58 protein-coding genes (2 of these 58 cut by a window edge) are annotated in these 57,671 nt (G+C 42.8%); 2 read left to right on the forward strand and 56 right to left on the reverse strand.

All coding sequences use genetic code 11. The features are described 5' to 3' along the window. The 43 genes from IRB79_RS14540 to IRB79_RS14750 all read right to left on the reverse strand — a co-directional run. On the reverse strand, positions 1-342 hold the start of the coding sequence (locus IRB79_RS14540) for a phosphoadenylyl-sulfate reductase (RefSeq protein WP_243503185.1). Its footprint begins 375 nt before the window's first position; only the first 342 of its 717 coding nucleotides appear in the window; it begins with the start codon at positions 340-342; the stop codon falls past the left edge of the window. Positions 343-446: 104 nt separating this feature from the next. Further along, complete coding sequence (locus IRB79_RS14545; RefSeq protein ID WP_064497444.1) at positions 447-560, reverse strand: YezD family protein; 114 nt, start codon at positions 558-560, stop codon at positions 447-449. Between the two features lie 256 nt (positions 561-816). Further along, the gene (locus IRB79_RS14550; RefSeq protein ID WP_243503186.1) at positions 817-1,881 is read right to left on the reverse strand and encodes a M14 family zinc carboxypeptidase; all 1,065 of its coding nucleotides are present in this window, start codon (positions 1,879-1,881) and stop codon (positions 817-819) included. A gap of 262 nt (positions 1,882-2,143) precedes the next feature. After that, complete coding sequence (locus IRB79_RS14555; RefSeq protein WP_243503187.1) at positions 2,144-3,130, reverse strand: Gfo/Idh/MocA family protein; 987 nt, start codon at positions 3,128-3,130, stop codon at positions 2,144-2,146. A gap of 119 nt (positions 3,131-3,249) precedes the next feature. Beyond that, positions 3,250-4,188 carry a nickel pincer cofactor biosynthesis protein LarC gene (locus IRB79_RS14560; RefSeq protein ID WP_243503188.1) on the reverse strand — a complete coding sequence of 313 codons (939 nt, stop codon included), beginning with the start codon at positions 4,186-4,188 and terminating at the stop codon, positions 3,250-3,252. Continuing rightward, positions 4,169-4,960 (reverse strand): nickel pincer cofactor biosynthesis protein LarB, encoded by a 792-nt coding sequence (gene larB / locus IRB79_RS14565; protein ID WP_243503189.1) that lies wholly within the window; start codon positions 4,958-4,960, stop codon positions 4,169-4,171. Before larB ends, IRB79_RS14560 begins: the two co-directional genes overlap by 20 nt. Next, positions 4,944-5,777 carry an ATP-dependent sacrificial sulfur transferase LarE gene (gene larE / locus IRB79_RS14570; RefSeq protein ID WP_243503190.1) on the reverse strand — a complete coding sequence of 278 codons (834 nt, stop codon included), beginning with the start codon at positions 5,775-5,777 and terminating at the stop codon, positions 4,944-4,946. The genes larB and larE overlap by 17 nt, the downstream gene beginning before the upstream one ends. 234 nt (positions 5,778-6,011) lie before the next feature. Next, the gene (gene larC / locus IRB79_RS14575; RefSeq protein ID WP_243503191.1) at positions 6,012-7,031 is read right to left on the reverse strand and encodes a nickel pincer cofactor biosynthesis protein LarC2; all 1,020 of its coding nucleotides are present in this window, start codon (positions 7,029-7,031) and stop codon (positions 6,012-6,014) included. Between the two features lie 35 nt (positions 7,032-7,066). After that, positions 7,067-8,341 carry a nickel-dependent lactate racemase gene (gene larA / locus IRB79_RS14580; RefSeq protein WP_243503192.1) on the reverse strand — a complete coding sequence of 425 codons (1,275 nt, stop codon included), beginning with the start codon at positions 8,339-8,341 and terminating at the stop codon, positions 7,067-7,069. 23 nt (positions 8,342-8,364) lie between these two features. Next, a complete protein-coding gene (locus tag IRB79_RS14585; protein ID WP_243503193.1) occupies positions 8,365-9,195 on the reverse strand; it encodes an ABC transporter ATP-binding protein in 831 nt (276 codons plus the stop codon). Between the two features lie 168 nt (positions 9,196-9,363). Next, on the reverse strand, positions 9,364-9,900 hold the full coding sequence (locus IRB79_RS14590; protein WP_243503194.1) for a gamma carbonic anhydrase family protein: 537 nt from the start codon (positions 9,898-9,900) through the stop codon (positions 9,364-9,366). Between the two features lie 21 nt (positions 9,901-9,921). Continuing rightward, positions 9,922-11,433: a tripartite tricarboxylate transporter permease gene (locus IRB79_RS14595; protein ID WP_243503195.1), complete on the reverse strand. Its 1,512-nt coding sequence runs from the start codon at positions 11,431-11,433 to the stop codon at positions 9,922-9,924. 31 nt (positions 11,434-11,464) lie between these two features. Further along, positions 11,465-11,974 (reverse strand): tripartite tricarboxylate transporter TctB family protein, encoded by a 510-nt coding sequence (locus IRB79_RS14600; protein WP_243503196.1) that lies wholly within the window; start codon positions 11,972-11,974, stop codon positions 11,465-11,467. Positions 11,975-12,039: 65 nt separating this feature from the next. Further along, positions 12,040-13,032 (reverse strand): tripartite tricarboxylate transporter substrate binding protein, encoded by a 993-nt coding sequence (locus tag IRB79_RS14605; protein WP_243503197.1) that lies wholly within the window; start codon positions 13,030-13,032, stop codon positions 12,040-12,042. Positions 13,033-13,142: 110 nt separating this feature from the next. Beyond that, positions 13,143-13,964, reverse strand: coding sequence for an enoyl-CoA hydratase-related protein (locus tag IRB79_RS14610; RefSeq protein WP_243503198.1), 822 nt, complete (start codon positions 13,962-13,964; stop codon positions 13,143-13,145). A gap of 18 nt (positions 13,965-13,982) precedes the next feature. Beyond that, positions 13,983-15,203, reverse strand: coding sequence for a CaiB/BaiF CoA transferase family protein (locus IRB79_RS14615; RefSeq protein WP_243503199.1), 1,221 nt, complete (start codon positions 15,201-15,203; stop codon positions 13,983-13,985). A gap of 167 nt (positions 15,204-15,370) precedes the next feature. Continuing rightward, positions 15,371-16,024 (reverse strand): GntR family transcriptional regulator, encoded by a 654-nt coding sequence (locus tag IRB79_RS14620; protein WP_243503200.1) that lies wholly within the window; start codon positions 16,022-16,024, stop codon positions 15,371-15,373. A 272-nt stretch (positions 16,025-16,296) separates the two neighbouring features. After that, entirely contained in the window at positions 16,297-17,292 is a 996-nt protein-coding gene (locus IRB79_RS14625; protein WP_243503201.1) for a tripartite tricarboxylate transporter substrate binding protein, read from the reverse strand. A gap of 347 nt (positions 17,293-17,639) precedes the next feature. Continuing rightward, positions 17,640-18,986, reverse strand: a complete 1,347-nt coding sequence (locus IRB79_RS14630) for a (Fe-S)-binding protein (RefSeq protein ID WP_243503202.1) — start codon at positions 18,984-18,986, stop codon at positions 17,640-17,642. 18 nt (positions 18,987-19,004) lie between these two features. Continuing rightward, positions 19,005-20,441: an FAD-binding oxidoreductase gene (locus IRB79_RS14635; protein ID WP_243503203.1), complete on the reverse strand. Its 1,437-nt coding sequence runs from the start codon at positions 20,439-20,441 to the stop codon at positions 19,005-19,007. Between the two features lie 12 nt (positions 20,442-20,453). Continuing rightward, positions 20,454-22,352 carry a sigma 54-interacting transcriptional regulator gene (locus IRB79_RS14640; protein ID WP_243503204.1) on the reverse strand — a complete coding sequence of 633 codons (1,899 nt, stop codon included), beginning with the start codon at positions 22,350-22,352 and terminating at the stop codon, positions 20,454-20,456. A 113-nt stretch (positions 22,353-22,465) separates the two neighbouring features. Next, positions 22,466-23,164 (reverse strand): hypothetical protein, encoded by a 699-nt coding sequence (locus tag IRB79_RS14645; RefSeq protein ID WP_243503205.1) that lies wholly within the window; start codon positions 23,162-23,164, stop codon positions 22,466-22,468. A 29-nt stretch (positions 23,165-23,193) separates the two neighbouring features. Beyond that, positions 23,194-24,360, reverse strand: coding sequence for a pyridoxal-phosphate-dependent aminotransferase family protein (locus IRB79_RS14650; RefSeq protein WP_243503206.1), 1,167 nt, complete (start codon positions 24,358-24,360; stop codon positions 23,194-23,196). A 969-nt stretch (positions 24,361-25,329) separates the two neighbouring features. Next, entirely contained in the window at positions 25,330-25,521 is a 192-nt protein-coding gene (locus IRB79_RS14655) for an IDEAL domain-containing protein (RefSeq protein ID WP_243503207.1), read from the reverse strand. A 190-nt stretch (positions 25,522-25,711) separates the two neighbouring features. Further along, entirely contained in the window at positions 25,712-26,662 is a 951-nt protein-coding gene (gene mdh / locus IRB79_RS14660; protein WP_243503208.1) for a malate dehydrogenase, read from the reverse strand. 36 nt (positions 26,663-26,698) lie between these two features. Next, a complete protein-coding gene (locus tag IRB79_RS14665) occupies positions 26,699-27,085 on the reverse strand; it encodes a BMC domain-containing protein (protein WP_243503209.1) in 387 nt (128 codons plus the stop codon). 1 nt (position 27,086) lies between these two features. Then, positions 27,087-27,359 (reverse strand): EutN/CcmL family microcompartment protein, encoded by a 273-nt coding sequence (locus tag IRB79_RS14670; RefSeq protein ID WP_243503210.1) that lies wholly within the window; start codon positions 27,357-27,359, stop codon positions 27,087-27,089. Further along, positions 27,341-28,015, reverse strand: coding sequence for a hypothetical protein (locus IRB79_RS14675; protein WP_243503211.1), 675 nt, complete (start codon positions 28,013-28,015; stop codon positions 27,341-27,343). The genes IRB79_RS14670 and IRB79_RS14675 overlap by 19 nt, the downstream gene beginning before the upstream one ends. Beyond that, positions 28,012-28,665 carry a phosphate propanoyltransferase gene (locus tag IRB79_RS14680; protein ID WP_243503212.1) on the reverse strand — a complete coding sequence of 218 codons (654 nt, stop codon included), beginning with the start codon at positions 28,663-28,665 and terminating at the stop codon, positions 28,012-28,014. Before IRB79_RS14680 ends, IRB79_RS14675 begins: the two co-directional genes overlap by 4 nt. Positions 28,666-28,695: 30 nt before the next feature. Further along, positions 28,696-28,989 carry a BMC domain-containing protein gene (locus IRB79_RS14685; RefSeq protein ID WP_026582312.1) on the reverse strand — a complete coding sequence of 98 codons (294 nt, stop codon included), beginning with the start codon at positions 28,987-28,989 and terminating at the stop codon, positions 28,696-28,698. A 16-nt stretch (positions 28,990-29,005) separates the two neighbouring features. Continuing rightward, on the reverse strand, positions 29,006-30,535 hold the full coding sequence (locus tag IRB79_RS14690; protein WP_243503213.1) for an acetaldehyde dehydrogenase (acetylating): 1,530 nt from the start codon (positions 30,533-30,535) through the stop codon (positions 29,006-29,008). A 35-nt stretch (positions 30,536-30,570) separates the two neighbouring features. After that, entirely contained in the window at positions 30,571-31,224 is a 654-nt protein-coding gene (gene eutL, locus IRB79_RS14695) for an ethanolamine utilization microcompartment protein EutL (RefSeq protein WP_243503214.1), read from the reverse strand. Between the two features lie 12 nt (positions 31,225-31,236). Beyond that, positions 31,237-32,253 carry an ethanolamine ammonia-lyase subunit EutC gene (eutC, locus tag IRB79_RS14700; protein ID WP_243503215.1) on the reverse strand — a complete coding sequence of 339 codons (1,017 nt, stop codon included), beginning with the start codon at positions 32,251-32,253 and terminating at the stop codon, positions 31,237-31,239. A 12-nt stretch (positions 32,254-32,265) separates the two neighbouring features. Beyond that, positions 32,266-33,630 (reverse strand): ethanolamine ammonia-lyase subunit EutB, encoded by a 1,365-nt coding sequence (locus IRB79_RS14705; RefSeq protein ID WP_243503216.1) that lies wholly within the window; start codon positions 33,628-33,630, stop codon positions 32,266-32,268. Between the two features lie 17 nt (positions 33,631-33,647). Next, entirely contained in the window at positions 33,648-35,096 is a 1,449-nt protein-coding gene (locus tag IRB79_RS14710) for an ethanolamine ammonia-lyase reactivating factor EutA (RefSeq protein ID WP_243503217.1), read from the reverse strand. A 164-nt stretch (positions 35,097-35,260) separates the two neighbouring features. Further along, the gene (locus IRB79_RS14715) at positions 35,261-35,761 is read right to left on the reverse strand and encodes a EutP/PduV family microcompartment system protein (protein ID WP_243503218.1); all 501 of its coding nucleotides are present in this window, start codon (positions 35,759-35,761) and stop codon (positions 35,261-35,263) included. Between the two features lie 13 nt (positions 35,762-35,774). Further along, the gene (gene eutS, locus IRB79_RS14720; RefSeq protein WP_048011266.1) at positions 35,775-36,116 is read right to left on the reverse strand and encodes an ethanolamine utilization microcompartment protein EutS; all 342 of its coding nucleotides are present in this window, start codon (positions 36,114-36,116) and stop codon (positions 35,775-35,777) included. A gap of 28 nt (positions 36,117-36,144) precedes the next feature. Continuing rightward, a complete protein-coding gene (gene eutH / locus IRB79_RS14725; protein WP_243503219.1) occupies positions 36,145-37,404 on the reverse strand; it encodes an ethanolamine utilization protein EutH in 1,260 nt (419 codons plus the stop codon). A 183-nt stretch (positions 37,405-37,587) separates the two neighbouring features. After that, positions 37,588-38,160 (reverse strand): ANTAR domain-containing response regulator, encoded by a 573-nt coding sequence (locus IRB79_RS14730; protein ID WP_243503220.1) that lies wholly within the window; start codon positions 38,158-38,160, stop codon positions 37,588-37,590. A gap of 2 nt (positions 38,161-38,162) precedes the next feature. After that, positions 38,163-39,587 carry a sensor histidine kinase gene (locus IRB79_RS14735; RefSeq protein ID WP_243503221.1) on the reverse strand — a complete coding sequence of 475 codons (1,425 nt, stop codon included), beginning with the start codon at positions 39,585-39,587 and terminating at the stop codon, positions 38,163-38,165. 180 nt (positions 39,588-39,767) lie between these two features. Continuing rightward, positions 39,768-40,634, reverse strand: coding sequence for an ethanolamine ammonia-lyase subunit EutC (eutC, locus tag IRB79_RS14740; protein WP_243503222.1), 867 nt, complete (start codon positions 40,632-40,634; stop codon positions 39,768-39,770). Positions 40,635-40,650: 16 nt separating this feature from the next. After that, complete coding sequence (locus IRB79_RS14745; protein WP_243503223.1) at positions 40,651-42,009, reverse strand: ethanolamine ammonia-lyase subunit EutB; 1,359 nt, start codon at positions 42,007-42,009, stop codon at positions 40,651-40,653. A 215-nt stretch (positions 42,010-42,224) separates the two neighbouring features. Next, positions 42,225-43,262 carry a DmpA family aminopeptidase gene (locus IRB79_RS14750; protein WP_243503224.1) on the reverse strand — a complete coding sequence of 346 codons (1,038 nt, stop codon included), beginning with the start codon at positions 43,260-43,262 and terminating at the stop codon, positions 42,225-42,227. Positions 43,263-43,372: 110 nt separating this feature from the next. Here IRB79_RS14750 and IRB79_RS14755 point away from each other — a divergent pair, with 110 nt between their 5' ends. Beyond that, complete coding sequence (locus IRB79_RS14755) at positions 43,373-44,557, forward strand: MFS transporter (protein WP_243503225.1); 1,185 nt, start codon at positions 43,373-43,375, stop codon at positions 44,555-44,557. 272 nt (positions 44,558-44,829) lie between these two features. On the opposite strand, the gene IRB79_RS14760 is transcribed toward IRB79_RS14755, so the two are convergent. From IRB79_RS14760 to IRB79_RS14815, 12 genes are all read right to left on the reverse strand, one after another. Continuing rightward, complete coding sequence (locus tag IRB79_RS14760; protein WP_243503226.1) at positions 44,830-45,615, reverse strand: SDR family oxidoreductase; 786 nt, start codon at positions 45,613-45,615, stop codon at positions 44,830-44,832. Between the two features lie 11 nt (positions 45,616-45,626). Further along, positions 45,627-46,403, reverse strand: coding sequence for a class I SAM-dependent methyltransferase (locus IRB79_RS14765; protein ID WP_243503227.1), 777 nt, complete (start codon positions 46,401-46,403; stop codon positions 45,627-45,629). Between the two features lie 121 nt (positions 46,404-46,524). Next, positions 46,525-47,502, reverse strand: a complete 978-nt coding sequence (locus IRB79_RS14770; protein WP_243503228.1) for a quinone oxidoreductase family protein — start codon at positions 47,500-47,502, stop codon at positions 46,525-46,527. A 27-nt stretch (positions 47,503-47,529) separates the two neighbouring features. Further along, entirely contained in the window at positions 47,530-49,305 is a 1,776-nt protein-coding gene (locus tag IRB79_RS14775; protein ID WP_243503229.1) for an acyl-CoA dehydrogenase family protein, read from the reverse strand. Between the two features lie 8 nt (positions 49,306-49,313). Beyond that, the gene (locus IRB79_RS14780) at positions 49,314-50,054 is read right to left on the reverse strand and encodes a 2-phosphosulfolactate phosphatase (RefSeq protein ID WP_243503230.1); all 741 of its coding nucleotides are present in this window, start codon (positions 50,052-50,054) and stop codon (positions 49,314-49,316) included. Between the two features lies 1 nt (position 50,055). Then, positions 50,056-51,129, reverse strand: coding sequence for a phosphotransferase family protein (locus tag IRB79_RS14785; protein WP_243503231.1), 1,074 nt, complete (start codon positions 51,127-51,129; stop codon positions 50,056-50,058). Between the two features lie 40 nt (positions 51,130-51,169). Then, on the reverse strand, positions 51,170-51,571 hold the full coding sequence (locus IRB79_RS14790; protein ID WP_243503232.1) for an acyl-CoA thioesterase: 402 nt from the start codon (positions 51,569-51,571) through the stop codon (positions 51,170-51,172). An 11-nt stretch (positions 51,572-51,582) separates the two neighbouring features. Continuing rightward, positions 51,583-52,467: a 3-hydroxyacyl-CoA dehydrogenase family protein gene (locus IRB79_RS14795; protein WP_243503233.1), complete on the reverse strand. Its 885-nt coding sequence runs from the start codon at positions 52,465-52,467 to the stop codon at positions 51,583-51,585. Positions 52,468-52,643: 176 nt separating this feature from the next. Beyond that, entirely contained in the window at positions 52,644-53,207 is a 564-nt protein-coding gene (locus IRB79_RS14800) for a TetR/AcrR family transcriptional regulator (protein ID WP_243503234.1), read from the reverse strand. A gap of 51 nt (positions 53,208-53,258) precedes the next feature. Next, positions 53,259-54,872: a long-chain-fatty-acid--CoA ligase gene (locus IRB79_RS14805; protein ID WP_243503235.1), complete on the reverse strand. Its 1,614-nt coding sequence runs from the start codon at positions 54,870-54,872 to the stop codon at positions 53,259-53,261. 27 nt (positions 54,873-54,899) lie between these two features. Then, the gene (locus IRB79_RS14810; RefSeq protein ID WP_243503236.1) at positions 54,900-55,673 is read right to left on the reverse strand and encodes an SDR family oxidoreductase; all 774 of its coding nucleotides are present in this window, start codon (positions 55,671-55,673) and stop codon (positions 54,900-54,902) included. 18 nt (positions 55,674-55,691) lie between these two features. Continuing rightward, on the reverse strand, positions 55,692-56,900 hold the full coding sequence (locus tag IRB79_RS14815; protein WP_243503237.1) for an acyl-CoA dehydrogenase: 1,209 nt from the start codon (positions 56,898-56,900) through the stop codon (positions 55,692-55,694). 207 nt (positions 56,901-57,107) lie between these two features. Between IRB79_RS14815 and IRB79_RS14820 the strand changes: the two genes are divergently transcribed. Further along, positions 57,108-57,290 carry a YolD-like family protein gene (locus IRB79_RS14820; protein WP_221880045.1) on the forward strand — a complete coding sequence of 61 codons (183 nt, stop codon included), beginning with the start codon at positions 57,108-57,110 and terminating at the stop codon, positions 57,288-57,290. 97 nt (positions 57,291-57,387) lie between these two features. Here IRB79_RS14820 and IRB79_RS14825 read toward each other — a convergent pair whose 3' ends face one another. After that, a protein-coding gene (locus tag IRB79_RS14825; RefSeq protein WP_243503238.1) for an MFS transporter crosses the window boundary here: on the reverse strand, positions 57,388-57,671 show its final stretch. It continues 955 nt past the right edge of the window; 284 of the gene's 1,239 nt are visible here — the last part of the coding sequence; the start codon falls outside the window, past its right edge — the gene reads right to left on this strand; its stop codon occupies positions 57,388-57,390.

Consider the following 57,671-nt stretch of genomic DNA (forward strand, 5'->3'; position numbering starts at 1 on the left):
CGAACCGTATTCTGCTGCTTGCTGGTCGAGTGTCAGCTTGGGTTCTTTTCGCTCGATCCGAAGATTTGGAAAACGTACCTCGATCTTATCTATCAATTCATAGGTTTCAAGGAAGTGAAGCCCGGTGTCCAAAAAGACAATATGGGCATCTGGTTTGATTTCCTGGATTAAGTCAATCAGCACAATGGCTTCAGCCCCGAAACTCGATGCATAGACAATCTTGTCTTCTGGATAATTTGCATATGCCCATTCCAACACTTTGCGGGCGCCTTTTAATTTATCATCAATTGGGAATGCATCAGAGATCTGATTCCAATTTTCATATGTCACTGCAGTGCTCATCTTGCAGTACTCCTTTCACTTTCTTGAAAATTTTTTCTCAACCAAAAAAGGCAGTCTTTCCGCCTGAAAAAATCCTTCAGGAAGAAAAACCGCCTCTAGTTTGTCTAGTCAGCGCGCTTATTTGGTTGAAGACGAACCTTTTCGTTCTTCTCAAGTTGTATGACTTTGCCATCCTGGACGACCAATGTGATCGATCCGAATTTAATGCTCCCGAGCATCTGCTTTAAGTGTGCAGATAACTCTTCCCAGTCAGCCTGTTTCAGTGAGGCTCGCCTCCTTTTTTTAGTCTTGGAAAGTATAAGTTTTTTAGTTTATTTTTTGTGATGTTGAGATTAATCCTACCATACCCATAGGAATTGTCAACAACTTATTTAAAGAAAATTATAAAAATCTTATAAATGGGCTTTTCTTCACTGAATAAAGGTTTTTTACAACAAAAAAACATCCCCGGCAATTGCCGGGGATGCAGCTCTTTTACTCATCAGCTTCTTCGTCTTGTCTTGTTGTCTGCTCAGGCAATGTATCCCAGAAGCTTGTGTCAGCAGAATTGATTGAACCATCTGCTATTGCTTTTACTGTCGCATCGAGTGTCGTGATTGTTTGCTTGATGAGATAACCGTTGCTCTTTTGTCCAAGGGCATAAGGCTCATAGTTGTGGTCGGACATTCCGCGCATTTCAAAAAGCAGGGTGGAAATATCGTAACGGACAGCTGCGCCGTTTCGGCCAATGTTTTCACCTGTTCCGCCGACATATTTTCCAATATGGCCCCAGCCTGTATGGTGAAGTGCATTAAACACAACTGAACCCAGCTTTTTGGACTTTTCAAGTACTTCAGGCTTTACATTGCTGTTAGTTGGGTAAAGAATTGATCCGGATACAAGCTTTCCTTCTGTTTCACTTAAGGTACCCTGATGATGAAGATCGATCATGTAATCGATTTTGTATTTTTGGAACACGTTTTCATGGAGAGCACGTGCTTCCGGCTCCATTTTGCTTGTATCTTTATCATGTTCCCGATTCAAATCTACACGGTTTGCATTATAGCGGGTTAAATGGCGATCGCCATCGGCAAGGTAATCGTCAAGTGAGAAGTTCACATCTCCCATTGCTCCATCTGCGTTCAGCATAGGTATCACAAGAATATTGACATCTTTAAGGACCCCGCTTGTCTTGCCGGTGCCCAGGTGCTTAATAAACTCCATCGCTCCTTCAGTTGTCAGCTGCTCATTCCCGTGCTGCTGAGTCAGAAAAAGAATCGTCGGATTTTCAGGATTGGATATGTATTTTGCCATGTAAATATCACGGCCTTTTACAGTCTGGCCAATCACTTCAAGCTGCATGGCTTCCTGCTTGGCATCCTGCGTTTTTAAATACTCTGTTAAACTATCATATGTATGCAGAATGGAAGTCTGAATGGACCCATTTCCCGTGCCCGGCCCATTCCCTACGGCACCTGCAGGCATGCCCACTGCCGTAACTGCACCCAAAGCCATTAAACCAGATAGCGATACAGAAAGAACTTTTTTCTTCAAAGTCATAAATTCATACCCCCAAATTAATAGTTATCTTTCACTATTAATTCTAGTGAACTAATTGAAGAGTGATAATAGAGTATGATGCCTATTCTTTTGACAAATTTCGCATACCGAAATAAGTATAAAAAGAGTAGTTTAATGACGAAATAATGTGTAAACTTAATCCAATATTACTAGTTGAGTGATAATATCCCAAAAAATCCCTTTTATTTATATGTAAAAAGAACTAAAAAAAACCGAACAATAGAATGTCCGGTCCTTTCCTTTAATTTTGATCTGCCGGGTAGACAACACCAATTTGCCTTCGGGCTTCTTCGATTATCTCCATCGTTATCATGGAGTTTGCAAAGGAGTTGATATCAGATTCAGTCTTTCCAGCCTGAACCAAACGGATGAATTCTTTGGCTTCGTAATACATAGAATCACTTAATTGGTCCTGAGTGAGATCCTCTTTCTCTCCGTTCCGATAATGCAATTCAACCTTTTCAGGCGTACTTATTTTATCTATAACAATATTACCCTCTTCTCCTTGAATTTCAGCGGGCAGACTTGAATTGGTTATTTTGCTGTACATAATGACTGCATCCATGTCCGGATATTTCAGGACAATGCTACCTTCCCCATCAACACCGGATTCCAGCTTATAGCCTGCTGCTTTAATCTCTTCTGGTTTACCGAATAACGCCACAAGCGGATATATGCAATAAATCCCGATATCCATTATTGAACCATTCGAAAATTCCGGGTTGAATGCATTCAGCACAGTCCCCTGCCTGTAGGCATCATAACGGGAAGAATATTGGCAATAACTTGCAAAATACCTGCGTACCTGTCCGATTTTATGAAGATTTTCTTTTACCGCCAGAAAGTTAGGCATTAAGGTAGACTTTAGGGCTTCCATGAGAAGAACGTTGTTGTCCCTGGCCGCAGCTATCATAGTTTGCAGTTCCCTTACATTAGAGGCAATCGGCTTTTCACATAAAACATGAACTTTGTTTTTCATAAAAATGACCGCCTGTTCAGCATGCAGGGAATTTGGGCTCGCAATATAAACGGCGTCGATTTCGCCGCTTGCGGCCATCGTCTTTAAATCAGTAAAAGTCCTCTCCACACCATATTTGCCTGCAAATTCTTTTGCTTTTTCTTCTGTACGTGAATAAACAGCAGTCAGCTGAAAATCTTCAGCCTGCAGTGCCGCTTTTAAAAATCTTTCTGTAATCCAGTTAGTGCCTACTACTCCAAAACGAATCAAAACCATTCCTCCAATTTCTATCGTGGCGTAACTATCCTCTCATTTTTAAGCAAATTGAGATAAAAAGCAAGCAATTAAAATGGAAGCCTGATAATATCAGTCTTCCATTCAAGGTTCATTTAATCCGAATGCCCAATTATCGTGCGAATGACATTTGGATATGAAGGGAATGTTTTAGTCCCGGCACCATATCCAATGCTTTCAACAGTCATAGAAGGTATGCTCCCAAATTGTTCAGCAAGAACAGCAATAATGGCAGCTCCGGTTGGAGTAGTTAATTCAAAGCGAATGTTACTCTGCTCTATAGGCACTCCTTTTAAAATTTCAAGTGTTGCAGGTGCCGGTACAGGATAGATTCCATGATCAATAGCTATTTTTCCAGTTCCAACTGGTAAAGATGATGAAGATATTAGATCAGGTTTGATAGAACAAATTAAAATAGCAGTACCTACAATGTCAATGATGGAATCAACTGCACCCACTTCATGAAAATGTACTTTATCAATGGAAACACCATGTATTTTACCTTCTGCTTCAGCAATTTTTTGAAAAATTGTGATTGAAAGTGACTTCACATCTTCTTGTAAAGTGGATTCTTCAATCATCTTTTTTATGGAAGAAAAGGTCCGGTGGTGATGTGAATGGCTGTGAGCATGATTAGCGTGAGAATGGTCTTCAAGGTGGTGATCATGCGAATGTCCGTGTCCTTCATCGCAATGATGGTCGCGTGTATGTTCATGACTTTCATGGCTATGGTGATTATGTGAACGTTCTTCGTGAAGATCCTGTGTTTGCCCATGGTCGTGTGTATGTTCATGACTGGGATCATGGTGCTGAAAATGAGATTGATTAGGTTCTTCCTTCAATATCACGTCAAATTTGGTGGCTGTAATGCCGTTTTTATTTACTTTTTTTACGGTTATTTCATATTCAGAACCAATGGCAAGCTTTAGAAGTTCCTGCTTTAAATGTATGGCATCAGCACCAAGATCGATGAGCGAGCCGATAATCATATCACCGCTGGCGCCTGATACGCAATCAAAATAGAGAGTTTTCATTCTCCAGTCTCCTTTTTTTATTTCCCATTCGATGGATAAGCGCAGCATTGTAGCCTCCGCCAAAACCGTTGTCAATGTTCACGACACTAATGCCGGATGCACATGAATTTAACATCGAGAGCAGGGCAGATAATCCTCCGAAGTTCGCTCCATATCCAATACTCGTAGGCACTGCAATAACGGGATGGTCGACTAAACCGCCCACCGCACTAGGCAATGCACCTTCCATACCAGCAACAACAACTGAGACAGCTGCATTTTGAATTGTTTCCAGCTGATCCAGCAGACGATGGATTCCAGCTACTCCAACATCACATATTCTAATCGTTTGACATCCCATAGCCCTTATTGTTTCTGCAGCTTCCTCAGCTACTTTCAAATCAGAAGTACCAGCAGAAACAACAGCAATATAACCTTCATATAAAATTTCAGGTTCATTTGCTTTCTTCCATAATATCGTTTCTGCCAAAGGGCTATATTCTATATCCGATACATGTTCCATTATTATTTCAGCTTTTTCCATACAAATCCGAGTTCCTAAGATACGGCGGTGCCTTTTTTGCAGCCCTTTTATAATTTCTATGATTTGAAATGCTGTTTTTCCTTCTCCATAAATCACTTCAGGGAAGCCTTGCCTATTTTCCCTATGAAAATCTAATCTGGCAAACCCAAGGTTTTCATAGGTCTTTAATTGATCTTTTGCTTCATCAATATCAATTGTACCTTCCTTAACTTTTATAAGAATCTCTTCAAGATTATTTTGCTTGTCCATGAAGCTCTCCTTTTAATACTTCATTCATGCTGCCAGTCCGATATCCTTCCAAATCAAGTGATACATATGTAAATCCAATTTCCTTCAATCGAATGTTTATCTCTTCCCTATATAAAAGCACCTTTTCTATTTCATCCGGATTTACTTCTATTCGCGCCACCTTATCATGATATCTGACTCGCACCTGATAAAACCCGAGTTCTGTAAGCAGAAAATGTTCTGCCAGATCAAGTTTATTAATAGCAGCTCCTGTTATTCTCGTACCGTAAGGAATTCTGGATGAAAGGCAGGCAAATGAAGGCTTCTCCCATGTCTTTAACCCCATTGCCTTTGAGAGACTGCGTATTTCGTCTTTGGTTAAGCCAGCTTCTTTTAATGGACTTCTAACCCCTTTTTCTCTTGTTGCTTTCATTCCAGGCCTGTAATCACCTGCATCACTGGCATTGGTCCCATCCAATATATATGGGTAGCCTTTTTCCTCTGCGATCTTGACCAGTCTTTCAAATAATCCAAACCTGCAGAAATAACACCTGTTCTTATCGTTTTTTACAAAATTCTCATTCTCGAATTCTTTTATTTCTATTGTAAAATGATTCGCTTTTAGCTCGTTTGCAAGATTTACCGCTTCATTAAATTCACGCTGCGGAAAAGTTTCTGAAGCGGCTGTAACAGCAAGGACATTTTCCCCAAGCTCCTCTTGTGCCCTGGCTAAAAGAAATGCACTGTCTACCCCGCCTGAAAATGCGATTAAAACACTCCCCATATCGGACAGAATTTTCCCCAGCTGCTCATTTTTTTGATCTATTTCTTCTCTCATTCCTTTTCGCTCCCTTCATTTATGTTTAAAGCCAGTATGTAAACAGTCCTTCTGTAAATCCTAAGTTGTACATATAATAGATTTCAAAACAAAAGCTTATAACACCTGATATTTTGATGATATTCCTGCTGATTCCATTTCTTTTCTTCGCAATTATAACCGGAACGCTTAATAACGCAGAAAAAGATAACATGCCAATTACCGTCCCGAAACCAAAAGCCAACTACTCATCATTTAAAGTCCCCAATTCTTATTTACTTCCTGTGTAACCCAGTCATATACCGTTTTTAGAGGGATATGATGTTTAATTGCAACGGACTTGCATTCCTCAAATTCAGGGGAGATTTGAGAAATTGATTCCTTATACAAGCCTTTTTTCACACTTACTGGTCCCCATGGTGTATTTACTTTATCAAAAGTGCGGCCCAGCCGATGTACAGCAGCAGACAGCCTTCTAACGCCAAACGTTGTAGTTTCCTTGAATAGGATGTCTTCCATTTTTTCTATGTCATCAAGAGAACAAAGAATATTAATCGTGACAGCATTTCTTCCTTTTTTCATGATGATTGGCTGAAAAAACACATCATTTGCACCGTTTTCAAATAATCTGTCCATTACAAACGAAAGGATTTCAGGGTTTTGGTCATCAATATTAGCCTGTAGGATGCACATATTTCTGTCGATATGTTCACTCGAATGGCTAGAATTTTTTTGTTCATCATTCAGATTTTCAGCCAAAGTTAATTTGCCCTCACGACCGCAATCAGAAAATATAGTTGATTGCTTTTGAATTTTTAGCCTCTGGTCCTGCAGATCCTCTTGATCTATGTATCTGATTAATTCATTCATAATTAGGACTTTAAGGAGTTTTATTGAAGCCCGTTCTATTTCCTTGTGTTCAGTTGTAAAAGTCAGTTCCAGCGATTCTAATCGTATGTTTTCCTGCAAGGTGGAGAGTGGAACCTCATGAGGAAAACAGTACAATTTGATTGAATGATAATGTTTTATCCATGAAACAATAGAAATGGCAGCCAGGAGCTCTTCCTGGTTGTTTTCAAAATAATCGTCGAAAAAAAAACCTGGCTCCATTTCATCACTTAACTGCTGGTATAAATGATCTTCAGCATGAAACGTTATGTTTGGTCCATCTAAACGATACTTAATAGCTGGATGCTGATATTCTTCAATTTGAATAAGTGAATAGAATATGTCTTTCAATTTTGCTCTTTCGAAACCATCTGCCAATAAAATCATTTTGTCTCTCCCAGGTTCTTGATAATATTTCATATTCAGCTTTTAACAGACTCTTTAATGTAGGGGATGGTTAATGGCCCAAGAGGCATAACAGCAATCCTTATATCTCTCCCGTGTTTTTGCTGCAGTTCTTCCACCGTTTTTTCAATGGAGGAAGAAGGCAGGAACATGGCATTTTTAATGTCTTCATCTGTTAAGCTTGAATATACATATACATCAGCCCACACCTGAATAATTGCCTGCTTTTGCACTTGCCATTGATCAAAAATAGAAAAAGCGGGATTCTCGATCATATCTAAAATTTCTTGTGGTGTTGCTTTCATTTTTAGTATTTCTGCATAATTCCCATGATTCGGCAGGCCGTCACTGCATTCTGAAGCACAGATAATGGCACCGCCATTTTTCACAATTTTTTGTGCAGCGCTCATCCCCTTCACTGCCTGGTATAAATTCTGGTCCAAAGGATAGCCGCTGTTGCTTGTGATAACAATGTCGAATGGTTCCTCACATGCCACCATCGAATGTTCCCGGACATATTCGCATCCTGCCCTGTGCGCCAAAATGACATCCCCTGCAAAATAGTTTGTAATCTCCTTATCACCGTTCATAGTTACATTTAACATAAAATCCGGTTTTGCCATTAGGGCTGCCTCTGTAGCTTCTCCCTGAACCGGGTTGCCTTCAATTTTTCCCCATGTACTGTCTTTATCTCCAATCATTCTGGCATTATGAAAATGCATAATCGTCTCAATTCCAGCAATTCCGGGCATGATACCCTTTGGTCCGCCGCTGAAACCTGCAAAAAAATGAGGCTCAATAAACCCTGTAACGATTTTAAAAACACTTTCACAATATTCTTTATTAAGGTAAACTTCACCCCCATATGAGGTTGTCCCCAGGTAGGTCTGTGTGGATTGGTCAAATGCGTTATTATTAATGACCCGGACATGATTGACAATGTCTTCACCAAGCATTTGAATAAGCTCTTCCCTGGTGTTATCACGATGGCTGCCAGTGCCATTAATTATGACAAATTGTTCTGCAGGAACATGATTTAATTCCTCCATGATCCACGGAACCAGCTTGTGGTTGGGTGTAGGCCGTGTCATATCGCTGATTACAATTGAAACAGTATCCGTGCTTTTCACCATTTCTTTTAATGGCATTGTTCCAATTGGATTTCTCATTGCTTCAATTGCATTTTCCTTTTCGTTCACCAATCCAGGAATATGGACAGGTTCAATGACTGCTGTATGATCTGGCAGATAGACAGGAAGTCCTTTCTTCCCATATGCCAATTTGATTTCCAAGATACTTTACCTCCTTTTGATGATTACTTGCCTGCACTAATCGATAATTTGGATGATTTGACTCTAATCCAGGGGCGTTCATCCTCCCACTCCACAGATAGAGGAACACGGAACGTTTCTTCCAGTCTTTGTTCTGTTATGATAGTTTTTTTATCTCCTTGTGCAACTACTTCGCCGGATTTCAGCAGCATTACATGCGATATGGATGGGACAATCTCTTCAATATGGTGGGTTACATATATGATGGTGGGACCACCTGGATTGGACATCATCTTCTCAATAGATGCCAGCAATTCTTCCTTGGAAAAAATGTCAAGTCCATTGCATGGTTCGTCCAATATCAATAGCCGCGGCGAAGACATCAGTGCTCTCGCTATCATTGCCTTTCTTTTTTCACCCTGAGAAAGAGAAGTCAAGGTTTGATTTTCCACATGGCTGATGCCAAATTCCCTCATCAAGAATTTTGCCTTATCCAAATCATTTTGAGAAATATCTTCGTACAAACCAATAGATGCAAATTTACCGCTTAATACAATCTCAAGCGCCGTATCAGCAGGGCGAAACTGAAATTTATCATCCAGGGAGGTGCTAACCCATCCAATGGACCTTCTAAGGTCAGGTATATTGGTTTTGCCGAATAGATGGCCTAATACCGAAACCTGCCCCCCATTTGGCCATAGATAACCGGTAATCATATTAAGGATAGTCGTTTTACCGGATCCGTTTAATCCTAAAAGCGCCCAATGCTCCCCTTTTTGCACCTCCCAGGAAACATGATTGAGAATTTGTTTTCCATTCCTTTTCCAGCTGATCTGCTCCAGTGAGATAACACTGCTGCATTCTGTATGACTCATCGTGATCCTCCTTCTGCTCCATCTTGTGGTAAACTGAGTGAAGCATTCAACTATCTATTAGTCTTTTAAGCTAAAGAGAGCTGAAGACACTATTAATTGGTTTCCATTAAACATAAAGGAAATCCTGTGTCTCAGCTCATATTTTTTAGATTTCATGGAATTTTCTGTCTAAATATGGCTAGTAAGCTCAGAAGTTATACCATTACGGCTAAATCTTACTCCATTTTTTTGATAAAAATTTGCCCCTTCACTAATACGCACTTTCAACTCATCATTAACTGGTTTTAATGACTTTGCAGGAACACCAGCAGCAAGCGTATTTTTTTCAATAACTTTATTTTCTCCTACCACAGCACCAGCGGCGACAACAGCACCTTCCTTAATATGTGCGCCGTTTAAGACAATGGCTCCCATGCCTATAAGCGCTCCATCTTCAATGGTGCAGCCATGAATAACACAGTTATGTCCGATCGTAACGTTTTTGCCTATGTTAACGGGAAATCCTTCATCTACATGAATCATAGTTCCTTCCTGAACATTGGTACCGCTTCCAATTTTAATAGAGTCGTTGTCCCCTCGAAGTACTGTATTGAACCATATGGATACATCCGCTTCCAGCTTAACATTTCCAATCACATACGTATTTGGGGCCAAATAAACCGATTCATGGACATCAGGCTTCATGCCTTCAAAATCATATACCATTTAACACATCTCCTATTCTATTTATGAAGCGATTGTATCGCTGGAGTCACTCAATCTGTTTTTCCGGTTCTTAATCCATTTGTTTAAAAGCGGGTACAAAATACTGATAATCGAGAGGATGATAAAGGTCAATGCGATAGGCCTTGTGAAGAAAATAGAAATATCATTATTAGACATTTGCATCGCCCTTCTGAATTGATCTTCAGCTATTGGACCGAGGACCACTCCTAAAACAATCGGAGCTAAAGGGAATTTGGCATTTTCCAGGTAGTAGCCGATAATTCCAAACAGTAGCATCATGCCAACATCAAAGATGGAGTTTCGAACAGCAAACGTTCCGACAATACAAAATAACACAATTAACGGTCCAATCACTGTATATGGAACCTGTAGGATCTTAGAGAAGACAGATATAAACGGTTTTGCAATAACAATGATTAATAGATTGGCGACAAGAAGTCCCATTAAAATTGTGTAAATCAGGGATCCCTGCGTTGAGAACATAAGAGGTCCTGGCTGTATTCCGTGAAGAATAAAGGCTCCCAGCAAGATGGCGGTTGTAGCACTCCCAGGGATACCAAGAGACAGCAATGGAACCATGGCGCCCATAGCTGCTGCATTATTGGCTGATTCAGGTGCAGCAATCCCCTCTGGAATACCTGTTCCAAATTCCTTGGAATTTTTTGACCAGCGTGCAGCTTCACTGTAGCTCAGCATTGCAGCAGTCGTTGCACCAATACCCGGCAATATTCCGATGAAAACACCTAATAGTGATGAACGCCCAATGACACCTGAAATTCGTTTCATAACATTCCAGCTTGGCAGCTCCGACCTTACTTTTTGCTTTGAATTCACCTTGTGGACTTGCTGCACCCGGCGCAATACTTCTGAAATGGCGAATAATCCAATCAGGACAGGGATGAAATCTATCCCGGACATTAATTGACCTGAGCCGAAAGTGAAACGCGGAACCCCTGTCATCGTATCTATTCCAATCGTTGCGATGAATAACCCAAAGGAAACACCAATGAATCCTTTTACGAGATTGCCTGCACTTAAAGAAGCTACAACTGTAAGTCCCATTAGCGCCAATGCAAAGTACTCAGGAGAAGAAAATCTAAGCGCAAAAGATGCGAGAAGAGGAGTTAAAAAAATTAAGACAATCGTTCCAAATACACCGCCTGTTGCAGAGCTGAAGATGGATATTCCGAGTGCTTTGCCTCCCTCACCTTTTTTTGCCATAGGATAGCCGTCAAATATGGTGGCTACAGCTTCTGGTGTCCCAGGAGTTCTAAATAAGATTGCGCTTATGGATCCCGAAAATACTGAAGTGGCGTATATGGAGGTTAATAACAAAAAGGCTGCAGTCGGATCCATGGCATAACTGACAGGAAGCAGAATAATAACCAGCATGGTTCCGCTTATTCCGGGAATTCCTCCTCCAATAAATCCAAGCAGGACACCGACAAATAATATGAAAAAATTAAATGGCACAAAAAGGTTCCCAAATCCTCCTAAAAGTCCTTCGATCATTTAATATCACCTCTTTTTTTAGAATGGGCTTTTAATAGAACAGCAAACTAAACATCTGGAAAATTCCGACTCCCCTTGGAAAAGGAAGATTCAGCAAAATCGGGAAAAGGACGATAGATCCGGCAACAGCAAAAATCCCAGTTATTAATGCACGAATTGAGCTTTTCATTCCAAAAAGGAATGACATGACAAATATCCCAAGAATGGTAGCAACAATAAATCCTACATAACCGAGGATAAATGTATAGATTGCCAGTGTAATGAACAAGAGGAAAAACCTCTTTGGGTAAACAAGTTTTTCTTCATCATTGTCATCTGCATCTTCTTCACCATTATTAATCTGTATATTCTGACTATTTTTCTTGCTAAAAGTCCTTGCCAGCAGGATTACGGATAAAATGAGCATTAAAACCATTAACGCTGCAGGCCAAGACCCTGGAGCAATCAAATTACCTGCTCTATTTTCTAACTGTAAAGATATGACCAGAAAAAAGGATGAGAACACAATCATTATGATAGAAAGATTACGTTCCAGAATCATATTTTACCTCCCTGACTTTTTTATATCATCGGGAGACGTGCATCTCCCTCCCGATGATTCTTTTTTTATTGAAGTCTTTCAACAATTGTCTGATAGGTTTGGATGTTCTTCTCAAGATTCTTTTTGAATTCTTCCCCATTCAGCCATCCGTCACGCAGATGAAGATAACTGTCTTTCTCGTACTTCTTATAATCTTCACTATCTTTTGCTTTTTCTAATGCGTTCTGCAGTATCTCTACGACTTCGTCAGGGGTGTCAGAGTGTACTAATAAGCCGCGTTCCTGTCCATCTATCAGGTCAATTCCTTTTTCGGTTGAAATTGGTGTCTCATCGAAGCCTTCTAATTTCTTGTCTGTAAATGCCAGCAGCATTTCAACAGATTTTTCATCAATCTGGGCAATTGAAGGTCCGATTTCTTCGAGCATCGAATCAATATGTCCGCCTAACAAAGCTGCATGCATTTCCCCGGCATCTTCATACGAAATATAATTTAGTTTAATTCCAGCTTTTTCTTCAAACTGGCGAAGAACCAGTTCATCAAAGCCTACTGCTCCAGTACCTCCCACTGATACTTTGCCGGGATTGTCTTTAGCCTGCTTTACAAAATCTTCATAGTCAGTGAATTTCTTCCCTTTAAGAACCTGAAGGGACATTGTATCCTGCTGAACCCTGCCAATCGCTTTATATTTGCTCAAATCATGAGGGGTTGTATTACGCGCAACATTAATTGGATAGTTTGATGAAATGGCCCAGATCGTATAACCATCTGCCGGCTGTCTCGCCGTATGGTCACCGGCATTTGCACCTGAGGCTCCCGGTAAATTTACTACATTGATATTTACCCCTAATATTTCACTCATTTCTTTCGCGATAGATCGGGCAAAAGTATCTGTTCCACCGCCTGCACCCCAGCCTACAACAATTTCAATATCTCTTTCGGGATAATTGCCTGCCCCATCCTTGGAACCTGATTTTGCGCTTGTCCCGGAACTGCAGCCCTGCAGGACTAAAAGCAGCATGACAAGCAGCGACACTAGTGAGAACTTATTAAATTTCATATATTCTCCGTCCTTTTTTCATTAATAGGAAGCTTTTATGTTCCTTCAATAAATGTCTTTTGTCACCCTCTAGACAAGTCGTGCATTTTTAAGAAGTTCATGCAAGTTTTCTATGAATATTTAAAATTCGGTTTTCGTTTTTCAAGGAAAGAGTGAACACCTTCTTTATAGTCGTCTGATAGAAATGATTCAATGACCAGCTTGGCTGCTTCAGGAGAATCTTCCTCTGCCCCTGACAGCACATCATTAATAATCTTTTTAGATCCTCTGACAGACTGCTGGGCATTTTTGCAAATCAGCTCAGCGTACGCCAGGGTCTCTTCTTTAATTGAAACTGCCGGTATAATCCGGTCAATTAGCCCAATCCGATAAGCTTCCTCTGCATCCAGCAGCCGGCCGGTAAAAAGAATATCCTTTGCTTTTGCAGGTCCGACAAGGTCCACTACATTTTTGGTTCCTGGTGTATTGTATACAAGTCCAAGCTTAGCAGGGGTTATTCCAAACTTGCCATTTTCGTCTGAGAACCTGAAATCACAGGCAACGGCTATTTCACAGCCGCCTCCTACACAAAATCCCTGAATCATTGCGATTGTTGGCTTGGAAGACTTCATGATCGCCTTTTCCGCAACCATTGTTGCTTCGTTATATTTCTCGGCACCCTCAGCTGTATATCTTAAGGTTTTGAATTCGCTGATATCTGCTCCCGCAGAAAAAGCTGCAGATCCTGTCCCTTTTAGAATGATCACTTTTACAGTTGAGTCACTTTCGCACTCAGCTATAAGATCCGGAATTTTTGTCCATATATCATAACTAAGTGCATTCCGCTTTTCCGGCCGATTAAAGCAGACATATGCGATTTCTCCCGCCTTCTCGAGATACACCGGATCACTCACTGCTTTTTTTTCATTAACCGCTTCAAGGTTATTAGACATTTTCCTACGACCTTTCTTTTAATTTTTATTCAATAGGGCGTTATCTTTCAAAGCTTTCACAGCACCTGCTTCTGTGAGCTTTTCAATAGATTCCTGATCGTAGCCCAGGTTCTGCAGCACTGTAATGGTGTCCTGACCGAAAAGTGGAGAAGGAGTTCTTACTTCACCTGGTGTTTCGGAAAATTTAGTAGGGATGCCAATCATTTTCATTTTTCCAATCAGTGGATGCTCAACTTCTTGTATCATTCCTCTTGCTTGATAATGCGGATCCTGTACAGCTTCTGCAAAGTTATTTATCGGACCTGCTGGCACTCCTGCTTTTTCACAGCGTTCGATCCAGTACTTCGTTTCGTTAAGCATCAAAACTTCCTCAATATCTTCTTCCAGTTCATTAACATGTTTATTTCTCAATAAATTCGTTTCATATCGCGAGTCTGTAATCCAATCAGGCTTTTCAACCACATCCATGCAAAACCTTTCCCACGTCCTTTGGTTTGCACAGCCCAGCATCATATAGCCCGATTTGGTTTTAACTGCTTGATATGGTGCGGAGACCCTATGGCGCCAGCCAGTTGCTTCCGGAATGGTGCCTTCAGCAAAATAGGCTCCTGCCTCCCATGTAAACCATGGAAGTCCAATTTCTGCAAGTGCAATATCCAAATGCTGCCCTTCTCCTGTTTTCATTTTATGAATATAGGCAGCTAAAATAGAGTATGCAGCCGTGATGCCTGCACCAATGTCATAAACGGCAATACCTGATTTCATTGGCCTCATCCCTTTTTCCCCTGTCATGCTCATCAGGCCTGTCATCCCCTGGGCAACAAGGTCAAACCCGCCTTTATGGGAATAAGGGCCTGTCTGCCCATAACCCGATATCGAACAATAGACAAGACTGGGATTGTGTTTCTTTAAACTTTCATAATCGATCCCAAGTGATTTAGTCACTCCAGGCCGATAGTTTTCTACAACTACATCCGCTTCCTTTGCAAGCTTATAGAAGATCTCCTTGCCTTCTTCACTTTTAAGATTAAGGGCAACGCTTTTTTTGTTTCGGTTTATCTGAAAGAAACAGGTGGATTCACCATTCACATATGGTCCCATTTGACGGGAATCATCACCGCCATTGACTTTTTCAACTTTCATTACATCTGCACCGAGATCAGCAAGAACCATTGTGCAATAGGGTCCTGCCATTATTTGCGAAGCATCAAGGACTTTCATTCCTTGTAAAGGTCCCATTTCAAAACACCCCATTTCAAAAATTGTGTGTCCAGAAGTGAGCCCGATATAACTGGCAGCTGTTCATTTCTATACTTTTTTTATCTTTATATGGTATAATTAAGGTCGATTTATTTTTTATGGGTGGAACATTTCTATTTTGGCGAGTGGAGATGTTCCCCTTTTTTTTATTCCCTAATCATGTTTGTTCCGCGTTCTAAATCATTTCGAAGATGATTTTCCACGGTCTTGGCAACCGCAATCCCGTCACGAGCTTTCAGAGCGTTAAGGATTTGGCGATGTTCCTTAAGAATCTCTCTGTTGTGCTCACTGTTTTTTAGGATATTGGCACGGTAGAGCAATAGAAATGAACGTACTTGCTGAAGCAAGTGCACCGCCCGTTTATTCGGACTGGCTTCCAAAAGCCTATCATGGAATTGTGCATTTAGTTCTAATAATTGAAGATGATCTCCTGCTTTAAATGCTTCCTCAGCATGCCGAAGAACCTTTTCAATTTCCTCCAGTTCCCTATCTGCAACCGTTTTCAAAATTAGCCCCATTATTTGAGGCTCAAGCATTAACCGACATTCATATAAATCCTTAAAATCAGTTTCTTCCAGCTTGACAACATTTAGCGACAGATGATCCTGGACTAGTAACCCCTCAATTTGCAGCTGACGGAGGGCTTCTCTTAATGGGGTGCGGCTAATTTTATATTTTTCTGCCAACTGCGAAACATTTACTTTCTCTCCTGGTTTTAATTCACCTGCCAGGATTGAACTTTTAATAATGTCATAAATTTGCTGATAAAGCGGCTGTGATAACTTTAGACTTTGCACCATATAAACCTTTTTCCTCCTTTCTCCGCCCCTTTTATAACATAATCAAAGGGAATTAATATTGAATACTGTATCCAGGATACAGCGCCTAAGTTGATAATATATAATTTTCTGAAAAGTGTCAATATTATATACAAAATTATTTATTTTACTAGCTATTTTTCTTAAAATACATATCAAATATTTAGGGAATTGCATCATATGTAATAAAACAAGAAACCTGTTATTAAATCAAAACAGGCAAAAAGGCAGATTCCCTGCCTTTTTGCTAAAGTTTACTTCATATCTTTTAAAAGGGTACTGTAAGTATCGATCAGTTTTTCAAATTCAGTATTATAATCATCAGCATTTAGCCAGCCGTCCCGCAGATGCAAGTAACTTGCTTTTTCGTACTCTTTATAGCCTGGACGATTTTTTGCCTCTTCCAGGGCTTTTTCCAGAACTTCAATGATTTCAGGCGGTGTATCCGCATGAACCATAAACCCTCTGCCCTGGCCGTCCGTTAAATCAATCCCCATTTCAGTTGAAATAGGCACATCTTCAAAACCTTCCATTTTTTCTTCTGTAAAGGCAATCAGCATTTTGATATCTCCGCTTTCAAGCTGGGCAATGGATGGTCCTGGCTCCTCTGCAATCATATCAATATGTCCGCCAAGAAGTGCAGCTGTCATTTCCCCGGAACCTTCAAACGAAATATAATTAAACTTTGTTCCAGTTGCTTGTTCAAACTGCTTGATCACCAGTTCATCAAATCCGGCTGAACCAGTCCCCCCAACCGTTATTTCACCAGGCTTTTCTTTTGCCTGTGCAATTAGATCGTCGATGTCTTTAAACTTCCCGTCGCTTTTTACTTGAAGCGTCATAGTGTCATTTTGAACTCGGCCCACTGCAGTTAATTTGCTCAAATCATTTTTTTCTGCACCTGCTGCAATATTAACAGGATGATTGGATGTTGCAGACCAAATGGTATAACCATCAGCCGGCTGCCTTGCCACATGGTCAGCTGAGTTTATTCCCGAAGCACCAGGCATATTTACAACATTAACATTAACACCGAGTATGCCTTTAAGCTCTTTAGCTATGGCCCTTGCAAAATTATCACTTCCTCCACCTGCACCAAACCCAACTACTATTTCAATTTGTCTTTCAGGGTAACTGCTTCCGCTTTTCTTTTCTTCCGAGCTTACTTCTTGAGGTGAAGTATTACATGCTTGTAAAAAGAATACCAATGCAATCATAAGAGCGAAAAACGAAAACCTTTTTAGTTTCATGTTAATTCCCCCATGTTTTGAAAAGTTTAAAAATTCTGTTAATTAAACTTAATAAAACCTCCTCATATGCAAGCATAGTTACATCCAAAGTCAAATTCATTCATCCACAAAACCCCTCACCCCCTGAATTATTCTTTAGCTTCATTAAGATACAATGCAATTTTTGTGCCGAAATGCAGAAAAAGACCTGAGGGGAATTCATTATTTTTTTTCAACAAACTAAAAAGTAAGCGGTTTCAAATATATTTGGACATTTTTTAGTTTAATTGTATATCTCTAAGCTCCAAGATTTGGAGCCGATCTTATTGGACGTGTTCTCTTTTGAAACAATTAGCGACTGCCCTGTTTCATTTTGAATCTTTATTGTGGACTATCGATTCAGCCCTATTTATTGATTCCATCAGATAGTCGGCAACATGCTTCGTTTCAATCTGATCTTCCATTCCTTCGCGGTGAACCCCCAGTTTCATTTGGAGGAAACACCCTGGATTGGCTGTTATTAGAACAGCTGATTCAGTTTCTTTGACTCTGGACATTTTCTTATCCAATATTTCATTCGCAAGTTTTGGCTGCAATAAATTATAAATTCCTGCAGACCCGCAGCAATATTTCTTTTCAGGAAGATCCACATACTCTGAGTTTGGAATTTCCTTCACCAATTTAGCTGGAGCATCCTTCACCTTCATTACATATTGCAGATGACAGGAAGGCTGATAGGTTACTCTTTCACCTCTGCCGGCAGTTTCAGGCATTTGGCCTTTATCATAAATGATCTCACTGATATCCCTTATTTTGGAAGAGAATGCTTTTGCCCTCTCCAGCCAATGGGGATCCCCCCGGAATAAGTCCGCATATTCCGCAAGTGCCGCACCGCATCCTCCGGCATTGGTAATAATATAATCCACATTAGCTTCTTCAAAAGCCTGTATATTCGCTTTGGCCAATTCAATGGCCTTGTCTTTTTTTCCGCTATGATGGTGCAGGGCCCCGCAGCACATTTGTGCTTTAGGTGTAACTACATCAAAACCAGTCTTTGACAGCAGTTTAATAGAATTATCATTCGTTTCTCTGAACATGACATCCATAATGCAGCCGTGGAAAAAGGCTACCCGGCCCCTTGCTGCCATTTCTTCATTAGCCCTTGGAGTAAACTCGGGATGGTGTTTCCGCCCTGAAGGCGGCAAAATGGAAGGCGTAATCCTTTCCATCTGTCTCATCTGCTCTGGGAAGAATTTCAGGATGCCCAGTCCTCTAGTTACAGACTGAAGTCCGCTTTTTTGATAAAACCACAGAAGATTGCCAACAGTATTAAGCCTTTTTTGGTTGGCAAGAACATGATCAAAGAAGTAATCTTTAAAAGTCCGTGCCGGATATGCAGGTTTTTTTATATCCGTTTGAACAGGGGTTTCAGCCGCTGCTGCTATTCTCTCCTTGGCGAGCATGACGATATCAGGGACCTGAACATCAATAGGACAGGCATCCACACAGGCTGAGCATAGCAGGCATCGATCGAGCTGATCTTTGATTTCCTGATTTACGGGGATATTGCCCTCAATCAGACTTCTTGCCATCAATACTCTGCCCCTGGGACCATCAGCTTCCCTGCCTGTGATATTTAATGTAGGGCAAACATTGCGGCAGGCACCGCAGCGCACACATGTTTGCATGGATTCTTCCGCCGTCAGCAATTTCAATTTCCATTCACCTCCATCCTAGTTAGGCAGTGCCATCTTGCCTGGATTCAGAATATTATTTGGATCAAGCGTCTTTTTAATAGCCCGCATTACTTCCATGGCAGGACCATGCTCAACATCCATATATTTGGCACGGACAATTCCCACGCCATGTTCAGCTGTTGTCGTTCCTTCCATTTTGATTGCCAGTTCGTGAATATCGTCGATCATTTTCTGCACATTTTCCGTTTCAATTTCATTGTTCATGTTCACTACCGGTCCGGTATGCATATTTCCATCGCCAACATGGCCGTAAATTCCGCAGATAATTCCATATCGTTCTGCAATATTATGAATCTCCCGCAGTGTTTCAGGGAGTCTCGAAATTGGCACACAGATATCTTCGCCGCCATACACACGGAAACCGCCCGGCTTCAATAGTCCAACAGCAGCACCAACAAGCTTCCTTGCCTGCCAGAGCTTTTCACACTCTTCCGGCTCATCGCTGAACTTTATATAATTCGTATATTTTTCAACCACCGTCCTGAGCCGGTTCACTTGGGAGGTTACCTCCTCCTTGGCACCATCGACTTCAAAAACAAGAATCGCTTCATTGTCCAGGGGAAGATTCAGCTCTGGCTTCATTATGTTGACAGCCTTCGTACAATTGAAGTCCATGATTTCGATGGCGGATGGCTGCAGGCCTGAAGAAAAAACAGCGTTTACCGCCTCTCCCGCATCTTCCAATCTTTCAAATGAGCATAGGACAATTCCTCTTGTGACGGGGAGCGGCAATAATTTCAGGCGTAGACGGGTCACAATTCCAAGAGTGCCTTCCGAACCGATCATTAAGTGGGCAAGGTCGTAGCCGGAGACCGATTTAAGCGCCTTCGATTTAGCGCCTCCAGTCACAATGATGTCACCATTGGGCAGTACGACTTCCATTCCCAGGACATAATGACGGGTGACACCGTATTTGACTGCCCTCAGCCCGCTTGAATTGTTGGAAACCATGCCTCCCACTGTGCACATATTGGCGCTTCCCGGGTCAGGAGGGAACCTTAGTCCATAGGGCTGTAAAGCCTCATTTAAATCATTTTGGATGACTCCCGGCTCAATTATCACCTGCAAATTTCTGTGATCAATCTCCAGTATTCGGTTCATTTTTGATAAATCCAGCATAATGCCGCCTTTAACCGGCACGGCTCCGCCTGTTTGTCCGGTGGCTGCCCCTCTCGGGTATAAAGGGATATTAAATTCGTTGGCCAGCCTGACACATTCACTGACCTCTTCAGTTGACAGTGCAATAACAGCCACTTGAGGCAGTTTCGGACGAAGCTGTGTTTCAAAGGATGCATCATAGGAGTAGGTCATCATATCAGTGCAATTGGTTAATAGCCGGTCGTCTCCGAAGATATTTCTTAATCGGGATATGACATTTTCATCCAGTGGAGGCGGTGTCATTGTTTCGTTCATTATTTCTCCTCCTTACAAACTATTTATTTTTCTCCAGAGGGTCGTCCTGCCGATCCCCAGAATCCTTGCCGCTTCTGTTTTATTGCCGTTTACCTGCTTCAGCACGTTCAGAATATACTCTTTCTCATAGTTTTGAAGCTTCGTTTCTTCATCAAATTCTTCATTATTGCAGTGTTGTTTTAGCTCATGCAATTTGGTAAAGTCTTTCCCGCCTGCCGCTAAAACAGTTTCTGAATCAATCATATTTTCAGGGGAAAGAATCATCGCTCTTTCAACAATGTTCCTGAGCTGGCGTATATTACCCGGCCAATGATAGCTTTGCATAATTTTCATAGCATCAGCAGTGAAACCTATAATATTTCTTCGAATGCCCGGTTCCAATTCTTTTATAAAAAAATCGCATAACAATGGTATATCAGGTATCCTCTCACGCAAGGACGGAATTGGGATGTCAAGAATATTGAGGCGATAATACAAATCAGCCCGGAAGCTCCCATCCTCGACCATCTTCTCAAAATCACGGTTTGAGGCAGCGATGACCCGAATATTAATGGGGATCACTCTTTCATCCCCAAGCCGCATTACTTCGCCTTCCTGCAAAACTCTAAGGAGCTGGGCCTGGAGGGATTCAGCGAGTTCGCCAATTTCATCGAGGAAGATGGTTCCCTGATGAGCCAATTCAAATAAGCCTGTTTTCCCTCCCTTTTTCGCTCCCGTAAAGGCTCCTTCGACGTAGCCGAACAATTCGCTTTCCAGCAGGTTTTCAGGGATAGCCGCACAATTCACAGCAACGAATGGCCCTTCCGACCGCTTGCTGAAGCTATGGATCAAATGGGCAAACACTTCTTTTCCTACACCTGTTTCACCCGTCAGGAGAACAGTAGAATCCACCTGTGAATATTTCTTCATCTTTTGGATCGCTTTTTGATACATCTCACTTTCCCCGACAATATTATTTAAACTGTATTTCGTGATATGGCCGCGGTGAAGGAGCTTTTTGCGGATTTCCTGCTCCTGCTGCTGAAGTCTATGAACCTCCTGAAACGTACAGACAGCCCCAAACACCTTTTGCTCGTGCCTGATGGGTATTCGATTTGCAACCACTTTTACACCATTGGTATCCTGGATGCGGTTCAGCTCTTCCTTACCAGTCGAAAGAACTTTTTTCATTTGTGAATTAACGAGGATATCATCAATCGACTTACCGATAACTGAATCATAGGGCAGGTTTAAGATGCTGTAAACGGAAGGATTGCATACTGTAATAATCCCTTTTTCATCCACAGCAATTACACCATCAGCAATAAAATCAAGAATTGCCTGGAGTTCCTTGGTTCGCTTCAGTTCTATCCGCCTCACATCAATCAGGCTTCTTGCTTCATGAATGGCCTGGATGACCGATTCCACTCCAGACGTTAATATCACAGTTTCTATCGAATCATTTTTAACTTTGTTCGTAAAAATACTTTTGCCAATCAGGACATCTATCTCTTTTTTGCTGAGAGTTTCGACGGCTGCTTCAGCTTCCTCAGCTACAATTACGGCATGCTTTTCAATCGAAAGGCCCAGAACAGATTCAATTGTTTCGATCCCTTGCAAAACATCCCGGGTGTCAGCTATTCCAACCTTCTGTCCAAGTTTTTGTGCTTCTTTGATGGTTCGCAGCAGGTCATATCCGGTTATGGGAATCTGTACGACGGGTATGCTAAGGTCGGACTCAATGAGCTTTAATCCCATGGTTCCTCTGCTGATGATTACTTCTGTTCCGGCTTTTTCAAATTCTTTAGCAGCTGCAATAGCATTTTTAAAGCTCACTTTTCGTATAGCGACATCTTCTCCTGTTTTTTCCGCAGCTTCCTTTGAAACCTGTATCAGCGCGTCAATTGGGGTTAGAATGGCAATTTCGGACATCACTTCACCTCATTTTCCTTTTTCTCTTGGACAAGTTTTATTATTATATTAAGTTAATCTTATCAGATGCCAAGGAAAATTTCGGCTAGTTTTCATAATAATCAGTCTAATTATTAAATCAGGAAAGTACCAGCTTTTACTTTAATTACACTTTCAACCTGGCCAAAGGGGCCCCCGGGTGAAAACATCCCCACTGCCGTGCCGGAAAGCTGAAAAAAATAGGATAGATCCTTAAGGTCCTCATCATTCAGCTGTTCAAAAACAGTTCCTCCTAGAATCACTGCATTTCCTATTAAACTGTCATCAAAAATGTCCAGCAGATGGCTGCAGAGCATTTTACCGTTTACTTTTCCGCTTAAAGCTCCGTTGACTTCAATATAAGCCGTTTCAGGTATGAACATACTAAATGATCCGGCTGCCAGGCAAGCTGCCATTGAATCCGGCGAGATAACGATGGGGATGGCTCCCCTTCCGCCCTGACACTTAATATCCTCATCTATTCCTGCAATGACCATTCCATTCATCGGAATATTTTCTGTCCGGAAATATTGGGACAAATCACAATCTATTACTCTTATTCCTTTTCCTGTACAGAATTTAAGGATGTTCTCAACTTCTCCATCTCCAAGAGAAAAAAGAATCTGGGCTGGATTTTTGGCGTTTTTGTAACCTAGTCTGTTAAATGCTTTGATAACATTAAGTGAATTTTGGCCGCTGACGAATAGGAAATCTGGTGTCACATTGATCTGATCCCCTGGAATAACTGAAGGCAGATTTGCCAGTTCGGCGAGTCGTTTTTCAAATAAATTCACCGGGCTCACGTCTCCTTAGGACCAGCAATTTAGCAGTATGGATTTTCAAGCCAATGCCGCTGTGCAGCGGAAACTCCTGCACCTAACTCCACTTCGTGTCCGCTCTTCTTTAAAGCAAGCTCCATTGCAGCAAACATCTTCAGCATATCTGCTGCATCTGTATATCCCATATGGCCCAGACGCAAAATTTGATTCTTCACCTTTCCAAGACCGCCCCCCAATGCGATATGGAATTCTTCCCGCATCATCTTTCTGAATTCATCGGCATTATTTAATTTAACGGCTGTCAGGGTTGGACTGGCAACCGAATCATCCACAAGCAATTCAAGACCTAATGCCCGCACCCCTGCCCTTGTCATATCCCGAAGAGCAGCATGCCTTTTGTATTCAGCTTCTATTCCTCCGCTTTTTTCTATCATATTGCATGCCTCAAGCAGCCCGCACACAAGTGATATATTCGGCGTATATGGTGTTCCAGTCCCAGACTCCAGTCCCTTTTTATAAAGTTTGAGGTCAAAGTAAAAGGATAGGCACTGATGCTTATTCACAGTGTTCCAAGCTTTTTCACTCAATGTAATTAATGCAAGGCCAGGCGGCAGCATTAACGCTTTCTGTCCTCCAGTTGCCACAATATCGATGCCCCACTCGTCCATATATAAAGGTGTACCGACTATTGAGCTAACTGCATCAACGAGGAAAATGGCATCCGTTTCTTTTACAACGGCCGCTATCTCTTTAATATTGTTGATTGCAGATGTGGATGTTTCACAGTGTGTAGCAAAAACAGCCTTTGCCTCAGGATTTTCCTTTAATGCTTTTCTCACATCTTCAGGATTTACAATATGCCCCCAATCCGCATCGACCCGGACGGTTTTGCAGCCGATATGGTCTGTAATTCCCTGAAGATACTCACCAAAATAGCCGACTACGCAAAGGATGATCGTATCATTGGGACCAACCGTGTTAATAATAGCTGTTTCAAGAGCGGAAGCTCCGCTTGAGGTAAGCGGGATTACCAGGTTTTCTGTCTGGAATATCATTTTGGACTTTTCAGTGGTTTCCTGAAGTACATCCTGAAAGGCTGGATTTCGGTAATCCATCATGGGATGATCGAAACTTCTTAGCATAGCACGCTGTATTTCTTTCGGAACCTGAACTGGCCCCGGCAATCTTAAGTCCAATTTTTCTTCAAACATAGCTTCCTCCCCTTATCGTTTCTGATTAATATCTTGCTAATGAGATATGTTGCAATTTCCGTGCCAATTTTGAATAGCTTTTGCACTAAGGTTTGTTAGTTAGGGGAGTGTTTCAGCGTTTCATTTTGGAACGATTTGGAACAGGTGGGTGAAACAACTGGTGGTGTGAGAAAATTTTCATGTGATGAATTGGGTTCTTCTTTTGGGATGGTTATACCGTTATGACGATGGTTTTTGGGGGTTATCCTGATTTTCGGGTTTTTGGCAGCGGTTATGACGACTGATTTATCTGTCTTCTATTTAGGGTGTTGATTTACCTGATAAACTGCCATTTTGCTTTACTGCCTTCAATTTTGTCGTTATTCCATGCGATTAACTACCATTTTTCTTTAATGCTCTATTTTTCGGCGTTAATCCATCTGATTAACTACCATTTTCGCTCTACTGCATTCATTTTAGTCGTTATTCCATGCGATTAACTACCATTTTTCTTTAATGCACTCTATTTCGTCGTTATTCCATGCCATTAACTACCATTTTTCTTTAATGCACTCTATTTCGTCGTTATTCCATGCGATTAACTACCATTTTCGCTCTACTGCATACAATTTCGTCGTTATTCCATGCCATTAACTACCATTTTTGCTTTACTGCATTCAATTTCGTCGTTATTCCATGCGATTAACTACCATTTTCGCTCTACTCCATTCAATTTCATCGTTATTCCATGCCATTAACTATTATTTTTCTTTACTGCTCTTTTTTTCGTCGTTAATTAGTGTGTTTGACTGCTATTGTTTCCTTCCTGTTCTGGATTTTGTGAGCAATTTTTGCTGCAGCTTTTAATTGTCTAAATTAAATTTTGGTTTTCGCAATCATTAGTTTCTTCATAAAAATACATGAAATAACAAAAGGCAGCCCCATTCTTTCGAACAGGCTGCCTTTTTTACATTATTAATTGTGGGCTTTCTAAGAAATCTTCTTTAATTCATCTGTTAGGCGGATGAATTCTTCTTTGTTTCGGCTAGTCAGAGCTTCATCAATTTTTTCGCGAATCTTTTCTTTTCGGTATTCCTTAAGAGCTTGATTTAGGACTTGTTCTGCTAACAATGACACGTTTTCCTCAGACTGTTCCGGCGAGTTAAGTAGACGTTTTTCCATTTAAAATCAACCCCTTGACCTTTTTTCTATTGTAACAGAAGTTTTCAGATTATTCAAATCATTATTTGCTGGAAATTTTATCAGCAGCTGCTAAGCGTGTTACATACAATGTACCCGGTAAGTGAACAGTTTAAACAAAAACAAAGAAGCTGACTCATGAGAAAAATAATTTCCTCACAAGTCAGCCCCCTTATGCTTTGGCTGTTTCAAGTATGCTCATTACATTTTGTACAGACTTAACAGATTGATCAAGTGCTTTTTTCTCATCGGCAGTCAATGGAATTTCAATGACACTTTCTATTCCATTTCCGCCAAGGATTGTAGGAACTCCCAGGTAGATGTTACTGTATCCATACTCACCTTCCAAATAGGCAATTGAAGGCAGGATTCGTTTTTTATCTTTTAGAATCGCTTCAGCCATCTCAACCATTGAAGCTGCAGGGGCATAATAGGCACTTCCCTGGCCAAGCAGATTTACAATTTCTCCTCCGCCTTTTCTGGTTCTTTCCACAATCGCTTCAATTCGGTCGGCAGGGAGAATTTTCTCCAGCGGAATGCCGCCAGCATATGAATATCTGACCAGCGGAACCATATCATCTCCATGCCCGCCCAGGACAAAACCTGAAATATCTTCAATGGAGACTCCCAGCTCTTGAGCCACAAACGCATTAAATCGGGCTGTATCCAATACTCCCGATTGGCCGATTACCCTATTTTTCGGAAAACCAGTAGTTTTATAGCAGACATAGGTCATGGCATCGACAGGATTGCTTAATACAATGATATAGCTTTCCGGGGCGTATGTTTTTATATTTTGAGAAACTTCTATCATAATCTTTTCATTTACAGCGACAAGATCGTCCCGGCTCATTCCGGGTTTTCTTGGCATTCCTGCCGTAATCAATACTATATCTGCATCTTGAATGTCTTCATAGCTTGAAGTGCCGGTAATGCTGGCATTGAAGCGCTGAACCGGTCCAGCTTCAAGCATATCAAGGGCCTTGCCTTTTGTTGGGTTCGTCTGTGAAGGTATGTCTACTAAGATTATGTCTCCTAATTCTTTTTGGGCCAGCATCAATGCTGCTGTCGCACCCGTAAAGCCTGACCCGATAACGGCAATCTTTCTTCTCTTAAAAGTCATGGCTGTTCCTCCATTTCATCATACTAGTGGAGTACTCTATTTATCTTCAACGCTATCTGGTTCCGCCGCAGATATCTGTTTCTTTTTGCTTCCTCCCTTTTTTACGGGGGGTGATTCAGGAGCTGGTTCTTGTTTCATTTCCTTTGGTTTCCTGTCATCCAATAAAGCTTTCTTGATATCTTCATCAGGATGAGGTATTACATGAGCTGACACGAGTTCACCCACTCTGGCAGCCGCTTCCTTACCTGCATCCACAGCAGCCTGAACAGCACTTACATCCCCCTGAACCAAAACCGTTACTAAGGCGGCGTCCACTTTTTCCTGCTTCACCAAAGTAACATCGGCTGCTTTCAGCATGGCATCTGCTGCTTCAATGGACCCAATCAGCCCTCTTGTTTCAATCATGCCAAGTGCTCTTGCCATACTATCTCACCTCTTTCTTTTCAACATCAATAGAATCGATAATTCCAATAATCAATGCATCAATGGGCAATCTTATATCCCCGGACATGTTTGAAGCCGAACTTCCACGCGTAACGAGAACTTGATCACCAACTCCTGCCCCAATACGGTCAACCGCAACGAATGTTTTTTTTGCTGAAATTCCATGAGGCTCGACAACCAAAAATTTCAGGCCAGTTAAATCATCCTCTTTTCTTGTGGCCCATAAATTGCCGATTACCGTTCCCATTTCCATGTGTTTTCAGCCCCTTTTGAATCCATTACAACAATGCTTTTTCCCAATTCCCGTGCTGTATCACGTGCTAAAGGTGTTATAATGGTCTGTTGATTTGCGAGGATTTCATTCATTTTGCATTCTTGAACATCTCTTTGTGTAATCAGCTTCTTTGAGTCTGGCTGACCTGCATTAATAGGCTTTGGAGCTGCAAATTCCTCCAGGCTATTGATTTCAACCCCGAACTTTAACAGCTTTTCCTTATACTCCATTAAACTTGAAAAATACTCCCCGTTTGTTTTTTTCTCTCCATTCAGGAATTTATATAGATTTGTTTTCGGAATTAAGGTAACAGGGACATAATCAATAATACAGGCTGAGAGTAGCTCGCTTTCCGGTGTATCGCAAATGCCCAGTGCCCCTTTGACAAACAAATCTTGGGAAGCATCAAGAAAAATAACCTTCATAACAGTATGCAGCTGAGCTTCTTCACTAAAGTCATAAGGAAGGACATTCCAGTTTTTCTTTAACACTTCTAATATATTTATATCGACTCTCTTTAAATCCCCGACTGCGAGGATATTATGTTTAGTTGCAGAATTTGGAGCAGACTTGGCACCTAATAAATTTCTCACTACTTCTTCAACTATTTTCTCAATTAACTGCCGGTCAATCATAAGCGTTCCTCTTGCCTTATTAACCTGCCGGCCGTTTTTCCGGCAATCAGTCCTGCATTGGCTTCATCAGTATCAATATGCATTTCAAGTCTATAACGGGGTGAGATTCTAATTAACACATTTCCAAAGGATATTGGACGTTCACCCTCTGCCTCAACTTTGACATATTCCCCATTTTTCACGCCGAAAGCACTAGCATCTTCCGGAGCCATATGAATGTGTGCCTGCGCAATAATCAGACCTTCTTTTTTATAAATGCTGCCCTTGGGTCCTATTAGAGTAACAGGCGAAGATCCTTCTATATTTCCGGATTCGCGAAGCGGAGGTTTTAACCCCAGTTTGACTGAATCTGTACGGCTGACTTCTACCTGGGTTATATGGCGCGCAGGACCAAGAATGCGCACTTTTTCAAGGCTTCCTCTTGGTCCTGCGATGGTTATGGTTTCATTAGCAGCGAATTGGCCAGGCTGAGATAAATCAGCTTTTTTGGTAAGCTGATAGCCTGTTCCAAAAAGAATCTCCAAATCACTTTGACTTAAATGACAGTGCCGTGCAGAGACAGCCATTGGAATTGAATAATCTTTTACTGAGGAACCTTTTAGCCTTGAGACGATTTCCTCTACAATCGATTGAATGGCTTGCTCGTTCATGGTTTAAGCTCCTAACTTAGTAATCTTGTATTAAAGCTCTACATCAATTTTTGGAAGGATGCTTTCCAATTCGTTATGAGGACGAGGAATGACATGAACAGATTTTAATTCTCCAACACGCTGTGCTGCTGCAGCTCCCGCATCAGTTGCTGCTTTGACAGCACCTACATCACCGCGCACAAGGACCGTTACAATTCCGCCTCCTACATGCACCTTTCCAACTAAATGAACATTCGCAGCCTTCACCATGGCGTCAGCAGCTTCCACAGAAGCAACAAGCCCTTTTGTTTCAATCATTCCTAATGCAGTTAATTCTCTAGCCATTTTTATTTCCTCCTAATTAGTTAGTTTGATATTTTTTCATCACTTGATTGACCATGTCGGCAATCATCTTTGCATCGACTTCGCCATCTGGCGATACTTGCTGAAGAACTTGACTAACAATATGATCAACATCCTGGCTGCCGGCATGTTCTTCTTCAGCTATAGAAGATGATGATGCCGGTTTTGGGATGGTGACTTCATTAGTTCCATAAGCCATTCTTTTAATGTTGATCAGGTGGCGTGCTGTTACATTATCAGAGGTAATGTTGCCGCCGAATGAACCGCATCCCAGAGTCAGAGAAGGCATCAATCCGGTTGTCGCCCCAACAGCACCAATCGAGGACAGCGTGTTGACCATCATCCTCGAAACAGGCATTACGAGAGCAAAATCCTTAGCTACTGCATCATCATTCGTATGAATTGAGAAGCTATGCCCTCTTCCGCCCAAATTGAGGAGCTGCAGGCAGATTTCTTTTGCATCCTGGCAGCTTTCCGCTGTATAAAGAGCAAAAACCGGAGATAATTTTTCAATTGAAAATGGTATGTCTTTGCCAACTCCAGTTTCTTCAGCAATTAAAACTCTTGTTTCTTCCGGAACTTGGATACTAGCCATGGCTGCGATTTTAACAGCACTTTGACCGACGATATCCGGATTCAGCTTTCCCGGTGAAGGTGAAATGACTTTTTCCAAAGCCGCCTTTTCTTGCTTATTTAAGAGATAAGCCCCATTATTTCTGAGTTCTCTCATGGTCATTTCTTTGATGTTGCGATCGACGACAATCGATTGTTCAGTAGCGCAAATCGTTCCATTATCAAAAGATTTACTGTCAATAATCATTCTCACCGACTGGGCCACCTTAGCGGTTTTTTCAATATAGCAAGGCACATTTCCAGGTCCTACTCCATAGGCAGGCTTGCCTGAGCTATACGCAGCCCTGACCAGTCCGCCGCCGCCTGTTGCTAAAATGAGATTGATGTCGCGATGCTTCATTAATTCGTTTGTTGCACTCATTGAAGGCTTTGAGATCCATCCAATCAATCCTTCTGGTGCACCTGCCTGTATGGCTGCTTCATTGACAATTTTTAGAGCTTCAACTGTACATCTCACTGCCCTTGGATGAGGGCTCACGACAATGGCATTTCTTGTTTTTAGAGCAATCAGCGCTTTAAAAATGGCTGTTGAAGTAGGGTTAGTCGTTGGAATGATGCCTGCAATGACACCGTAAGGATAGGCAATTTCCGTTACTTTATTTACCTGATCTTCACTTATGATGCCTACTGTCTTTTCATCTTTGATAGACTCATAGACAGCCTTGGAACCGACTTCGTTTTTAATTTTTTTGTGCTCGACTATGCCCATCCCTGTTTCCTCTACCGCCATCCGGGCAAGGTAAAGTGACTTGGCATAAGCAGCATCAGCGGCTTTTTTGACGATTTCGTCGACCTGCTCCTGCGTAAAGGCCATATACTTTAACTGCGCTTCCTTAGCCCGCTTTACAGCATTCCGCATTTCCTGCATAGATTGAAGATCATGATCAAATTGCAAGATTCCCACGCTCCTTTCAGGATATTTTGAAAGAATTAGTACTTTATAGGATTCTGAGAAATTTCCATAATGGCATCCCGGAAAGCATCAGCTGCTGCCTGGCAGGCTGATTGAGAGCCGGTCAGCAGCCCTCCGCCAAAGTTGGTTTCCGAAGGCGGCCCGAAAAATTTAACCATTTCTACATCCGCTGCCTTTAGAGCAGCGTCAAGTCCATAAACGGCTTCCAATGGCGGGGCTATTAGATATGCTATAGGCTCTCCGATATTGATTCCTGCTTCCTTTGACAGATAGGACCCTGTTCTGGAAACAACATGTGCATAAATGGCATGCGCTTTTTCCTGATCAAGCGCTTCAAAATAAGCATCGGATTCAGCTGTCTGAAGTACTGCCTCCATACCGCTTTTGACTTCATCAGGAGAAGGCCCTGCAATAATTCCAATCATTTCACCTGATAATGGCCCAGAAGCATGAGCAGCGCCCGCATAAAAGGACCTGGCATAAACCACTTCGACATCAGCTCTTTTAGTAGCTTCATCGAGTGCGGTATAGCCTACGTCATCGACTGTAGAGGTGAAAATCGCCAGGCTTCGGTGATGGGGCTGAAGCTGAAACTGCTTTGCAAGCTCTTGGTCCACATTAGCTATCACCCGAACAGCCAATATATCGGCGTGAATTCGTTCTAATCCCATTTTTTCTGCCTCCTACCCTTCCTTTTTCACCAGCGATACACCACTTGCTTCATACTTTATAACTTTTTGGATGACCGTCCCGAGATAGGCGCCAGCCTCTGCGGGAGGGATTCCGCCTTTATGTATATTGGAAATTACCATCCGGTCAGCTTCGATCGTTCCTTTTCGGGGTTCATAGCAAAGGTAGGCACTCAGTGATTCTGCACTGACCAAACCAGGACGTTCGCCAATCAGTAAAACAACTACTTTTGGCTTCAGGAGTTCTCCTACTTCATCCATAACAGCCACCCTGCCTTTTTCGATATAAAAAGGCGTCCCCATATCGAGGCCTAAACTTTTCAGGGATTGCTGAAGGGATAAATATACATCCTCTGCATTTTCTTCAATGGCACTTGAGCTCAGCCCGTCAGACAGAATGATTTGAACAGCCGGTTCCTTTTGGCATTTAGCAAGAATGATTTTTTTTGCTTCTTCTGATAGCTTTCTGCCATAATCTGGCCTGCGGATGTACACTTCTTTTTCATTCACCATCGTATTGACTTTAAAGAGTCCAAGACGGTTTATAAGCTCGTCATTTACATCTCCATAGACAGCATCGACTGCGGCTGCATGGTCGAAGCGGAATTTCAGCCATGTGTCTGTCTTCGGTCTTGTACCTGCTCTTCCCACACCGATTCTTGCAGGTGTTTTGCTCTTAAGTGCCTCAAGCTCAACTGGATCTGCCGGATTATCAATGCCTGTCTTTTCTGAATAACTTTCGGTTCTATCATGACTGGCTTTATCTGTTGAGGTCATTTTAAAATCGTTTGTATTCTGATAGCTATTAATTTTTATTAAACCGTCTGCATCCTGTTTTCCAGTCTCGATAATCTCAACCGACATCTTGGATGGTTCTTCGCTGGGTTTTGATGTATGGTTCCAAAATTTCACTCCTGCGCTGCTTTCTTGCCCTTTCACATCAGAGGTTTGCTGCGATTGAAGTTTTTCCACTACAAGGCGTGTTACTTTTTCAATCAGTTCAGGATTCATTCATTTCAACTCCTATCGTGAAAAAATGGTTGGATCGCCTGCGATTTTGCTCAGCCTTCCATTTTCGAAGATTCCCATTTTCTCAAGCCAATCCCTGAATATTGGAGATGGCTGCTTATTCATTGTCTGCCTAAGGGTGGCAACGTCATGATAGCTCATGGATTGGTAATTGAGCATGCAATCATCTCCCATTGGGGCAGCAATAATAAAATTCACTCCAGCTGCTGTCAGGAGTACGCCAAGGTCTTCGATATCATTTTGATCGGCCTTAATATGGTTCGTGTAGCATATATCAACACCCATTGGGATGCCGTGCATTTTCCCCATAAAATGGTCCTCAAGCCCAGCCCTGATGACTTGCTTATTGTTGTACAAATACTCAGGCCCAATGAAACCTACCACTGTATTTACGATGTAAGGGTCATAATGCCGGGCAAAACCGTAATTTCTCGATTCCAGTGTCATCTGATCCATTCCAAAATGAGCTTCAGCGGAAAGCTCTGAACCTTGGCCCGTTTCAAAATATAAACGCTGTGGCCCGGTGCCGGTGCCGAGAGTTCTTGCCATATCATTTGCTTCCTCAAGTAGTGAGGCGGTAATTCCGAATGACCGGTTGGCAGCCTCTGTTCCAGCGATGCTTTGGAAGATCATATCGGCGGGTGCTCCCTGTTCAATTGCCTTCATTTGAGCTGTTACATGCGCAAGCACACAGTTTTGTGTTGGTATTTCCCAGTCTTTAATAAAAGCATGTGTGGCATGGAGCAATCTCTTTACACTCTCAACCGAATCATCCACAGGGTTTATTCCAATCACTGCATCCCCTATGCCGTAGGATAGACCTTCTTTGAGAGAGGCGATCATGCCATCCACATTATCGGTTGGATGATTAGGCTGAAGACGGGAAGCCAGGGTTCCTTTATATCCAATCGTTATATTGCATTTGGTTAGTATTTCGATTTTGTTTGCCGCATGAACAAGATCAAGATTGGACATGATTTTTGCGGCAGCGGCGATCATTTCACTGTTCAATCCCCTGCTGATTCGTTTTAAATCTTCACCTGTCGTGTCATCACTCAGGATATATTCACGAAGTTCAGCAACTGACCAATTTTTTATGCTCTGATAAACGGGCTCATTAACCTGGTTTTCTATAATTCTTGAAACCTCATCCTCTTCAGGAGAAAGGATAGGATATTCTCGGATATCCGCTAATGTTAAATGACTTAGTACCAATTTAGCGGCAATTCGTTCCTGAACGGTTTCCGCTGCGATTCCCGCCAGGCGGTCCCCTGATTTTTCCTCGTTCGCTTTGGCAAATAAATCTTTTAGATTTTCGAACTGATACACATTTCCTAAATGACTGGTTTGCAGCTTCATAAATAATCCCTCCTTTCTTACTGATGGAATGTCAATGTTTTAATGACAACAGGTACTACATTGGTTTGAAGCAGGTGGCCGATATCTATGTAATCGCCATGCTCTGCCTTAATCTGGTCGATGCATACGATACTTTGCTTTGTTTCCTGAACTTTAATCGTCTGGCCAAGGACTTTAGCGTGGTCGCTTTCTAATACGACAACAAGCGGCTGTTCTGGTATCGGCTTTGCTTGTAAGGATTTCAGCAGGACTGAAGATAACTCCTGGATATCACGGAAGCCCAAATATGGCAGTGCCGTTAAATACATGGCGAAATTTTGTCCCTCCTGCTGAGGATCATAAATTTCCACCGCCTTTTTTACTGCCTCTTGAATCTGATTGAGACCTTTTTCCAGATTGTAATCAAACCGGATCTGATAGACTGGCAAATTGCGAATTGGCAATTCATGGCCTTCAGCATGGATGGTTGCCCCGCTGATTTCAGTCGTTTGTGTACCTGCTCCGAGAACTGTTGCCCTGACCGTTTCATCCGGTTCGACCCATTTAAAGGAGGCCAGCTCACGGCAATTTCGTAATGACTGTGCCAGCATTTTACCAATATCGTCATATTGAGCAGGAGAGGATTCAGCGTTTTCAAATTGGTACAGGCATTCACTGATTCCGCCGGAAAACATAATGTAATCTATATCCTCTGTCCAATTTGGATCATGTCCCAGAAGCAGAGGCAAATCATCCTGATGAAGATCCTTCCTTAGCATTCGGCCAATTACTTCCGCCATGTAGTCTGTCAGTTTTTCGATGATAGGGTGATTTCGGGTGTCCCCTATTTTTAAATCAGCCCCCCATTGCCGAAGGATTTTTTGAACAGGAGGAGAAATACTTTTTATTTTGCCGTCTGTAAATTCAATCAGTCTGCCGCCGATATGCAGCGTGCATGTCCCGCATAGTCTTCCCGAACGATAAACTGCAGCATTGGCAGTGCCTCCGCCAATATCAATATTAGCCACAGTTTTTCCAGTCCTTTTGGATAATTCATAGGCTCCTGAACCTTTTGCAGCAATGATTCCTTCTAAATCAGGACCGGCAGTAGCGACAAGGAAATCTCCTGCATGGGCAGATAAGTAATGGACCATTTCTTCGGCATTTTGTTTTGTTGCCGTTTCTCCTGTAATAATGACAGCACCAGTTTTAATATCACCCGGCTCGATTCCCGCAGTAATATACTCCTCTCTGACAAGCCTCTCTACAGCTTCAATATCAATTGATGAAGCGGTTAAAAGAGGAGTCCGGTAAATCGGGCTCCGGTAGAGCACTTCTTTTTCGATAATTTCGATTCGCGGCATATGGGTTCCGCCAGCCATGTTCATGAGAGAAAATCTGCTGATGACGAGTTTGGTCGTACTCGTTCCGATGTCGATTCCTGCGCTGATTATATTCTCTTTTTGTGCATCGTAACGCTTCAACATGATCCCCCCGCCTTTTTTCAACGAATTAACTATTATGCAGGAAAATAAAAAAAGGCACCCCATATGAGCAACCATTAATTGATTGTTCATACAAGGCGCCTTTGCCTGATATATTTTTTTGTATAATTAAAATATATTCTATTATCTTCATTTTGTAAAGGGTTTCATCTGAAAATTACGACATCATCCGGCAATGAATCTGCATAATCCTTCATTTCTTGAAGAGAATGGCATTTCACCAGGCAGCGTATCTCTTCTATTCCTTTTCCGGAAATAGAAGAAGTAATGACAATAGGTCCTTTCGGAACTGCACTTCTAAGCTGCCTGATTGCTGAGTTTACATCCGCTTGATCAGAATCGCTTTTTGTCACGACTCCAATTGGGAGCTTATTAAACCCTCTGCTAAAACCCGGTGGAAAAATGGTTTTCCGGTTTGTAGAATCCTGCAAATATAATACATGGGTCACTTCGAGTGCCGTAGCCATGATATTTTTATAGAAAAATGGATTCTCTGTGTATTCCCCCGGCGTATCCACAATCCAGTCATAATAGTTCAGTGCCTGTGTTTTAACCGCTTCCGCTTTGCGGCCAAGAAGAGCATTTGTTAAAGTCGACTTTCCAGCTCCGATTGAACCGATCAGCATCGCTCTGTTCATTTTGGTCATTAAATACCACTCCTTATGATTTAGTTATTTCTGAAGGAGTGTACCTCAATGTTTCAGATAAAAAGCGGTTGATTTCCTCCATGGCCATTTGCACAGCTGATACGGTTCCGACTATCACAAGGCTGCCTGTGAATCGGTCCAGGAACCCGATCTGCACATCTGCAGCTTTCGTCGCCAGATCTCCTGCAATGATAACCGTTTCACTTGGTGTCAGTGTTAAAATCCCTAACGCTCCTGCCTGCTGGATCCCCAGTTTTTCAAACATATCCGGATCTGGATTTGCGATCAAATGGCTGAGTGTTACTTGTTTTCCCGGCACAAACTCTTGAATAAATCGTTGTTTTTCTTCATTCATTGCTTAGGCCCTCCCAGGTGACTGCTGCTTATATTGCTTTTTTTACTTTTTCTTCTTTCGTTAAATATTCATCTTTTCCGATAATACCAGCTTCACGGTCTTTTTTCTCCAATTCCAGAGCCTTAGGCACAGATAGCCAGTACGCTAAACCGATTCCGATGACCCCAGCAGAAATTTTACCGGCTATAATTGGAAGGATTAGTGTTGGCTGAAAATTTGCTGTAAAGGATAAATGGTCACCAAGCAAAAAAGCCGCACAGACTGCAAAGGAAATATTAATGACTTTATCTTTAGGCGGCATTGTTCTGACCAATTTAAACATCGCAAGGATGTTCGCGATTGTGGCAACTATCCCAGCACTCCCTTCCTTGCTTAATCCCACTTTACGGCCAAGTGCCTCCAGCGGGCCGCCGGCATACTTTTGAAGAAGATAAACCATCGGAAATGCACCGGCAAGCATGATCCCAATATAGCCGGCAGTCTCAAGCGCCCGGAACTGATCCTCCGAATCCGCCATGATTGGGTGGAAGCCCCATCCTCCAAAAACAGTTGAGAATAATCCAGTAAAAATTTCCACGATGGAAAAGACCAAAACCAGCTTAATTCCCGCATCTAATATACGTCCAAACCACATGAACCCGTTGATCATTAAATCTGGCAGGAAATATAACCCAAGTGCAATCAGGACAACAAAGATTAAAAGCGGACTTAAATTCAATAAGATTTGTCCCAAACCGAGCGCGAACTGATATTTTGCCTCGCCGGATGTGGAAATGAAATCCCTGAAACTTGAGCTGGAAACCGCAATAATCACACTTGAAATGAAAGCACCGATTGGAATGGTCAAAACGCCTGACATCACACCAAGAGCCATATATTTATGGTCTCTCTTATCAAGCATGGCCAGGCCCATCGGTATGGAGAAAACAATGGTTGCACCCGCCATAAAACCGACAATCATCGCCATGATCCAGCCTTCCTGTGTTTGCTTTAACACTTCAGCTAACTGGTAGCCGCCCATATCGGTTGCCAATATGGCAGTTGCAGCTATTGCAGGATCTGCCCCGATCGCAGCAAAAAATGGACCGCAGACCTTATCGATAAACCAAGATAAATATGGAATGGAAGCCATGATCCCGGCAGCCGGAACAAAAATATGGCCTACGGCATGAAGACCCTCCATAAATTGCTTTCCTAACCCCTCATCACTGTTGCGGATGGCTGCAAAGGCTCCAGCTACAGCACAAGCCATGATAATGTAAATAACAATTTTACCTACGATTTCCATAAATAAATCCCTCCCTAAAAAGTTTTTATATGTTAACGGAATCGTGCAGCTTCTTTACAAGAAAAATAGGATAAAATAGCAGCTTGATAGTATAAGAATAAGTAAAAAGACAAAAAGGTGCCGTACGTCAGCTTTTTGCAGACGCATGGCACCCTTGCCTGTTCTATCCACTTGTAAAAGATATTAAGCGTTATATTTTACTATGATACGCTTTGCCACATTTTCCAGTGTAACCTGTTTGTTCATGCTGATCTTTCGCATTTTCCTAAAAGCATCTTCTTCCGGCATGTTAAACTTTTGCATTAAAATGCCTTTTGCTTTTTCAACTATTTTTCTTTCATTTAACTTTTGATTCATGGATTCCACTTGTTCCCGGAATGCATTTGCATTCTCTGCCTGCCTAAGCGCAATCTCAACCGCGGGAATCAGACTGGCTTCATTAACAGGCTTAACAAGGTAGCCGAGTATATTTGCCTGTTTGGCTTTATCAATATATTCCCGCTGACTATATGCTGTAAGGAGCAGGATGGGTGTATTGATTTTATTGGAAATGATTTCACTTGCTTTTAGTCCATTCAGATTAGGCATCTTGATATCCATTAGGATTAAATCAGGCTTTAATGAAAAAGCAAGCTCGACTGCCCTTTCACCATCGCCTGCCTCAGCAACTACTTCATAGCCAGCGTCCTGGAGCATCAAGCTTAAGTCCATGCGGACAATTGATTCATCCTCCACAACCATAATTCTTTTTTTCACAGCTATTCCGCCTTCCTTTCAAAGGGAAATTGCACAGCAGCAATGGTCCCTGTTTCAGCCCGTTCGATTAAAAAATGACCGGATAGATCGTGCTCGATCATCATTTTCACAATATCTAAGCCTAGAGAAGGTTTTGCTTCCGGGGAATATCCTTCACCGTTATCAATCACTTCAACCTTAATTTCACCATTGGAATATTCGAAACAGACCTCGACTATCCCTTCATGCATATGTCTAAATGCGTGCTTTACACAATTCTGTATAAGTTCATTGATGACCAGAGACAGGGATACAGCTTTTTCAGAGTCGATTAAAAGCTTTGGTCCCCTGTACTGAATATGTATCTTTTTCTGCTCGTGTTTTGCTTCATGGACCAGCATATTGCCAATTTTCTCTATTAAACTGTAAATATCCACTTCATCCACACTTGAGCTCGAAAGAATAATTTCATACACCGAGGCAATACTTGAAATGCGGTTCAGACTTTCCACGAAATGCACCTTGCTTTCTTCTGGCACACCCCTTCTCATCTGAAGCCTCAAAAGGCTGGCAACAGTCTGCAGGTTATTTTTAACACGGTGATGGATTTCCCGAATGGCCACAGATTTAACAGCAATCTCCCGTTCCTTTTCCCTGAGCTCGGTCAGATCTTTAAGGATGATGAAGGTCCCATTCGACTTACCGGGTAGATCAAGACTTATCTTCTTAACACGGAATACCTTATTCATCATTTTCATTTCTTTTACAAGGAGCTCTTCCGGCTCGTTAAGAATTTCTTGAATACATGGAAAGCACTCAATCAGCGGAACGCCGGGCCTGCAATCTTCCTTACCGATTTCGTGAATGAGATTGGTAGCTGATGGATTGTTATAGACAACCTTATTTTCATGGTCAATAAAGAATAGTGATTCCTCAATAACCTCTGGAATGATCGGCCGATCCTCTGCCATTCCAATGAGTATTCCGCTCAAGGTTTCTGTCGCTTCTGATAACGCTTCCAATTTGAGCTGCCGCTGAAGCTTTTCACTGATATCCTTCTCCATAATCAGTGCTCCGATGACACGGTCCTCTGATCCTTTAATCGGCACGACGCTTTGTTCCACCGTCTTGCCCTCCTGTGTCAAGGCGCGATTGAGAAACATATTTTTCCCTGTCCTCAGGGTATATAAAACGGCGGGTTCAAAAGCTTCATAGGCGAACTTGCCTGCGACAGGCTTCTGATAAACTGATTTAGCAGTATTTGGGGCAGCTTCAGCTACTACTATCGCATGTTTCCCTTCTTTAGTAGGACAATCAACAAAAACGTTTGCCTGGTTCAGATCGGCGATTAATGAAAGATTGGCAGAGACCTCTTTAATCCTTTCGACATCCATTTTTGAAAGACTTGTATGAAGAGTGCATAACTCTTCGACTGAGAAGTTTGGCATAAACGGAGATCTCCCAATAAATTTTTAAAAGTGTCAGAATATATAAAAATATTAAAGGGAATGCAGAAGAATGTCAACATCGTTTTCGATTGTTTAATAGGAAATTTGGTACAGTTATGGAATTCTCCTGGAGAATGGAAAAGGCAGCTGGAAAAAATGGAATCCTGCTGCCTTCCTATACTATTTAAGCTGTGCTAATTTTACACCGCTGGCTTTATGCTTTAATATTGCCTCTATCAAATCGGCCAGATGGGCACCCGCCTCAACAGGGGGAACCCCTCCCTCATGAATATTGCTGATAACAGTGCGATCTGCTTCGACAGTATCCTCATTGGGCTGGTATATCAGGTAGGCACTAATGCTTTTAGCGGTTGCCAATCCAGGCCTTTCTCCTATGAGTGAAATGACGCAATCACAATTGACAATAGATGCTACATCATCCTGAATCCAAACTCTGCTCCGCTTTATAAAAACAGGATCTCCAATGGTAATCTTTTTCGATTTTAAGCCTTGCACAAGCGCAGGCAGCAGATCTCTTATATTTGCTTCAACACCTGTTGAACTCAATCCATCCGATACAATGATTTGAACCTGTTTATTTTTCGGAAGATTTTCTGCAGCCCATTTTCTGGATGTTTCATTGAGTTGTCTCCCGCTGTCCAGGTCCATTAAGTATTGGTCCATCGTTTCAGATTTTGAAAAGAGCAAAGGCAGCTTTAATTCCTTCAGCAAATCCTCAGAAACGTCTTTAAACACTGCGTCCTGGGCTGCTGCGTGATCTATCCTGAATTCCAGGTAATTCTTTGTTTTCATACGTGTTCCTGTATGCCCTATCCCAATTCTGGCTGGAGTAATGGATTGCGCCTTCTCGATCTCTTCCCGATTGGCTGGCTGTTCTACGCCCACTTGTTTGATCTTTTCGTAAATGATATTACGGACATTTGATTCCTCTGTTTCTGCAGATTCTTTTGCCATAGGTTTGCTTTTTATTTGCCCTTCTTTCTGGAGCTCTTCCATTACCTGCTTTACGATTGTCTGAATATCCATTACTGATTCCCCCTTCCTACTTAAAAATAGATAGATCTCCCGCACGTTCGGTTAGTTTGCCATTTTCCATAATTCCCATCTTCTCCAGCCATATCTCGAATTCACGCAGGGGGCGGAGCCCAAGCATTTCTCTTAAGCTTGCATCATCATGATAGCTGGTATCCTGATAGCTTAGCATAACGTCGTCTCCGCCAGGCACGCCCATATAAAAATTCGCACCGGCAAGAGCAGTCAGCATACCGGCGATTTCCTGATCATTTTGATCTGCCTGCATATGGTTGGTATATGTAGGGGCTATCCCCATCGGAAGTCCATGCATTTTCCCCATAAAAAGGTCCTCGAGATCTGCACGAATCACCTGTTTGCCGTCATAAATTGTTTCAGGCCCGATAAAACCTGATACATTATTAACCATGAACGGCTTCCAATGCCGGGCGTATCCATAGGTACGTGCTTCGAGTGTCTGCATATCTATGCCAAGATGGGCATCCAGCGATACTTCCGATCCCTGGCCAGTTTCGAAGTATAGCTGATTCGGGCCAGTTGATGTGCCTTGTGTAGCCATCAGCTGAAAGGCTTCATCCAGAATATCCTTTGAAACTCCAAAATCATCATTTGCCTCCTGTGTACCCGCAAGGCTTTGGAACATAAGCGCTATAGGGGCACCTTTTTTGAGGGCATGCATTTGTGTTGTAATATGGGCAAGAACACAGTTCTGCGTTGGGATTTCCCACTTTTGAATAAAATCATGGGTCATATGTAAAATTCTCGAGACTGATTCAACAGAGTCATTGTTGGGGTTCACACCTATGACGGCATCACCCGAACCATAGGACAGGCCTTCTTTCATGGATGCAAGAATACCTTCGGGATTATCAATGGGATGATTTGGCTGGCAGCGGAATGCCAGGCGTCCAGGCTCGCCAATCGTTGTGTTGCAATGGGCAGTTGGCCTGATTTTCTGTGAAGCTATTACAAGGTCTATGCTCGACATCAGCTTTGCTGCAGCGGAGATCATTTCGCTCGTCAGACCCCTGCTGATTCTGAACAAATCCGAGGTACTGGTTTGGTGGGACAAAATATAATCCCTTAATTCTCCAACAGACCAGTTTGCGATTTCTTTATAAATAAAAAGATTAAGATCATCATATATTATGCGGGTTACTTCATCCATTTCATACGGAATAACCGGATTCTCGTATATTTCCTTTAGTGTTATTTCACTTAACCCCACTTTGGCTGCCATTCGTTCAAGAGAAGATCCTGCAGCAATGCCTGCCATTTTATCCCCTGATTTCTCCTCACTGGCTTTTGCCAAAACATCTGCAATTGAACGGAATTGATAGGTTTCATTCTTTAAGGTACATGTAAACATAAATAGCCTCCCTTCGAGTATAGGGAGCGGTCTGCAACAACTATAATCATTACAGTAAGCGGTTACATTCCGCTCCATACAAAAAGGCGCCTTAACAGTATAAGCCATAAAACAGCTTACCTATTAAGGCGCCCTCACCTAGTATTTTCACTTGTCCATAATTATATCAAGTAATTAACTGAAAAGATAGACTTTTTTAAATGTAAATAAATGTCTTATGAAAACATCCTCTCCACCATTCTTCCTTCCCGCCCTTTCGTCGTTTCGGCCTGGGATAAGGAATTCAGAATTGCTTCCTCTGCCGCTTCTGCAGCACCTTGGAAAAGCTTGTTCATAATCGGATGGTCGTCTCTGATCAAATGTGCAAATTCAACTTGTTCAGTGCTCTGGTGAGAAATGGTTCTGGCAGTTGAAAAAGCAATGACAATATCCCCGCTGCCGTTGCTGAAATGGCTGCCTGTCCGGCCGAGGCCAATGCCGCATCTTTTGGCAAGCCTTTTCAGCTGCCTGTCACTCACGGGTGCGTTCGTGGCCAGGATGATCATAATCGAACCATCAGGCGTGTCCTTCGTTTCCTGGGGAATTTCCGACAGGCCGTATTTGCTGAATGGAAATTCATCTTTATTGCCAAAATTGGTGACCACCAGACACCCGAGTATGTATTCTTTTGAGCTTTGTTCTTCGCTGATGACTCGCGATGACGCTCCTACTCCGCCCTTATATCCGAAACACACCATGCCTTTCCCTGCTCCGACAGCACCTTCCTCCGCTCTTTCCGGATTGGCATTTTCAATGGCTGCTATTGCATGTTCCGGTCTCACAGGAAGTGTCCGAATGGAATTTAGGTACCCATCATTGCATTCTCCCACGACGATATTGACCGTTCCAGTTGTGCCTCCAATTTCAGGAGTAGTTCGTAACAAGTATTCCAGGGTTCCATGTGTGACCGCTGGAACTCCAAATGTGTTTGTCAGCATGATGGGAGATTCAATAAGGCCTAATTCTTCGACCTGTACCAGACCCGTCGTTTTTCCAAAGCCATTGATGACATAGCTCGCTGCCGGGACCTTTTCACGGAATAAATTCCCTCCATGAGGCAAAACTGCGGTTACACCAGTACAGACATGTTGGCCATCATCGAGGGGATAATCCAGAGTGAATTGGCCTACCAGGACCCCTTCTACATCTGTAATGCAATTCTTTTTGCCAGGCTGCAGTTTTCCAATCGTTACTCCTCTTTCTCTAATCTTCATTTGGCTCCTCCTTAAAAATGGCATTCATTAGAATTTCCATTTGTTTTCATTTATAATAGAAAAATATTTAGATTACCTAATCATTTTACATCGTTTTTGGGAGGATTTATATGGCTCATACTATAGCTAGTGATGCAAAAAAACAGAGTGCAGGCTCTGATAAGATTTGGTCTAGAGATTTTGTGCTCATATTGATGTCCAATTTTTTTATTTTTCTCGGATTTCAAATGACATTGCCCACCATCCCTCTTTTTGTAGAAAAATTGGGAGGGAATGACCAGCTGATCGGGATTGTAGTCGGCATCTTTACATTCTCTGCCCTGCTATTGCGTCCTTATGCAGGGCATACGCTGGAGACGAAGGGAAGGCGTTTTGTCTATTTAACGGGCCTCGCGATTTTCGTTCTTTCGGTTGGTTCTTTTGGATTTGTTAATAGTTTAATCTTCTTATTTGTCTTAAGGATTGTCCAAGGATTTGGCTGGGGTTTTTCAACTACAGCCTCCGGAACGATTGCCACCGATTTGATACCTGCTAAGCGGCGCGGGGAAGGGATGGGCTACTTCGGTCTTTCCGGGAACATAGCCCTGGCTTTCGGCCCCACCCTGGGACTGGCGCTGGCCGGAGTTATATCCTTCAAACTCTTATTTTTAATTTGTGCCCTGCTGGGTTTAGCCGCACTGGTATTATCATCGAGAATCAAGTACAGGCAGGCTGAAAAACAAAGTGTTCCCTTGAAGCGGTGGGACATCTATGAAAAAAGTGCCTTAAGGCCTTCATTTCTTTTATTTTTCATTACGGTCACCTTCGGGGGCATCGCTTCGTTTCTTCCAATATACTCTGCTCAAAAAGGCATAGGCGGAATACACTGGTATTTCCTGCTGTTTGCGATTGCCTTAATGATTTCGCGGACTTTTGCCGGCAGATTATATGATCAAAGGGGGCATCAGGCTGTGTTTTTACCTGGTGCGGTGCTGATTTTAGCAGCCATGTTCCTGCTGGCATGGCTGCCTGACAGCATGATCATGTATATAGCGGCCATTCTTTATGGTCTAGGATTTGGATCGGTCCAGCCTGCCCTACAGGCCTGGTCTGTAAAAGAAGCGCCTGCCAATCGCCGCGGGATGGCCAATGCAACGTTCTTCTCCTTTTTTGATCTTGGTGTTGGGATAGGTGCTATGGTCTTTGGTCAAATCGCCCATTTGTTTGGCTACAGCAGCATTTATATGACAGCAGCCGGTTCAGTAGGGATCTCCATACTATTATATATTTGGATACTGATTACAAAACGAGGTTAACGAGAAAGACGATTTTCCAGAGAGATGCGGAAAATCGTCTTTTTAATATGCTGAGTTTTCCAGTAGGTGCGCCGGGTTCGGGCTCTCACACCGGGTTTTTCGACTTCTCTGTCCGAAGTTGACCCAGGTTCGGACTCTCACACCTGGATTTCCTACTTCTCTGTCCGAAGTTGACCCAGGTTCGGACTCTCACACCGGGTATTTCGAATTCTCTGTCCGAAGTTGACCCGGGTTCGGACTCTCATACTAGCTGTCCGAACAAAAAAAGCCTGCTATAATGCTTTCACCATCCCGCCATCGACCAAAATGGAGCTTCCAGTCACATAGCTGCTTGCGTCGGAAGCTAGGAAAGTTACGACGTTCGCAAACTCTTCCGGGGTTCCATATCTGCGCAGCGGGATATTGTTTTTGGCTCTTTCTGCAACTTCTTCTTTGGAGATGTTTTGCCGGTCCGCGTTATGCTGATCCAGATAATCAACCCTGTCCGTCGCAATCCTTCCCGGAGCTACTGTATTGATTAAGATATTATAAGCTGCCAATTCCTCTGAGAGTGTTTTGGTCATTCCGACAATGCCCAATCGGAAAGTATTGGAGAGCAGAAGTCCTGGTATCGGCTGCTTAATACTAGAAGAAGCAATATTAATGATCCTGCCGCCATTTTTCTTTAATTCGGGAAGCGCCTCACGGATCAGCCTTACATGGCTTAATAGATTTAATTGAAATGCTTTTTCCCAATCTTCATCTGTTAAGGATTCAAACGTTCCCCCGGGAGGTCCGCCGGCATTATTGATCAAAATATCGATTCCGCCAAGGGTTTCAGCTGTATATTTGACTAACTCTTTTATATCTTCCGGCTTTGTAACATCTGCACGGTAATACTCAATATCAGCATTATATTGGTCACGGAATTCCTTTTGAACAGCTTGCAGTTTTGCTTCATCCCTGCTTGTAATCATCACATTGGCGCCTTCCTGTGCAAGCTGTGCCGCAATTGCTTTACCCAGTCCCTGGCTTGAAGCCACCACAAGCGCTTTTTTATTTTTCAGGTTTAAATCCATCACAATTCCTCCTATTGTTTGACGCAAAGTGCCATCCATTCATCCACTTTAAAGGATTGCACCCTGCCGTCATCATGTAATTCGATTTGAAAGTAATCCGCAGCAGCTTGATCAGCCTGCAAAATATAATCTTCGACCGCCCTAATCTGTTCGTCACTTTCGGCTGTCCGCCTTACCCAGGACGGGAAATCAAATTGTTTCTTCCTGCTCTTCGAGTTCGTTTCATGCAGCCCGTAAGCAGCAAATAGCTTTCTCCACTCTCCTGTCGACAAACACCGGTAATGACTGTCATCCCGCAATTTCTCAACAGTGTTCATAAAGCCAGCCAGCTCTTTTTCTTCAGGTGATACGTTATCGATCATCAGGAAATGGCCGCCTGGTTTTAAAACCCTTCCAGCTTCCGAAATGAACTTTTCCGGATTGGGAAAATGATGGGGGGCTATCCGGCAGGTTACGGCATCAAAGTACTTATCCAGAAATGGCAAAGCTTCAGCATCCGCGAGGACATACCAGATATTTTTAAAACTTTCCAAATGGCGTGCGGTATTGGCCAGCATTTCTTTTGTCAAATCAGCTGCGAAGACCTGGGAAACAAAAGGTGCCATACTTTTGGCCACATGCCCGCCCCCTGTTGCGATATCTAACACCACCCAATCCTTCTGGGGATTCAGGGTTTGAACGAGCTGATTTAATTCAGCCGCGTCTCCATGAATTTTACTTGTCACATATTTTTCTGCATTTTTACCGAAAGTATTTTGTACCTTTTTCTTTACCTCTTCCTTTTCCATAAGAAATCACCACTCATCAAAAATTGGAACAGTTCTCCTATTTAGTTCTATACAAATCCCTATATTCCTGTCAGTTTAATAGAAAAAGAGCCTGCCACATGTTAAATGGCAGGCTTCAAGATTATCTTGCAGGTACAAGAATAAGCTTTCCTTTTGTTTGCCTCGACTGCATTCTTTCATGCACTTTGGCAGCGTCCTCAAGAGGATGGATTTCCCCAATTGTCAGCTTCAGCTTTCCTTCAGCTGCATATGTCAATAATTCCTTCATGCTCGGCTGCAGCAGTTCGGGTTTTCTCATAATCTGCGGAAGGAAAAATCCGATGACTGATTGGTTCCGTCCCATTAAGGATGAAGGATAAAATCGGCTTTGCTCCCCGCTTGCCACACCATAAATGACAAGGCGGCCAAAAGTTGCAAGGCATTTCAGCGTTTTATTAAAAATTTCCCCGCCTGCCATTTCGAGTGCAACATTTACACCTTTTCCGCCTGTCGCTTCAAGTACTTCATTTTCCCAGCCTTCTTTTGTATAGTTTACGAGAACATCCGCTCCCATTTCTTTCGCAAGCTGAAGTTTTTCAACGGTGCTGGCTGTGGCGATGACGGTCCCTGCACCGAATAATTTTGCGAGCTGAACAGCAAGTGTTCCTACACCGCCTGCTGCTGCATGGACAAGGACGCTTTCACCCGCTTCAAGCCTGCCCATCGTTTTTAAAATATGATAGGCACTCAAGCCCTGCAGGGGCAGAGCCGCAGCCAGTTTGAAATCCAATCCTTCCGGCAGCGGTATCAGCCCTCTTTCATCTGCTGTTACAAACTCCGAGTAGCCACCTGATTCAATTAGCGTAACCACTCTTGTGCCAACAGGAATTTTCGCATCTTCACCTGCTGCAGCGACAACACCTGCTACTTCCGCACCAGGAATGAACGGCAGAGGAGTCGGCACGACGTATTGTCCTTCTCTTCTTGCCGTATCTGCATAGTTCACCCCAATGGCATGTACCTCGATTAATACTTCACGTCCAGTCGGCTGAGGCCGATCAAGTTCTATTAAGTTAAGGACTTCTGGTCCTCCATATTCTTTGAATTGGATGGCTTTCATTTTAAGACACTCCTTCTCAATAAATGTCTAGCAGCAATACTCCCCTTTTTCATATACAAGCTCAGCGATCCTTCTGTTCCTCGCACTTTCCTTCCCAAAGGAACTGAACCTGCTGCATTCCCGGGTGACTAATCCGATCAATTGACCTTTTTTCCCTTCTGAAGCCAATTCTAACGCAAGCTGACGGGATAGTCTTTCTGCATCCCATATCGCACCTTCGATAAACGTCCTTGTCAGAAGAATTTTCAATTCTTCTTTTTCTTCACCATTTTTTTGAATAGATTTATGAGTACGATAGACAGCCGATTCTGAAGCATACAGGGCAATGGCCAGATCGGCGAGCTTCATAAGTGCTTCCTGTTCATGAACAAGTGAGCTGCCAAATGCTTCATAGGCTAGTCCGGCGTTTAGGAGGAATAGGTTTCTTATCGTATCAACCGCTGCTCTTTCTTTCTCAAAAATGGCCTGGCCGTTTGGTTCAGGTTTGCTCAACTGAACAACAGCCTCCTCCACTCTTGCGGCTAAATCGATTTCACCCTTCAATGCTTTACGGAAAAGGTGTGTAGGAATCAGCAATCTATTAATTTCATTTGTTCCCTCAAAAATACGGTTAATGCGGGAATCACGATACATTTGTTCCACTCCGTATTCCTTGATGAATCCTGCTCCGCCATGAAGCTGCAGTGCTTCATCTGCCACATAGTCGAGTGTTTCCGAGCCAAACACCTTGCAGATGGCACATTCAGTGGCATATTCGCTCATTCTTTTTCCAATAAGCTTTAAATCAGATGAATCATATAAGTCTCCTAATGATTCTTCCAGCAGATTAGCGGTACGATACTGCAGCGATTCAGCAGCGTAGATTTTCCCTGCCATCTTTGCGATTTTTTCCTTGGTAGCCGGAAAATCAGCGATGGACTTTCCAAATTGCTTTCTTTCCCCTGTGAAATGAAGAGCTTTCTTCAATCCGGTTTTGGCTGCCCCCATGCACGCTGAACCTAAATTGAAGCGGCCCAGATTCAAGACGTTCAGAGCAATAATATGGCCTTTGCCCACTTCGCCAAGCAAATTTTCGGCTGGCACAGGACAATCTTCAAAAATGACCGATCTTGTTGAAGACCCTTTAATTCCCATCTTATTTTCTTCCGGGCCAAGGGAAAGCCCTGGTGTATGACGCTCAACGATAAACGCGGTAAAATGCTGGCCATCCACTTTAGCGTAAACAATAAACGTATCTGAAAATACAGCGTTGGTAATATAAATCTTGGTGCCATTTAAGATATAATGTGTTCCTTCTTCATTCAGAACAGCCGTTGTCTGGGAGGAAAGGGCATCTGAGCCTGCGTTTGGTTCTGTCAGGCAGTAAGCGCCAATATACTCACCTGAGGCAAGCTTCGGCAAATATTTTTCTTTTTGCTCCGGTGTTCCAAAGTAAGTGATAGGAAGGGTAGCAATGCAAGTATGGTTGGAGTGGGCAACCCCATAACCTCCTGATGAAGCAATGTTTTCACCGACAATCCCCTTGCTGATTTTATCCAGGCCAAGACCGCCGTATTTTTCAGGGATGCTATGTGCAAGCAGGCCAAGTCCGCCCGCCTTCCTCAGCAAATCCGTTACCAGCTCAAATTCCTGGTTTTCAATACGTTCCTTTTCAGGGTGAACCATTTTTTCAGTAAATTGTTTAGCAGTTCTGCCGATTAAGATATGCTCATCTGTAAAATTCTCTGGTGTGAAAAGTGTTTCAGGATTAAGCTTAGTGAACAAAAAACTCGCACCGCGATTGGCTGTATTTACTTCTCCCATGTACGGATTCACTCTCCTTTTAAAGCTGTCTGATGGATGACCGCTCTGCCATTTTTCAGAATAGGTACAATTGCTGCCACGTCAGTCTGTGAAGCGAACTCTAAATCTTCTGCCATCCCGTGCCGGGCAAAAAGCCTGCCTACCCTGGATGATGACAGGATATCAAAAGCGCTTCCTGATGCACCCCGGTAAAAATGCAAAGCTGCTTTTGCAGAATCGGTCATTTCCAATTGATCATATTCGGTTAAGCAGTCGATAAAGTGCCCTGCACCGTAAAAGTCCTCCAAACTGAATTCCCCCGAATTTCCTGAGCATATAACGATGACTGTCTCAGCTTCTCCCTTTATGGACTCTGCAACTGCCCGATTGTTTAAAAGTGAACTGATATAGACTTTTGAGGCACAGGCTGATTTTCTTAAAGCTACCGTTCCATTTGTTGTTGACAGGATCAGCTTCTTGCCGTTTATCATTTCCCGGAGGCGGCTTGGAATGGGATACACGAATCCATCAATCGGCTTCCCATGAATCTCGCCGGCAAGAACAAAGGTCTCCGGCTCCATGCCTGCAGCAACATTAATCCCTTCCGTAACATCCAATACAGGGATGACTTCGGCAGCTCCATTTGCCAGTGCTGAGGTAATCGTCGTGGTTGCCAAAAGAACATCCAAAACGACCGACACTTTACCGCCTTCACTTAATTTCTTTTCTGAAATATCCTCTTTCTTTAAAATCACATGTACTTTCTTCATCTCAGTTTTTCTCATTTGCAGCCTGTACAGCCTGTTTCAGGAGCACTTTAACGAATGAATTGAATTGTGAAAACCGGGGATCGCCTGTTTGGCCTTTCTTGTAGCGGTAATAGATTTGCTGGCAAATGACGGCGAGCTTAAAATAGGCAAATGTTAAATAAAAATCCATGCTGCTGAGATCTCGGCCAGTTTTTCTAGCATATGCCTCCATAAATTCCCTGCGGGAGTAAAAGCCATTTAAAACGGTTACTGGCGGTTTACCTAAGCCAAACTTGAGCAGATCAGGATCATCCCCCTGAATCCAATAGCTCATCGCTGCACCAAGGTCTGCCAGCGGATCGCCTGCCGTGGACATCTCCCAGTCAAACAGTCCGGCCATTTCTGTCATATCCTCATTGAACATAGCATTGTTCAGTTTGTAATCATAATGGATGATGGAAGGTTCCGGACTTACTGGGATATGATTGATCAGCCACTTTTTCAGTGTATCCGCTTCAGAAACTTCATCCGTCTTTGCCCGCTCATAACGGCCAATCCAGCCATGCACCTGCCTTCCCATAAATCCATCGGGATTGCTGATTTCCACTAAACCGGTACTTTTATAGTTAATGGAATGAAGTTCGGCAAGTTTATCAACCATAATTTGAGACAGCCTTCTGCAAACTCCCTCATCTGCATCCAGTCCTTCAGGAAAGGAGGTATCTAAAACAACTCCATGCCTTCTTTCCATAATGAAAAAAGCTGCTCCGGCGATTTCTTTATTATCTGTGAAAAGGAGCGGCTTCGGGGCTGCATTGAAAAAGGGATGGATCTCAGAAATCACTCTGAATTCCCTCTCCATGTCATGAGCTTTCGGTGCGACAGGTCCAAGCGGAGGTCTGCGGAGCACTGCTTCCCACTCTCCCATTTTCAGCTGATATGTCAGATTGGAGTGCCCTGCGGAAAACTGCAGAATCTCGAGTGGTTCATTTGGAAGATTCCCAATCTCGCTCCGCAGGAATTTTTCCAGTGCAGCGGTGTTCAATTGCTCCCCTTTTCTCACAGGAATGGTATCCTGGCTCATTTGCTGCGGCATGTGACTCCTCCTTTTTAAAAGAAAATTCAGATTTTTGAATTTATGTTTCCCTTAAATTTTGGTTAAGACCTTCCCGGAGAAGATCAGGTATGACAGCACTTTCCTGTTTGCCGAAATCAAAATAGACGATTACGGCGCTCCCTTTGGCAATGAGATCACCCGTCTGGGTGCAGACAATTTCATGATCCAGCTGAAAGCTTTTGGTGCCAATCCTTGATACCCGCGTTTTCACCGTAAGGATTTGGTTGAAATACCCCTGGCTTAGAAAGTCACACTTAGTCGAGGCCAGGATAAAGCTCCATTTTTTCACATCCATGCTGTAGCCAAGCGTCTCGAAATATTTCACTCGCGCTTCTTCAAGGTAAATAAAATAACTTGTATTGTTGACATGGCCAAGTGCATCAGTCTCGCAAAACCTCACTGTTACCTGCATTTCATGCATGGCGCCACCCCTTAACTCTTAATCTTGTTTGAAGGATACTCGTACCATCCCCTGCCTGTCTTTCTGCCCAATTCTCCTCTTTTCACTTTTTCGGCAACACAGTCGAAGGGTTTATCAGCAGGATCTCCCGTCTCGCGATAACGCTGATCCATTACATAATAGGCGACATCCAATCCGGATAAATCCATGAGCTCAAAAGGGCCGATTGGGTTATTCAATGCTTTCCGGCAGATGATATCAATATCTTTATAGTCTGCAATCCCCTGTTCATACAGAGCCACTGCCTCCTTTTGGAGCGCACCGAGAATGCGGTTTGCTACGAATCCGGAAATCTCCTTTTTCAGAAGGACGGCTGTCCTGTTGATTTTTTTACAGACTTCCATAGCTATTTGTGCGGTTTCTTCAGATGTCTGTTCACTCATTACTACTTCCACACAATCCATAACGAGAGGCGGGAAGAAGAAATGCATATTAACGACTTTTTCTGGCCGCTCCGTTTCACCAGCTATTAAACTATTTACGATTGTTGAACTATTGGTCGCAAAAATGGCATGTGGAGGGGCATACTGCTCCAGCTTGCTGAAGACCTCTTTTTTTACATCAAGTCTTTCTGTTACTGCTTCAATAATCAAGTCGGAGTTCCTTATACTTTCTTCAAGGCTGGTGGAAAAGCGCAGCCTATTAAATGCAGAAGCTTTAGCATCTTCTGCTAGTTTGCCCTTGGAGACCCATTTAGAGATAATCGTTTGAAGCTTTGCCTCAGCATCCTGCAATGCGTTTTCGTTTAAATCCTGGATAATCGTTTCAAATCCTCCCAGCGCACACAGCATTCCGATCTGGTGGCCCATCTGCCCGGCACCGATAACGGTAATTTGCTTAACATCATTTGCATTCATCTTTTCTCCTCCTTATACTGACCAGTTGGTATGTTAAGAGTAAGAGAGGCTGTGAGACATCCTCTCTTACTGTGAAAAATGGAATTCGCGGATAAAATCAAAATTTCGCGGTTATATTCAAGAATTCGCGGATAAATATAAAATTTTCGCCGATATATTGAAAAATTCGCGGATATCTAAATCTCGATTCCTTTTAAAATCATTTCCGTAAATATCCCTGCCACTTCCCGGTCAGATATAGATCCATCCGGATTGAACCACTGATAGCTCCAGTTGGTGACGCCCAGGATGCCAAAGGCAATAATCGGAGAGTTGAGATTCGCACGGAACTCTCCGTTCTGTTTGCCTTCTTCTATTAGTTTTTCGATATTCAGCCTGAACTGATCTCTTTTCGGAATGATTTCCGATAAGCTTTCCTCACTGAGGTTGCGCATTTCCCTAAAAAAGACTTTCGCGCTGGCTCCCTGTGTTTTTATATTACTGAGCAGCATTTGCACAATCGCAAAGAGTTTGTCTTTGCTGGATTTTGAATCATCCCCGAGGATTTCGTGCTGATTAGCCAGCATGTCATCAATGTAGCGAAGATGGATGTCCATCAAAAGTTCTTCTTTGCTGGAAAAATAGTAATAAAACGTCCCTTTCGTCACACCAATGCTGTCGACAATATCCTGAATCGATGTCTCGCTGAATCCTTTCTGATCAAATAGCCGGATGCTCTTTTCAGTAATTTTTTCTTTCAATGTTAGTCCCCGCTTCTGTTAGAAAATATCGACTGAATTATATCATAAAAATCAGTGACTCCGGACCTCATCCCGCAAAGCTCGACGAAGGATTTTTCCGACATTTGTCTTTGGAAGCTCATGGCGGAATTCTATGGCCGATGGGATTTTATAGGCAGCCAGGTTCTGCTTGCAATATGAAATGATTTCTTCTTCTGTCGTCGTTTTGCCAGCTTTCAGCACGACGAAAGCTTTTACTGTTTCACCCCGGTACGCATCCGGGACACCAATGACTACGGCCTCCTGAACTGCAGGATGCTCATAGAGCACTTCCTCAATATCGCGAGGATAAATATTATACCCGCTTGCAATAATCAGGTCTTTCTTACGGTCGACAATATAAAGGAAACCGTCATCATCCATTCTCGCAATATCACCGGTGTAGAGCCATCCATCCCGTAATGTAACGGCCGTCTCCTCAGGCATATTCCAATATCCTTTCATAATCTGCGGTCCCTTGATGATGACCTCACCGAGTTCTCCATTCGGAACTTCTTCTGTTCCTGTGGCCAAATCGACTACTTTATAATCAGTTGAAGGAAAACCGATTCCGACGCTTCCAGGCTTACGTTCTGAAAAAGGCGGATTGCAGTGGGTTACTGGGGAAGCTTCGGATAAGCCATAGCCTTCGAGTATTTTTGCTCCTGTCTTTCTTTCAAAATCACGCAGCAGTTCGACAGGCATTGGCGCGCTGCCGCTATTGCAGGTTTCAATGCTGTCAATGCCATATTCCTCTGCACGTGGGTGATTGGTGATTGCCACATACATGGTTGGAACACCTGGAAATACAGATGGCTGCTCATTTCTAATTGTATTTAACACTTCCTCCAAATCAAAGCGTGGCAATAAAATAGATTCATTGGCGGTATAAATGGCAAAGTTCATACAGGCAGTCATTCCAAAAACGTGGAACAGCGGAATGACGGTTAAGAATTTTTCCCCGCCTATTTTGGTTCTTTCTTTAAAAAATTCATAGGACTGAACCACATTTGCGAGAACATTGTGATGTGTCAGCATGGCTCCTTTAGATCGGCCCGTTGTACCGCCAGTATATTGAAGGACGGCTATATCCAGTTCAGGCTCAATGTTTACCGGGGTGAATTGTCCTTTGCCTTCCTGTAAAAAACCTTCAAACGTTTTATCAGACGAAAAATCTGCATCTGATTGCTGGAGGCTGACAACAATTACATTTCTTAATTTCGTTTTGCTCTGTACCCCTTTTACGCGTGGATATAAAGCATCAAAAACGACAAGGGTTTCAGCACCCGAATCATTCATGATATACTCAATCTCGCGCTCAACCAGCATCGGGTTCACTTGAGTAACGATCGCGCCTGCTGCAAGGGTGCCATAATAAGCAATCACATATTGCGGGCAATTGGGCAGCATGATGGCAACACGGTCGCCTTTTTGAACACCATTTTTCTGCAGTGATGCAGCAAATCCATAGACGGCTTTTTGAAGTTCCGCATAAATCATTTTTCGGCCATAAAAAGATAAAGCTGTATTCTGCGGATACATCGCTGTAACTTCCTGCAGCATCTCAGGCATCGACTTGCTCGGAATGCTTACTTCGGCTGCAATTGATTCAGAATAGCGGGCATGCCAGGTTTTCTTCTCGCTCATTATAAACCCCTCCAAAATTTTCCGTTTTTACATTGCATGTGTTCCTCCATCGACGATTAATACGTCTCCCGTCACATAATTTGAAGCATTAGAAGCCAGGAACAAAGCGGCGCCTTTCAAATCATCATCAGAACCAAAGCGTCTGAGAGGTGTTGCCTCCAGAATTGGATTTTTCCCCTGCTCAATAATCGCTGCTGACATTTTAGTCGGGAAAAAACCTGGCGCAATAGCATTCACATTGATGCCGTACCTGCCCCATTTTACAGCCAGATCCTTTGTCATCGTAATAACAGCGCCTTTACTTGTGTTATATCCGATCGTATCCATCACCCGGGGATCAGTGCCGCCAAGTCCGGCAACTGAGGCAATATTAATGATTTTTCCTGACTTTTGTTCAATCATGATCTTACCTGCAGCCTGGCTCATTAAAAACGTCCCTGTCACATTCACATTGATGACTTTATGCCAGGCTTCAAGTGGCATCTCCTCGGCAGGTGCCCCCCAGGTGGCACCGCTGTTGTTGACAAGAATATCGATGCTTCCAAATTCCTTAACCGTTCCTTCGATCACTTTATGGACATCCTCCGGTTTGCTTATGTCACAGGATAGAGCTAATGTTTTCACGCCATGTTTTGCAAGACGATCAGCTGTTTCCTGACATGCCTCCACCTTTCTTGAACAAAGAACGATATTTGCGCCTGCCTCGGCAAAGCTTTCTGCAATCTGTGCACCAAGCCCTCGCCCGCCTCCAGTAATCAGTGCCGTTTTCCCGGTTAGGTCAAATAAATCCATCACGTTCATATGGCTCCCTGCTTTCTCCTATTGGTATTTTTTTAACTCAAGCTTAGCAATCTGTGCCCGATGGACTTCATCTGGTCCGTCAGCCAGTCTCAGCGTTCTGGCATTTGCCCACAATGCCGCAAGCGGAACATCCTCAGAGACTCCTGCCGCGCCAAAAGCCTGAATCGCACGGTCAATTACCTTAAGGGCCATGGATGGGGCCACAACTTTGATCATAGCAATCTCTGTTTTCGCCACTTTATTACCGACTGTATCCATCATATGGGCCGCTTTAAGCGTTAATAGTCTTGCCTGCTCAATTTCAATTCGGGAATCCGCAATCCATTCCCGGATGACTCCCTGACAAGAGAGCGGTTTTCCAAAGGCGATGCGATTTTGTACACGCTTACATAATTCTTCAAGAGCACGCTCTGCTGCCCCTATTAGCCTCATGCAATGGTGGATGCGTCCTGGACCAAGCCTTCCCTGTGCAATGGCAAACCCTTTCCCTTCGCCCCAAATCATATTTTCAGCGGGAACTCTGACATTGTCGTATGTAATTTCAGCATGACCATGGGGAGCATGATCATAGCCAAACACCGGAAGCATCCTCTCTATTTTTACTCCTGGCGTATCCAGAGGAACGAGAACCATAGATTGCTGTTCATGACGGCTGGCAGCTGGATCGGTTTTTCCCATGACGATCGCTATCCGGCATCTCGGATCTCCCGCACCTGAGGACCACCACTTCCGTCCATTAATGACATACTCTTTTCCTTGCCTTTCAATCCGTGCTTCAATATTTGTGGCATCAGAAGAGGCTGCATCCGGCTCTGTCATGGAAAAACAAGATCGTATTTTCCCTTCTAATAGAGGCTGCAGCCAATCACTTTTTTGCTGATCGGTGCCATATCTTGCGAGCACTTCCATGTTGCCGGTATCAGGTGCATTGCAATTGAAAATCTCCGGTGCAATCATCGAACGCCCCATAATTTCGCAAAGTGGAGCATATTCCACGTTCCTGAGTCCTGCGCCATACTCGCTTTCCGGTAAAAATAAGTTCCATAACCCAGCATCTTTCGCCTTGCGTTTCAGCTCTTCCATAATGGGCGGAATAGCATTCCAGCGGTTTTCCTGTTCATTCAATTGCTGTTCATACAATGATTCGTTCGGATAAACGTTTTCATCCATAAACACATTTAATTTCCTTATGAGCTCCTGTACTTTTGATGAGTATGAAAAATCCAAATTCCATCCCTCCTTCACTAACTGACCGGTCGGTATGTTACAAGTTTAGTATAAACAATCTGCAGAAATAATCAACCATTTATTCTGAAAATTCACTATAAACAGTTTTTACTTTCTTTTAACCTATCAACATTATTTGTTAACCTCATCTTAAAAAGATTAAAGTTTCTCAGCTAATATGGAATTAATATAAAAGGAGAATCTACCATGTTTCTAAAAATGCTTGCTACAAATAAATTAATAAATGTGGATTTCTATAAAAATGGATCCCTTAAAACATTAAAAGGGAGTGTCCATAAAATTGACCCTCGTGCCCAAAAGTTATTTCTGAAGGATGAAAAACAAAAAGTATTACTGATTAGCCTTTCAGAGATAAAAGCTATTTATTAAACTATCGATTAAGCCCATTTCTTAAACATAGAAATCCCGCCGAGAGCATCTTCAGCGGGATATTTTTGTTTGGAGGCAAGTATTCAGCTGTTAAAAATTAGCTCTTAACCGATGCGCGTTCTTTTTCCTTTATTAACCCTGCGCCCATCAGTCCAATCAATGAAAAGATGACTGGAATAATAAATCCATACTGGTATCCTGCTTCAAATGTATCCAAAACTTTTCCGAAAATAAATGGCAGCAAAACTGCGCTCAGAAAGCCGCCGGTGTTGGCAAAACCTGAAACGACACCCACATCTCTAATGTCAAACGATTTTCTCACAATCGCGAACGTCAGTGTACTTGCCCCATTCCCATAACCCATGATCAGGAAAAGAACAA

This window comes from Cytobacillus oceanisediminis, assembly GCF_022811925.1.
GTDB classification, from domain to species: domain Bacteria; phylum Bacillota; class Bacilli; order Bacillales; family Cytobacillaceae; genus Cytobacillus; species Cytobacillus oceanisediminis_D.

What these genes read in the sequence shown, in the direction of transcription:
- IRB79_RS14680 (WP_243503212.1), bottom strand. Translation starts at nt 28,665, where the DNA reads ATGAACGAGCAAGCCATTCAATCGATTGTAGAGGAAATCGTCTCAAGG.
- IRB79_RS14550 (WP_243503186.1), bottom strand. Translation starts at nt 1,881, where the DNA reads ATGACTTTGAAGAAAAAAGTTCTTTCTGTATCGCTATCTGGTTTAATG.
- IRB79_RS14745 (WP_243503223.1), bottom strand. Translation starts at nt 42,009, where the DNA reads ATGTTTACATGTACCTTAAAGAATGAAACCTATCAATTCCGTTCAATT.
- IRB79_RS14790 (WP_243503232.1), bottom strand. Translation starts at nt 51,571, where the DNA reads ATGCATGAAATGCAGGTAACAGTGAGGTTTTGCGAGACTGATGCACTT.
- IRB79_RS14810 (WP_243503236.1), bottom strand. Translation starts at nt 55,673, where the DNA reads ATGAACGTGATGGATTTATTTGACCTAACCGGGAAAACGGCACTGATT.
- IRB79_RS14600 (WP_243503196.1), bottom strand. Translation starts at nt 11,974, where the DNA reads ATGATTCTGGAACGTAATCTTTCTATCATAATGATTGTGTTCTCATCC.
- IRB79_RS14605 (WP_243503197.1), bottom strand. Translation starts at nt 13,032, where the DNA reads ATGAAATTTAATAAGTTCTCACTAGTGTCGCTGCTTGTCATGCTGCTT.
- IRB79_RS14585 (WP_243503193.1), bottom strand. Translation starts at nt 9,195, where the DNA reads ATGAGTCATACAGAATGCAGCAGTGTTATCTCACTGGAGCAGATCAGC.
- IRB79_RS14635 (WP_243503203.1), bottom strand. Translation starts at nt 20,441, where the DNA reads ATGAACGAAACAATGACACCGCCTCCACTGGATGAAAATGTCATATCC.
- IRB79_RS14670 (WP_243503210.1), bottom strand. Translation starts at nt 27,359, where the DNA reads ATGGAAATGGGAACGGTAATCGGCAATTTATGGGCCACAAGAAAAGAG.
- IRB79_RS14780 (WP_243503230.1), bottom strand. Translation starts at nt 50,054, where the DNA reads ATGAAGAAAGTACATGTGATTTTAAAGAAAGAGGATATTTCAGAAAAG.
- IRB79_RS14560 (WP_243503188.1), bottom strand. Translation starts at nt 4,188, where the DNA reads ATGAAAACTCTCTATTTTGATTGCGTATCAGGCGCCAGCGGTGATATG.
- IRB79_RS14590 (WP_243503194.1), bottom strand. Translation starts at nt 9,900, where the DNA reads ATGGTATATGATTTTGAAGGCATGAAGCCTGATGTCCATGAATCGGTT.
- IRB79_RS14710 (WP_243503217.1), bottom strand. Translation starts at nt 35,096, where the DNA reads ATGTTGAAGCGTTACGATGCACAAAAAGAGAATATAATCAGCGCAGGA.
- eutC (WP_243503222.1), bottom strand. Translation starts at nt 40,634, where the DNA reads ATGGATATTCAGACAATCGTAAAGCAGGTAATGGAAGAGCTCCAGAAA.
- IRB79_RS14595 (WP_243503195.1), bottom strand. Translation starts at nt 11,433, where the DNA reads ATGATCGAAGGACTTTTAGGAGGATTTGGGAACCTTTTTGTGCCATTT.
- IRB79_RS14705 (WP_243503216.1), bottom strand. Translation starts at nt 33,630, where the DNA reads ATGAAGCTGCAAACCAGTCATTTAGGAAATGTGTATCAGTTCGAAAAT.
- IRB79_RS14640 (WP_243503204.1), bottom strand. Translation starts at nt 22,352, where the DNA reads ATGTCCGAAATTGCCATTCTAACCCCAATTGACGCGCTGATACAGGTT.
- larE (WP_243503190.1), bottom strand. Translation starts at nt 5,777, where the DNA reads ATGAGAGAAGAAATAGATCAAAAAAATGAGCAGCTGGGGAAAATTCTG.
- IRB79_RS14820 (WP_221880045.1), top strand. Translation starts at nt 57,108, where the DNA reads ATGTTTCTAAAAATGCTTGCTACAAATAAATTAATAAATGTGGATTTC.
- mdh (WP_243503208.1), bottom strand. Translation starts at nt 26,662, where the DNA reads ATGACTTTTAAGAGAAGAAAGATTGCCGTTATCGGGTCAGGCTTTACG.
- IRB79_RS14805 (WP_243503235.1), bottom strand. Translation starts at nt 54,872, where the DNA reads ATGAGCGAGAAGAAAACCTGGCATGCCCGCTATTCTGAATCAATTGCA.
- IRB79_RS14765 (WP_243503227.1), bottom strand. Translation starts at nt 46,403, where the DNA reads ATGGAAAAGGAAGAGGTAAAGAAAAAGGTACAAAATACTTTCGGTAAA.
- eutS (WP_048011266.1), bottom strand. Translation starts at nt 36,116, where the DNA reads ATGAATGAAGAAAAACAACGATTTATTCAAGAGTTTGTGCCGGGAAAA.
- IRB79_RS14615 (WP_243503199.1), bottom strand. Translation starts at nt 15,203, where the DNA reads ATGGGACCTTTACAAGGAATGAAAGTCCTTGATGCTTCGCAAATAATG.
- IRB79_RS14610 (WP_243503198.1), bottom strand. Translation starts at nt 13,964, where the DNA reads ATGTCTAATAACCTTGAAGCGGTTAATGAAAAAAAAGCAGTGAGTGAT.
- IRB79_RS14665 (WP_243503209.1), bottom strand. Translation starts at nt 27,085, where the DNA reads ATGGCAAGAGCACTTGGCATGATTGAAACAAGAGGGCTGATTGGGTCC.
- IRB79_RS14650 (WP_243503206.1), bottom strand. Translation starts at nt 24,360, where the DNA reads ATGTTTGAAGAAAAATTGGACTTAAGATTGCCGGGGCCAGTTCAGGTT.
- IRB79_RS14620 (WP_243503200.1), bottom strand. Translation starts at nt 16,024, where the DNA reads ATGGTGCAAAGTCTAAAGTTATCACAGCCGCTTTATCAGCAAATTTAT.
- IRB79_RS14795 (WP_243503233.1), bottom strand. Translation starts at nt 52,467, where the DNA reads ATGAATGCAAATGATGTTAAGCAAATTACCGTTATCGGTGCCGGGCAG.
- IRB79_RS14545 (WP_064497444.1), bottom strand. Translation starts at nt 560, where the DNA reads ATGCTCGGGAGCATTAAATTCGGATCGATCACATTGGTCGTCCAGGAT.
- IRB79_RS14735 (WP_243503221.1), bottom strand. Translation starts at nt 39,587, where the DNA reads ATGCCAAACTTCTCAGTCGAAGAGTTATGCACTCTTCATACAAGTCTT.
- eutC (WP_243503215.1), bottom strand. Translation starts at nt 32,253, where the DNA reads ATGAATCCTGAACTGATTGAAAAAGTAACACGCCTTGTAGTGGAAAAA.
- IRB79_RS14785 (WP_243503231.1), bottom strand. Translation starts at nt 51,129, where the DNA reads ATGCCGCAGCAAATGAGCCAGGATACCATTCCTGTGAGAAAAGGGGAG.
- IRB79_RS14770 (WP_243503228.1), bottom strand. Translation starts at nt 47,502, where the DNA reads ATGAAAGCCATCCAATTCAAAGAATATGGAGGACCAGAAGTCCTTAAC.
- IRB79_RS14760 (WP_243503226.1), bottom strand. Translation starts at nt 45,615, where the DNA reads ATGGATTTAAACCTGAAAAATAAAAAAGCGCTTGTGGTGGCTTCAAGC.
- IRB79_RS14750 (WP_243503224.1), bottom strand. Translation starts at nt 43,262, where the DNA reads ATGAAGATTAGAGAAAGAGGAGTAACGATTGGAAAACTGCAGCCTGGC.
- larC (WP_243503191.1), bottom strand. Translation starts at nt 7,031, where the DNA reads ATGATTTTATTGGCAGATGGTTTCGAAAGAGCAAAATTGAAAGACATA.
- eutL (WP_243503214.1), bottom strand. Translation starts at nt 31,224, where the DNA reads ATGGGATTAGAACGAATTCACGCCGATATATTGGCTGTTCGGGTGATA.
- IRB79_RS14655 (WP_243503207.1), bottom strand. Translation starts at nt 25,521, where the DNA reads ATGGAAAAACGTCTACTTAACTCGCCGGAACAGTCTGAGGAAAACGTG.
- IRB79_RS14625 (WP_243503201.1), bottom strand. Translation starts at nt 17,292, where the DNA reads ATGAAACTAAAAAGGTTTTCGTTTTTCGCTCTTATGATTGCATTGGTA.
- IRB79_RS14755 (WP_243503225.1), top strand. Translation starts at nt 43,373, where the DNA reads ATGGCTCATACTATAGCTAGTGATGCAAAAAAACAGAGTGCAGGCTCT.
- larB (WP_243503189.1), bottom strand. Translation starts at nt 4,960, where the DNA reads ATGGACAAGCAAAATAATCTTGAAGAGATTCTTATAAAAGTTAAGGAA.
- IRB79_RS14675 (WP_243503211.1), bottom strand. Translation starts at nt 28,015, where the DNA reads ATGATTGACCGGCAGTTAATTGAGAAAATAGTTGAAGAAGTAGTGAGA.
- IRB79_RS14775 (WP_243503229.1), bottom strand. Translation starts at nt 49,305, where the DNA reads ATGGGAGAAGTAAATACAGCCAATCGCGGTGCGAGTTTTTTGTTCACT.
- IRB79_RS14685 (WP_026582312.1), bottom strand. Translation starts at nt 28,989, where the DNA reads ATGGCTAGAGAATTAACTGCATTAGGAATGATTGAAACAAAAGGGCTT.
- eutH (WP_243503219.1), bottom strand. Translation starts at nt 37,404, where the DNA reads ATGGAAATCGTAGGTAAAATTGTTATTTACATTATCATGGCTTGTGCT.
- IRB79_RS14715 (WP_243503218.1), bottom strand. Translation starts at nt 35,761, where the DNA reads ATGACCAAAATGAACAGAGCGATGCTGATCGGTTCAATCGGAGCTGGA.